The following is a 57,094-nucleotide window of genomic DNA, read 5'->3' on the forward strand; positions in this document are numbered from 1 at the left end:
CGCGAGGATTCGATGCATTCGAGGTCAGCCGCGACAAGCTCGAGCAGTGGCGGCGGCTGGGCGAGATCTGAGCGCGACTCTCCGAGTTTTTGCAAGACCGGGCCCGCCTTCCGCCAAGGCGGGCCCGGTTCGTTCGTGTGAGATGACGCCGACCTCGATCAGCAGGGGCAGAGCGAGCACATGTCGAACGGCTCCATGTCGAGCGCCATCTGCAGCGAGCCATGCAGCGCCAGCGCTACGTTGAGGAAGGGCGCGATGGCTAGCCGCGGCGGCGAGAACGAGGCCAGCCCGGCCAGCGCGGTGCTGCTCGCCGCCGACTCGCCGAGCTTCAGGTCCTCGAAGGTGGGCAGCATCGCCAGCTTGTTGGCCAGCGTCAGCGCGCCGAGCGGCAGCCCCATCTTGAAGCTCGCCCAGAGCCGCAGCATCGCCTGGATGCGCGACAGCGTGTTGGGCGAGAACCCGTCGGGGCCGAAAGCCTCCTCGATGGTGGCGAGCGCCTCGAGCACCATGGCGAGCTTTTGCAGCAGCGGCATCGGGATGATCAGGCTCGGCGGCGTCAGGGTGGCGAGCCCGTGCAGCCGGTTCTGCAGCCCCGAGATCGAGCCCGGTTCGCCCAGCGGCGGCAGGTCGAAGGCCGCGTTCATCGCCAGGATCTGCGGCAGTCCGCCCATCAGCTGCGCCATGCGGAATTGGGGGCGCGTCAGGGCGAGGCTGAAGCTGTCGAAATAGGGGGTGGGGGGCGGCTCCATCGCATGGAAGGGGTCAAGCCCCATCTCGCGCAGGTCGATCACCAACCGGGCCACGATGGAATAGGCAATCAGTGGCTGGATCTTGAGCTGGGTGAGCCAGCCGAGCCGGGGCCAGACGTTGCGGGTGATGCTCTCGCCCGCCTGCTGCATCTGCAGCTCGAGCTGCGGCAGGTCGTCGAGGGCGAAGGTGCCGGTCATCAGCGACAGCATCATCGCGATATTGGCCAGCCCGCCGCCGCCGATGTCGAGATTGGGCATCACCATCGGATCGAGCGTGGCGGCGATCTGCAGGTCGAGCCGGTTCTCCGGGTCGAGCGCCGGCAGCGCCGCGGCCAGCTTCAGCGACAGCGGGATCGGCGGCAGGATCGGGATCGCGCCGACCTGAAAGCGGTTGCGGGCGGCGCTGGCGGGGATCTCGCAGAAACACGGCATGGCTCAGGCCTCCACCACGATCAGCGACACGTTGTCGGCGCCGCCGCCATCGAGCGCGGTCTGCATCAGGGTCTCGCCGGCACACTCGAGCGGCACGCCGTCGACCTGCTGGCGCAGGGTCTCGGCGCGGGCGTATTTGGTCAGCCCGTCCGAGCACAGCAGGAAGCGGTCGCCGGGCCGAACCTCGCCGCGGCGCTTGTCGATCTCGAGCGTCTCGCCCACGCCCACGGCGCGGGTGATCTGGTTGGCATGGGGGTGATGCTCGGCCTCGTCCCAGTCAAGATAGCCCTGCTCGACCAGCTCGCCCACGACCGAGTGATCGGCGCTGATCATCTCGATCTGGCCGTCGCGCACGCGGTAGAGCCGGCTGTCCCCGGCCCAGAGGCACATGAAATGGCCCTCGGCGATCACCAGAAGCACCACGGTCGCGCCGATGGTGCCCTGACCGAGCCGCTCCCCCTCGGCGCGGATCCGGGCATGGGCGTGCTGCAAAGCATCTCGGGCGGCGCGGGGGATCTGTGCCGGGGGAAGATCGGCGGGCAGCGCTTCGAGCATGGCGATCACGGTGCGGCTGGCAAAGTCGCCGGCGGCGTGGCCGCCCATGCCGTCCGAGACGACCCAGAGGCCAAGCTCGGGGCGGGCGAGAATGGCATCCTCGTTGATCTTGCGCACGTGGCCGGTGTGGGTCATCGCGAAATGGGGCAGGGCGGGGGCCTCGGTGGTTCGGGTCATCTCTCGGCCCTTTCTGGTGTGGTACTTTGCAAGGCGCGACGTCCCCAGACCGGGGCGTCGATGTCGAAGATGGCGGCGGCCTGTTCCTGGCAGCCGGGCAGGTCCGGCAGGACCAGAAGCCGGGAGGCTCCGGCGTGCTCGGTCTGCCAGATGCCCACCGGATCGCCGGCGGCGAGGGCGGCGAGCGCCGCGTCCGGGCCGCCGTGGCTGACCAGCGCGGTGGCGTCGCCGACCCGCGCCTGGCAGGCCGGGCGCTTTGGCGCGGGCGGCGGCAAGGCGGCCAGCGCGGTATCGAGCGCGTCGGGCGTGGCGTCGTCCTCCAGCATCGCCAGCGCCGCCGCTTCCAGCCGCTCGAACAGGGGGGACAGGGCACAGAACGCCTCCCAGCCGCTGCTGTCCAGCTCGCAGGCGAGGCAGAGCGGGAACTGGCGTCCGACCTTGTCGACGCTGGGCATCATGATCCCGGCACAGGCGCGCGGGCCGAGCACCCCGGGCGAGATCGCGAAACGCCAGATTGGCGCACCGAGATAGCAGCTCTGCCAGCGGTCCCCGAGCGCCTCGCGCCCGGCCACCATGAGCGCCTGCATCGCCGCATCCCACGCGCTGACAAGACCCGGCGACAGGCCGGAGCGCAGGAAATCGCCCCGGCACGGCGCCTTGCCGTAATAGCCATATGCCCCCGTCTCTCCCGTCACAGCGAGGCCGGGCAGGAGAAGCTCGACAGCGCCGAGACGGTGAACGGGTTGAGCGCCGAGCCCGCGCGCAGCTGGAAGATCGCGATGCGGCCGCCGAGGTTGAAGATCACCCGGTTGCGATCAGAGACATTGGTGCGGCGCAGCTCGGCGGTGTCGAGCAACCGGAACCACGCCCACGGGCCGTCGCGCTGGATGGCGTTCTCGCGGTCGGGGCTGTTGGGGGCAAAGCTCACGCGGGTGCGGCCGCCCTGGCCGGGCCATGTCATCGGGGTGACCTGCGGGGGGCCATGGGCATAGATCAGGCTCTCGCCCTCGACCTCGAGCGTCACCCGCTCGACATTGGGATCTAGCGCCACCGGCGTCACGTCGAAGGTGATCGAGGGGCGGCCCGGGGCGAGGAAGAAGCTGTCCTGTATCTCGGAGGCGCGCTGGAACTGCGCCACCACCGCATCCGAGATGCCGATATCGACGCCGTTCACCCGCTTCAGCCGCCACGGGTTGCTGGTCTGGTCGACGAAGGGGGCGAGGTTCTCCCTGAAGAACGTGTCGATCAGCCCCTGCGGCGCGAAGAGCCGGGAGAAATCCTGCAGCGTCACATCGGCCTGCGCCTGCCGGGCGAAGGGATAGCGCCCGTCGATGGTTTGCCGGCAGACCGGCAGCACCTGCGCCTGCCACTTGGCGTTGAGCTCGGCCCGCGCGCCGCCCACCGCAGCGCCGGAGGAGCCCTCGACCACCTGTGAGGCCCAGCGTTGCAGCGGGTTCGGCAGCCGCGCCAGCCCGGCCTGCAGCTCGGCCGCCGCGCCGGCGCCCTGTCCCGCGATGGCGGTGCCGGTGCTCTGGCCCAGCGACAGGCGGTTGAGATCGCCGAACACCGCGTTCATCGTGCCGATGACATCATCAAGTTGCGACGGCGCACCGTCGAACCGGGCGGTCAGATCGTGCAGCGGGCGGAAGCGGTCCTCGACGAACTGGCCGGGGCGGCGTTCCTCGCCCTCTGCATCCTGCGGCGCCACCGAGGCCAGCGCTTCGGCGATGGCCGAGCCCTGCGAATTGAGCGCCGAGAGCACTTCGCCCTGCACCAAACCGACCGCCGCGCCGGCGGCGTCTTCGGCAAGCTGGGCGCTTTCGGGCAGCTCGGTGAGCCGGGTCTCGTCGGACACCGCCTCGAGGATGTTGCGGATCGGCGAGGTCGGGCCGGAAAGGATGTTGATGACCTCCGTCGCCTGCCCGAGGCTCTCCATGGGGATCACGTCGAGATCGCCCAGAAGCTGGTCGTAGCGGGTGACGTAATCGTTCTCGTAAAGCGCCAGCACGTCGCGGCCCAGACGGTCGAGCACGGCCGGCGTGACCTCCTCGGCGCGGTCACCGAGCACGAGGTTCTCGAACCGGGCGCGCTCGGACACCTGCGTCAGCTCGGGCAGGATGTAGCCGTAGAAGCCGTCGCGTGTGAACACCCCCTCGACCCCGGCGCTGAGCGGCTTGCCCGAGGGGCGCAGGATCACGCGCGACACCGCTGGCCCGCCGATATCGGTGATGCGGAACTGGTCGAGCTCGCGCGCTGCCGGGGCGGTGATGATGCTCTGGTAGATGCGCTCGGCCAGCGGCGTTTCGGCCAGCAGGCCCTGGATCTGCTCGACAAGGGGGCCGTTGAGGGCAATCTCCTGCATCGGCTGGGTCAGCATCGCGCCAAGGTGGTCCATCAGGTCGTCCTGCAGCGCCGGATCGTTCGGGAAGGCCAGGCCCCAGTCGATCTGCATCCACTGTTTCACGCTCTGCTCGTCCATCTGCCCCTGCAGCCCCAGCATCAGGTAGACCTTGAGCGCCTCGAAGAGCAGGTCGGGGTCGTTGAGGCTGGCCTGCATCTGCTCTTCGAGCCGGAACAGCAGGCGCGGCAGCAGCAGGGTGTTGAGCGCGCCGCGATAGCTCTGGGCGCTTTCGGTGCCGATGGCGTCGCCCTGGTAGAGCCCGAAGGTCAGTTCGACCGGCGGCTCGGGATCGCTGGCCGAGGGGTTGCCCGGCAACTCGCGCAGGATGTTGAGCGCCGGCACCACGGACGGCAGGTCGGCGTCGGCCACGGTGTCGCGCGGGATGTCGGCGGTGATGGTGCGGAAACTGCCAAGCTGGGCGCTGGCATCCGAGATGAGCTGGCGGTTGCCGAGGAAGCTGTTCGACAGCACCGCCGCGGTGCCGCCGAAGAGCAGCACGCTGGCCGCCACCGCGCCACCGCGCACCCAGCGATAGCGCCGCTCGACCTTGTCATCGGCCGAAACCAGCCCCGACTCGGGGAAGATCACGCCGTTCAGCAGACGGGTGAGGAAGTAGCTCCGCCCCTGTCCCTTGCCGCTGCCGATGGCCTGCCGGCCGATGCCGAAGGTGCGCGCCATGCCCATCATCAGGCGGTCGATCGGCGTGCCCTCCTGCGTGCCGGAGGTGAAATAGACCCCGCGCAGGAGCTGGCCGTCCTCGAAACGGCTCTCCTGGAAAATGTCGCCGAGAAAGCTCTCGGCCACGCCGCGCAGCGAGGCGACCTGCGAGGGGAAGCCCGCGATCAGGCTGCGGCGCTGGTAATCGGTCTCGGTCTGCATCCGCTCGAGGCTGCGGTTTGAGAGCTGCGCCAGAAGCGCGTCGAACTCGGGGCCGAAGCCCGCCATCGGGTCGCCCGCGGCGCCCTTTTGATGCGGCAGGGTGAAGCCCCAGACCTGCTCGCGCTCCTCGCTGCCGAGCGTGTCGAAATACTCCTGAAAGCCGGCGATCAGGTCGGCCTTGGTGAACAGCACGTAGACCGGAAAGCGCACGCCCAGCCGCTCGCGCAGCTCGCGCAGGCGGGTGCGGACCGCCTTGGCATGGGCGCGGCGCTCGGCCTCGTCCTGCAGCGACAGGTCCGAGAGGCTGATCGCCACCACCGCGCCGTTGATCGGCTGCCGCCGACGGTGCTTCTTGAGCATCTCGAGAAAGCCGCCCCAGGCGCGGGCGTCGGCCTCGGCATCGCTGTCCTGCGTCGTGTAGCGCCCGGCCGTGTCGAGCAGCACCGCCTCGTTGGTGAACCACCAGTCGCAGTTGCGCGTGCCGCCGATGCCGCCGATGGCACCCTTGCCGAGATGGTCGGCGAGCGGGAATTTGAGCCCGGAATTGACGATGGCCGTGGTCTTGCCGGCGCCCGGGGGGCCGATCACGATATACCACGGCAGCTGGTAGAGATGGCGCGAGCCGAAGCGCCCGCCGAGCTTCGACTTGCGCAGCATCCCCAGCGCGTCGCTCATGCGTCCGCGCAGCTCGGAGAGCTCGGCCTCGACGGCGGCGTCGCGGGCGTCGGTCCCCGCAGTGCCGGCGTCGGTGATCGCCTCGGTCATCGCCTGCTCGCGCGCGCGGCGGCGCAGCAGCATGATCAGGATCGCGATGATGGTGGCGGCTGTGATGCCGGCCAAGGCGATCAGCCGGTTCGACTGCCGGTCGAAGGGCCGCGCGTTGCCGATCGAGACCAGCGGGCCGAGATACCAGGTGGCCGCGGCGAGGGCGAGGCTGAACAGGATCAGCACGCCGATCGGGCTGAAGAGCTTGGAAAGGATCTTGCGGGTCATGGGTCAGCCTGCCTTCACGAGAATGACTTCGATGCGACGGTTCTTGGCGCGCCCCTCGGGCGTGTCGTTCGATGCGATGGGTTCGCGGTCGGCGCGGCCCTCGGCGCTGATCCGCGAGCTGTCGACCAGCGTCTGCGAAATCCGCTCCATCACGAACTTGGCCCGCGCCAGCGACAGCGCGAGGTTCGAGGGAAAGCGCGCGGTGTTGATCGGGATGTTGTCGGAATGGCCGGCGACAATGATCTGCCCGCCTTCCTCGTTCAGGGCGCCTGCGACGCGGTCCACCACCTCGGCAAAGCGCGGCTCGAGCGTGTCGGAGGCGGGGGCGAACATGTTGGCCCCCGAGATCTGAACGGTGAGCGTGTTGCCCGAGCTTTCCACCGTCACCAGCCCCTCGTCGATCTCGGGCTGGAGGAAGGCCGTGACGCTCTCGGCGGTCTCGACTTCGCGCGGCGCGGGGGGCGCGGGCGGCGGCGGCGGGGCCGGGCGGTCGAGCGTCACCGGCCCCGCGACGTCGAGCGCGGCGATCTGGCCGCGCAGCGCCTCGGTCGAGCCATTGAGCGCGAAGGAGAAGCCGGCGAAGGCGGCGCAGACCCCCAGCAGCGTGAGCCCGCCCGCCAGCCAGACCGGGGTCCAGGCAGAAAGCAGCCGGTGCGCCACGGAAACGCCCCTCCAGCGCGGCGAGAGATCGCGCTCGACCTGGCCGCGATGGGTGCGGATGAGCCGGGCCAGCCCGTCGCGGATGGCGAGGTGCTTCTCGGCGCCGCGCGGCTCGACCCGCAGCCGGCCCTCGAAGCCGAGGCTGAGGCACATATAGAGGAACTCCAGCAGGTCGAGATTGGCGGCGGGCGCCGCCTCGAGCCGCGACAGCAGGTCGTAGACGCGATCGCCGCCGTGGGTCTCCTTGTGGAAGGTGCCGACCATGCTGCGCTGGGCCCAGATGCTGCGCCCGCCCCAGGGCGTGTTGAGCACAACGTCGTCGAGCGTGGCGCAAATCGCATAGCGCGCCACCCGCACGGTCTGGGCCGGGACACCGGCCTTGAGGGCCGAGTCCTCGAAGCTGCGGATCTCGGCGATGACGCTCTCGCGCAGCGCCGCCGGGTCGGAATGCTGCGCCCGGTTGCGGATACGGGCGACCAGCGAGAACAGCGTCGAGGCGGCGGCGTTGAGCGGGTTCATCCCGGTCGCCGCGGCACCCACCGGCGTGGCTGGGGCTTCCTGGGACGGCCTAGGTGCCGGGGCCGGGGCCGGCATCGGCTGCGGGGCGGGCTGCGGCTGTGGCTGCGCGCCCTGCGGCGGTGGCATGTGCGGCGGCACCGCAGGCCGGCGTCCGCCGGGATTGGGGCGCACGATGGTCTTCTCGGTGTCCGAGGGTTCTGCGAAAGGGTCGTCGCGGGTCATGGCATCGCTCCTCAAGGGGGCCGCGTCAGCGGATCGCCCACAGCTCCATTTCAAGGTCGGGGAAGTCGCCGGAGACATGCACGGCGAGGCCGCCGGAGCGCGCCATCTGCTTCCAGTGGGCGCTGTCGCGGTCGAGTTCGAAATAGACCACGCCGGCGTGGTAGGGCACTTGGCGCGGGGCCACCGGCAGGGGCCGCAGCCCGATCCCCGGCAGGGCCGAGTTGACCAGCTGCCGGATCTCTTCGACCGGGCCCATCTTGGCCTGGGTCGGGAAATGACGGCGCACGCTCTCGGGTGGCACCGCGGCCTTGGCGGCAAGCACGAAATTGGCCGAGCCGAGCAGCCGCTTGTCCGAGATCATCGCCACCGAGACGCCGTACTTGCGTGGCTCGATGGGGATCGCCACGGCGTTCTGCTCGAGCACCGCGCTGAGATACTGGCGCAGGGCGCGGAACACCGGCTGGAACACGTTGGTCAGGTCGTCATGGGCGTAGGCCGGAAACTCCGGCGCGCGCTTTTCCGGCGTCATCAGTGTCGCCAGCTCTCCGGCAAGCGCGGTGAGGCTCTGGAAGATCGCCTGCGGGTGGGCGTTGCGCAGGGTCACCAGGTGGCGGATCTGCGGCAGGGTGCGGTTCACGCACATCAGCAGCAGGAAATCCGAGATCTCGGCCACGCCCTTGGCCGCGCCGGTCTGGTTCAGACGCCCCGCCAGCGCCTCGGCGCGGTGGCTCAGAAGGCCCTCGAGCTCACGCAGGAAATCGTGCAGCGGGCCGGCGGAGCGGGCATCCAGCGCCGAGGGGATGAAGGCCCGGTCGAGCACCACCTCGCGGTCGGGGCGCACCTCGATGATGCGCGCCACCGGGATCACCAGCTGGTCCGACAGGTCGTCGAGATCGAGCGCCAGAGTCATGCGCAGCTTGCCCACCGCCATCTGCACCGCGCGGGCATCGCGGCCCATGCTGTCGGTGACCTCGATCTCCTCGGGTCGATAGCGCGCCGCCGATTGCGCCGCGCCGCTCAGGTCGACCTCCGTGGCGCCATGCCGGCGCGCCGGGATCGCGAGGTAGACCACCGTGTTCTTGGCGCTCTCCGGCACGTCGAGCGCCGGCGGCTGGGCATCGGCCTCGGGCACCCGGAAGGCGGCGCCATCGGGGGTGAGGCCAGAGCAGGATTTCACCGCCAGCTTGCCGAGCTTGAGCAGCTCCTGGTCGAGCGACAGCTCGGTCACGCCCCAGCCATAGGGGGTGAGCGCTCCTGCCACCCCGGAGACCAGCGCTTCGACATAGCGGTCGTGCTGCTGGAAGTGATGGGGCTGGAGGAACATCCCCTCCTGCCAGACGACCTTGTTATCCCAGGACACGGTGGCGATCCTTCCTTGTGCTTCGTGGGTCGCGATCAGCGGATCGAGACGGTGTTGGCGCCGACGGTGATGGTGACGGCATTGGGGCTGTCGGGGATCAGTGCGCGGCTCGCGAGGAAGCGGCTGCCGTCGATGTCGCGGAACGCCGCGACCACGCCGATGGCGCCCGGTGCCTGCGCGAAGCTGCGGCTGTCGCCGACGCTGCGGCCCGGCACGAGCTGGAAGTCGTCGACCGCGACGAGATCGGAGCCCAGCGTTGCCTCGGGCTCGTTGAACAGCGCGAAGAAGTCGCCCGAGCGGAAGCTGGCGTCGGAGGCGAGGTAATAGACCTTCACCTGCGTCGGCAGGCCACCATTCATGTCTGCGGCCCCGGTGATGTTGAGCTGCACGCCGGTGCTGGCGGGCTCGGGGGTGGTGACGCAGGCCGAGAGCGCGAGGCAGAGCGCGGCGAAGAGGGAGAAGAGCTTGAACATGGTCTGTCCTTTCAGAGTTTGCGGAGTTGATCCTGGTAGGCGCGGGCGAATTCGCGGCCGAAGGTCGACTGGAAGTCGTCCTCGGTCTCGCGGGCGATCTGGGCGTACATCCTCTCGTAGGCCTCCCAGTAGCGGGCCTTCTTGCCGCCCAGCAGGCCGCCGAGCGAGCTGCCCTGCTCGATCCGCGAGGCAAGCTGGTCGGGGCCGAGCCGGGCCAGCAGCGCCTTCAGCGCCGCTTCCATGCCCGCCATCATCGCGACCTCGTGGGCGCGGATGTCGCCCAACGCCTCCTGCGTGGCCGCCTCGGCGTCGAGATAGCCGCGCACGGTGGGGCGGATCATCGCCTCGACCGCCTGCTCGGGCGAGATCGAGAACTTCAGGGGGTTGTTGCCGCCGTTGTTGATCATCGTGCGGTCCATCCGCATCTCGCTCTTGATCGCGGCACGGGTCATCAGGATCTCGCGCATGCCGCTGGTCATGGCGGCGAAGACGCGGCCCAGACGGGCCATGGTCTCGGTCATCTCGGCCTCGGGGATGGCGAGATGCGCGGCGCCGGCACCGTTGAGGAAGGCGCGCAGCGCGGCGTCCGGAGTGCCGGTTGCCGGGCTTGGCTGGACGGGCGCCGAAGCGGCCTGATCGGGAGACGGCATCGGGGCCGGCTGCGGCGCGGGTGCGGGCTCGGGCTCCTGCAGGGGGGCTGAGGGCGGTTCGGGGGCGAAGAGGTCGTCCCAATCGTCGGGGATCTGGCCGGAGAGAACCTCGGGCGCGGTGTAGTGATCCTGCGCCGCGGGGCTGTGATCGGGCGCGCTGGCGCCCGGAGCGGGCCATGCCTCGGGCGGGGTGTCGCCCGTGGGCATCGGCTCTGCGGCAAAGGGATCCTCGGGGATTGCCGGGCGCTGGGCGTCCGGCTCGGCCGGAGCGCCGAGCAGCGCGTCGAGGAAATCGTCATCCGAGCCGCCGAGCGGATCGTGCGAGACGTCCTCGGCCTGACCGGGCTGGGGCGGCATCAGCAGGCTGTCCTCTGCGGGCGGCAGCGGGGTCTCGGGCGCGCTGGCAGCGCCTGCGAGCTCCACCACCAGCTCGAAGCCGCCGATCTGGATCACGTCGCCATGGCTCAGCGGCGCCGGGATCTCGCCGATGCGCTCGCCGCCGTAGTTGAGGAAGGTGCCGTTGGTGCTCAGGTCGCGCAGCACGTAGTCGCCGCCACGCTCTTCGAGGACGCAATGGCGCTTCGACAGAGTCCGATCGGGATCGGGCAGCGAGAGGTCGTTCTCCTCGCCGCGCCCGATTGTGAGTGCGCCTTCGCGCATCTCGACGCGGTCGCGCCCGTCGGGCAGCGTGCCGGAGCTTGTCAGTCGCAGACACAGGGACATCGCTTATCTTCCCACCAGAACCGTCGGGCAGCCCATCACCACCGCGCCGCCATGGGCGCAGGTGTCCGACAGCCGCGCCTGAGGCTTCTTGCCGGTGAGCACCTTGGTCGAGCCCTTGGCGATCATGTCCGGCGGGCCGATGCAGACCGCCATCGCGGTCGCCGTGGCAGCGGGCAGCTTGCCGATCAGCACCGTCGGGCAGGGCACCACGATGGGCCCGCCCACATGAGGGATGATGCCGGTGACCATCGGGCAGACATGGGTGTCGGTGACGCGGGCGGCGGGCAGGGTCATGGCGTGATCTCCTCGGTCGCGGCGGGTGTGCCGTTGCCGCCGCGGGCGATGTCGAGCGCCCGCGCGAGCAGCTCGGGCCCGCGGGTCTCGACCTTGTCCTCGTCGTGAAACATCGCCGTCAGCAGCATGCCGAAGGCGGCCCCGCCCACCGCGCCCGGCGGGGCGGCGTAATCCTCGAGCTCGCCGGGTCCGAGCGTACCGTCGGCCATCGAGGCGGCCATGGCGCAGAGCGCGGTGTCGTCCTCGTTTCCGGCCGCATCGAGCGCGGCGCGGGCAGCGGCGCGGGTCTCGGGGCCGGGCTTGAACACCCAGGCCTCGGCGGCACGCAGCGGTGCGGGCATCAGAGCCCCCTCGGCCACCGTCTCGCGCGCCGCGAGGCAGGCGAGCCAGGTGGCTTCGCGCGCGGGCAGGGCGTGGGCCAGCACCTGCAACATGTCGATCAGCGCGCCTTCGGTCTCGAGCGCGGCGAGCGTTTCGGGCACCGAGGCGGAGGCCGGAAGGTCGAGCGGCGTCTGCAGCACCGCGTTGCCGGCGGCGAGGATGCGGGCGGCAGGCGCGTCGGGCAGCTTGCGCAGACCGGTGAAGCGGTCGGTATGGGCGGGGGCTGTCATGTCAGTTGATCATCGTGAGGGCGCCCTTGGCGAGGAGCAGCCCGGAGGATTTCAGTTGCGTCATGCCGCCGCCCTCGAGCTTCAGCATCCCGGCGCCCTTCAGCGCCGCCTGTCCCTTGGCCTCCATCTTGAGCTGGCCGCCGGCGGTGAACTTGCCGGTCGCGCTGGCCTTCACCTCGACCTGAGCCGAGGAGACGGTGACCTTGGAGGGCGTCATCTCGATCTTCGAGCCGCCGCATTTCAGCACGATCTTCGACTTGGCCGAGATCTCGAGCGCGGCACCCACGTCGATCTCGTAGCCCTGCCCGATGGCGTCTTTCCTGCCGCCGGTCACGTCGAGCGACTGGTCGCCATCGACCTTGAGGCTGTCATCGGCGCCCACCTTGGTGGCGCGTGCCTTGGCGATCTCGACGGTTTCCTTGCCCTTGGCGACGGTGAAGGCGTGGTCGCCCTCGCGGATGGTCTCGGTCTTGTCGCCGTGGATGGTCTGGGTGAAGGTGCCGCCCGTCTTGTGCTCGAGCCCGACGGTGATCTCGGCGTTGTTCTTGACGATCTGCTTGAAGTCGCGCTCGGACTGGAGGCGGACGAACTCGGCGTCCTTCTTGTCCTCGAAGATCAGCTCGCTGAAGCCGCCGCCGCCCTTGGAGCTATTGGTCTTCAGCCCGGTCTGCGTCTGGTTGCCGGGCAGGGCATAGGGCGGATCGGTGTCGCCGTTGTAGACCATGCCGGTGATCAGCGGACGGTCGAGATCGCCCTCCTCGAACTGCACCACGACTTCCTGGCCGATGCGCGGCACCGCGACCATGCCCCAGCCCTTGCCGCTCCACGGCACCGAGGTGCGGATCCAGCACGAGGCGCTGTCGTCGCGGCGGCCTTCGCGGTCCCAGTGGAACTGTACCTTCACGCGGCCATGGCGGTCGGTCCAGATCTCCTCGCCCTTCTTGCCGACGACCACGGCGGTCTGCACGCCGGGATGCTCGGGGCGCGGCGTCAGCTGCGGCGCGCGGTAGGGCACCGAGACCGGCTGCACCTCGAACAGGCAGCGATAGGTGTCGGGGCTGGTCGTTCGGTCGAAATCGAGCAGCGGGCCGAGGATGGCCTCGACCATCTCGCGATCCTCGATATCGGCGTCGATCTGCATCTGGTGACGGGCCGAGATCACCAGGTACTCGGCGTTCTCGGACTTGCGCGGATGCTGCTTGAGCTTGAACTTGGCCCCGGCGCTCATCTGGCGCACGTTGCACGCGCCGGTCGAGCGCTGGGCCTGTGCAGCAAGCCCCTCGATGCGGACGCGGGCGTGATGCTCGCCGGTGCGGGTGTCGCCGTGGCGGCCGGGATAGTCGTAGATCTCGTAGGACCGGAAGGCGTGCTTGCCATGCGGCAGCGCCTTGACGGTCCTGAGGTCCGACTTGGGCTTTTCGAAATCGTAGTCCTGCAGCGTGACGCGGCCGGTCTGGATGCTTTCTCCGCCACGCCAGTCGAAGACGTGGTCGTCGCGGCGCCGGTAATCGGGGGCGCGGAAGTAGAAATCGATCTCGGCGTGATCCTCGATGGCGCGGTGGGCGCTGGCCTCGTCGGCAAGGATCAGGACCTCCTTCGATTTCTCGTGATCGTGGTAGAAATAGATCCCTTCCTCCTCCATCAGCCGGCACAGGAAGGCGTAGTCGCTTTCGCGGTACTGCACGCAGTAACCACGCTTGGGATAGGCGTGCTTGGTGCGGTCGCGGAAATCCGAGAACCCGTGCTGCGAGAACACTTCCTTGATCACGTCGATCACGGATTTGTCCTGGAAGATCCGGCAATTGGCGCTGCGGGTCAGGAACCACAGCCAGGGCTGCACGGTGGCGCGGAAATAGCCGCGACCGGCATGGGAGCCAAGGTATTCGGCGGCGGTGCAGCGGCCCTGGAAATAGCGGGTCTTGTCCTTCGGGGCGTCGATCTCGAGCGGCAGGCGCTCGCCCACCAGCTTCTGCAGGTCGAGGTCGATGTCGGGCGACATGAACTCGATGGTGGTCTCTGTCAGGCGGCTCAGCCCCTCGTCGACCTGGGCGCGCATCAGGAAGCCCTTGAGCTTGCCCGGGAGCTTGAGACGGACCTGCCGGCCCTCGAGAACGGTGTCCTGTGCCATGCCGCTCAGCCCTCGTCCGGCAGCGGCGTCACGACGATCTGGCCGTCGCGCTCGAGCCGCGCCACGATGGCGGGGTGGATGGCCCAGAGCGCGCCGGTCTCGATGCCCTCGGGCAGAAGCGCGCCGAGCGCCTCCATCGAGGCCAGCGGGATGCAGCGCACCGGGGTCGGGTAGCTGTCGGTGGTGGTGAGCATGGCGTCGAGATACGCCTCGCCCTCAAGCAGCCAGCAGGCGTCGCCGATCCGGGCGAGCACGATGCCGTCGCCGCCGCCCTGTCCGTCGTCGGGTTGGTAATCGCGCATCACATGTCCTCCAGCATCGCGGCGAGAGCGGGGTCCATCTCGGTGTCGTCGCCGTTGTCATCCGCGCCATCGGTGTCGTCGCCGAAGGCCGCGAGCATGTCGTCGAGATCGCTGTCGTCGAAGGCGGGGAGCTCGTCCGCGCCGCACTCTGCGCTGGCCTCCATGTCGGGCATCTCGGCGTCGAAGTCGCCCGTGTCGGAGCTGTCGTCGCTGCCGAAGTCCGGCATGTCGGGGCTGTCGAAATCGGGAAGCCCGCTGTCGCTGTCGAAATCGACCGGCCCCGCGTCCGCGCCGAAGTCGGGGAAATCCGCATCCCCGCCCATGTCGGGCAGATCCTCGTCGCTGCGGAAGGCGGCCATCTCGTCGTCGCCCGCGCTCTCGTCCGAGGGGGCTGCGCTGGTCTTGGCAGGGGTCGCCCCGGCCAGCGCGGCGCCGAAGCCGACGCTGGTCTCGTGGCCGCCTCTGCCCTTGCCCGGCGTCAGCGCCCAGGGCCCGGCGAGCATGTCGCCGCCAAGCGCCTGGAACGAGCCCTGTCGGACCTCGTTTCGGCCCTTGATCGACAAGAGCGGCATGAAACCACGGGTCACGACCTCGGCCATGGTCCGGGTGGTGAGCAGGCGCTCGGTGCAGGGCAGCGCGACCTGATCGCCATGGGAGTCGGTCATCACGTGCACCGGCATGTCGCCCAGCGACATGATCTCGCCAAGGCGCATGTCCTTGCCGGATTTTGTCACGCTGGCCGCCATCAGCACCGCCGAGAGCACCGCCGGGTTGGCCCAGAGCATGCCGTGCAGCCCCTCGCGCAGGCTGAACTCCTCGAAGTCGAACGGATCGACCGGGTCGGTGCGGCGGCCATAGGGATGGCGCAGCAGGAAGCGCGGCGCGGCGATGCCGAGATGGCGCGCCTCGGGCAGGGCGCGCAGGGCGTCCCAGCTCTCGGCCACCAGCGGATGGCGGTCCTGCTTCGGCGTGTCGAGGAAGCGCGGCGAGATCGCGGTCACGAAGGGTGCGTTCATCCACGCGGAGATCTTGGCCATCCGGGCGAGCAGCGCGGCGTGGGGCGGGGTTTCCTCGAGCGTGTAGAGCCCGAACACCGCCGAGATCGGCCCGTGCTGGGCGTCGAGCCGGGGCGCTTCGGCGAGCATCCGGAACAGGCCGCTCTCGGCCAGATCCTCCTGCGCCGAAAGGTCGGCGGCCCATTCCTCGGCCGAGACGTCGTAAAGTACGACCTCGAGCGTCGGACCCGTCTCGATGCGGCGGGCGAGGAAGTCGAGTGCGCGCCAGGTCGCCTCGACCGACTGGAAATCGGGATGATGCAGGACGGTGCGCATCGCGTCCGAGAGCGCCGCGTCGATGGCGGCGATCATGCTGTCCTGCGCCGGATCGGGGGCGGCCTGCACGTGCGGGCCGACGATGCGGGCGATGAGCGCGTCCGCGGCGTCGGTGTCATGGCGGATCGCCTGCATGTCGCCAATCAGCGTCTGGAAGTCGCTCAGGCGGCGGTCGGCGGGCACGGCGCTGCCCTTGGCGCGGGCGCGGTTGGCAGGCATCGGGCGGCCATGCTCCTCGGCCCAGTCCCGAAGCTCGGCCATGGCGCGGCTGTCGCCGCGGGCGACGCGTTGGCGCAGCGAGTCCAGCTCCTCGAACAGCTCGACACTGTCGTAGAGCTCATCGGGATGCAGGTCGTCGATTTCGCGCAGGGGCACCTCGACGGCGCCGCCGTCGCGCGCGATGGGCAGGGTGAGGGTGGTGGCGAAGCCGGCGATCACGTCGTCGAGTCGATCTACATCGAAGCGGATTGCCCGGCGGGATGCGAGGTCATCGCCGATCGCCAGCTCGCCGCGGCTGGCGCGAGCGGAGAAGTCGCCGAGGATGGCGATGCGGAAGCGCTCGCGGGGCTGATCGAGATCCTCGGGCCGCTCGGCGCTCAGGGTGCCGAAGGGCAGCGCCGCATCCTGCGCGCTCTCCGTCTCGACCTGTGCCTGAGACGCAAGGTCCGGCTCGAAGACTGTCTGATCGCTGTTGGGCATATGGGCGCTCCCTCGGTCTTTTTGCGGCTGGTCGGGCGGGCTGCCGCGACCGTTGTCACCCCGTTAGTGCCGGGGGAGCGCCGGAGGGTTCGCGCGTTGGAAGAAAAAACACCCCCAAAGCCCGTCGCCGGACATGACGGGACCGCCCCGCGCGTTACGCAGGGCGGTCTGGCAGGCGTTTGGGGGTGTCAGCCGAAGGCGTAGGTAAACTGGCTCCCCTCCACGTCGACCGAGACGTGGCCGACCTTGCCGCCCTCCATCATCCGGGTGAGGAACTCGGTCGAGATCTCGGGCAGCATGGTGTTGGTGACGATGGCGTCGATCATCCGCCCGCCACTCTCGAGCTCCTGACAGCGCGAGACGATGGTCTCGACAACTGCATCGGAATAGCTGAACGGCACGGAATAGGTGGCGGCGACTCGTTTCTCGATGCGGCCAAGCTGCAACCGGGTGATCGCGCCGATCATGTCGGGGCTGAGCGGGTAGTAGGGGATCGTCACCATCCGACCCAGAAGCGCCGCCGGGAACACCTTGAGCAGCGGCTCGCGCAGCGCCTTGGCGATGCCCTCGGGTGCCGGCATGAGCTCGGGATCGGCGCAGAGGTCCATGATCACCTCGGAGCCGACATTCGAGGTCAGCAGGATCAGCGTGTTGCGGAAGTCGATCATCCGCCCCTCGCCATCCTCCATCATCCCCTTGTCGAAGACCTGAAAGAACATCTCGTGCACGTCCGGATGCGCCTTCTCGACCTCGTCGAGCAGCACCACCGAGTACGGCCGGCGCCGCACCGCCTCGGTCAGCACGCCGCCCTCACCGTAGCCGACATAGCCCGGAGGCGCGCCCTTGAGGCTCGAGACGGTGTGGGCCTCCTGGTACTCGCTCATGTTGATGGTGATGACGTTCTGCTCGCCGCCATAGAGGGTCTCGGCCAGCGCCAGCGCGGTCTCGGTCTTGCCGACACCCGACGTGCCGGCGAGCAGGAACACCCCCACCGGCTTCGACGGGTTGTCGAGCCCGGCACGCGAGGCCTTCACGCGCTTGGCGATCATCTCCATGGCGTGATCCTGCCCGATCACCCGGCTGGAGAGGTGCGTGGCGAGGTTGAGCACGGTGCGGATCTCGTCCTTGACCATGCGGCCTACCGGGATGCCGGTCCAGTCGGCCACCACCGAGCCCACCGCCTGTGCATCGACGATCGGCAGCATCAGCGGCGCCTCGCCCTGTAGCGCAGCCAGTTCGGCCTGCCTGGCGTGCAGCTCGGAGAGCACCGCGTCGCGCTCTGCGCCGGCGAGCGGCGCATCGGCTTCGGCCTCGGCGGGGGCGTCGACCGGCTGGGCACCCTCGCGCAGCCGGGCGCGCAGCTCGAGGATCGCGGCCACCAGCGCCTTTTCTTCCGCCCAGCGTTCCGTGAGCTCATCCAAACGAGCGGTCTCATCGGCGAGGGCGGCACGGGCACGCACTTCGCGCTCGGCGACTTGGGCCCCGGCGCTCGCGTCGCGGGCGATGATCGCCAGCTCGGTCTCGAGCGCGTCGATGCGGCGCCGGGCATCGTCCACCGGCGCCGGCACGGCATGCAGGCTGATCGCCACGCGGGCGCAGGCGGTGTCGAGCACGCTGACCGACTTGTCGGGCAGCTGCCGCGCGGGGATGTAGCGCGCCGAGAGGCTTACCGCCGCCTCGAGCGCTTCGTCGAGGATCTGCACGCCGTGGTGCCGTTCCAGCGTCGAGGCAACACCGCGCATCATCAACACGGCCCTGGCCGCGTCGGGCTCGGCCACCTGCACCACCTGGAAGCGGCGGGTGAGGGCCGGGTCGGTCTCGATATGCTTCTTGTATTCCGCCCACGTCGTCGCGCCGATGGTGCGCAGCGTGCCGCGCGCCAGCGCCGGCTTGAGCAGGTTGGCGGCATCGCCGGTGCCCGCGGCCCCTCCGGCGCCGACCAGCGTGTGGGTCTCGTCGACGAACATCACGATGGGCACGGGGCTGGCCTGCACCTCATCGATCACCCCGCGCAGGCGATTTTCGAACTCGCCCTTCATCGAGGCTCCGGCCTGCAGCAGGCCGACGTCGAGCGACAGCAGCCGCGCCTCGCGCAGCGCCGGGGGCACGTCGCCACGGGCGATGCGCAGGGCGAAGCCCTCGACCACGGCGGTCTTGCCGACGCCCGCCTCGCCGGTGAGGATCGGGTTGTTCTGGCGGCGGCGCATGAGCACGTCGACGATCTGGCGGATCTCCTCGTCGCGGCCGACGATCGGATCGATCTCGCCGCTGCGGGCCTTGTCGGTCAGGTCGGTGCAGAACCGCGCGAGCGCCTCGCCGCCACCCAGCGATGCCGGCGCGCCCTCGTCGGACCGCTCCGGGGAGGGCGCTGTCGTCGCCTCCTCGGGAGAGCCGTCGAGCAGCGCGTGGAACCGTTCGGAGAGCGCCTCGGCACCGATCTTGCGGAACTCGGGCGAGATCGACTGCAACACGTTGCGCAGGCGCGGCGTCTTGACGATGCCCAGAACGAGGTGGCCGGTGCGCACCTGCGCCGCGTTGAATAGCAGCGAGGCATAGACCCAGGCGCGCTCCACCGTCTCCTCGAGATGCGGCGACAGGTCCGACACGGCGGTCGCGCCGCGCGGCAGCGCGTCGAGCGCGCGCACCAGATCGGCGGCGACGCGGCCGGGGTCAAGGTCGAACCCGTCGATCAGGCGGTGCAGGTCGCTGTCCTGCCCCTGCAGGATCTGGTGCAGCCAATGCGCCAGCTCGACATAAGGATTGCCCCGCATCTTGCAGAACACGGTGGCGCTTTCGATGCTCTGATAGGCCAGCTTGTTGAGCTTGCCGAACAGGGCCACGCGGCTGATCTCAGTCATGGGGCGGTCCTTCTTGATATCTTGCGACGTGTCGCGGCGCGGCTCAGGGCTGCGTCTGTTGCGGTGCGGTGAGAGAGAGGTCGTCGGCGTCGTTGGCGGGGCGCTGGCCGATCCAGCTGGTCAGGCCGAGCCGGGCGCTGCCGCCAAGCTGCGAGGGCGGCACCTCGGGCGCGCGCAGCACCAGCTTGGCCTCCCAGTCGAGCGTGTCGCCGGCATAGGTGCGGATCAGGGCCGCGAGCCGCTTGAGGCTCTGACCGCCGGGCAGCAGGCGGCGGTACTCCTCGAGCGAGAGCGGTCCGATGCGGATGCGGAACCGGGCCTCGCGCGACCAGACCTTCTCGCCGAGGCTGGCGCTCTGGCCCAGAACAGCGCCACCGAGCGTGCCGCGATCCTGCGGCTCGAGATGCAGCCACGCGCCCACGAAGCTCTCGATCTCGACCTCGGCACCAAGGAACCGGCGCAGGATCGCGGTCAGCCCGGCCTCGCTGCGCGGCGCGGCCCCGAGCAGTCCGGCAAAATGGCGCCGGGCGCTGTCGGGCATGGCATCGCGGCAGTCGAAGGCGTCCCCCGCGACCCCGGCCAGCGCGTCGAGCTTCTCGCCGAAGGGATCGTCATCGGGGCGGTCGAAGCAGGGCGCGGGCTCGGCGCTGGCCCAGGCGCGGTAGAACAGCGACAGCATGCGGTGGTGCAGCATGTCGGCAAAGCCCACCAGCGCGCCGTCGCCATTGTTGCGCTGCCGGTCGCGGGCGTATTCCGTCAGGTGCAGCGGCAGCGCCCCGTGCGGGCCGAACAGGCCAAAGGCCTGCTGGGTGAGCCGGTCGCGCCCGGTGCGCGGATCGGGGCCGAAGCCGCTGACCGTCGAACGCGGGAAGGCCAGCTCCGGCGCCTGTCCGAGGCGCACCGGATCCTGCGCCGGCCTGCGCGAGCGGCCGAGTCTCGGGCGGTCGGGATGCGCCGCCTCGATGACGCGCAGCGCCTGGAACAGGTGATGGGCCTGGGGCTGCTGCCTGAGCGCGTCGAGACGGCTCAGATCAGCATCCGGCGGCCGCTTCTCGGCATCCATCGCGCGATCTCTCCCCGTTGCTGTGAGTGAATGACGGTCTCGGTGAAGCTGTTGAGCGAGACGTACTTGGCGAAGAACGCCTCGAGCACCGCGCCCAGCAGGTAGCATCCGGTGCCCTCGAAGAAGCTCTCGTCAAAGCCCACCCGCAACTCGAGCCCGCGCACCGCGGTCGACAGCACGCCATCGGCCATGCGCCGCACGATGGGTCGCGAGGCGACCGAGACCAGCCCCTCCATTTGGGCCGCCATCGACGGATCGCCGAGCGGCGCGTAAAGCCCCACGAGCTCGCGCAGGGCGGCGGCGCCCGTGCCGCGATCGGCGTCGGCGATGGACAGGTAGTTGAGGCTCAGGTGGCTGATCAGCTGCCACGCGCGCTGCCCCTCGGCGAGGCTCTGGCGCGGACGGGTCGGCGGCACGATGGCGCGGATCTCGGTCACCGGGCCGCCGTCGGGCAGGAAGAAATCGGTGCTGCCCGCGCCGATCGGCGTCAGAAGCGGCAGGTCGCGGTTGGTACACAGAGCGGTGACCGCCAGCTGCTCGATGCGTCCCGGGTAGGGGGCCTGCGACCGGTCGGCGAGCGAGAGGTAGAGATCGCTGCCGAGATACGAGGTGCGCTGGCCCTTCAGCCGCTGCTTCTCGGAGCGCTGCCGCATGCGGCGGCGGATGCTGTAATAGGCGTTCTGCTGGTCTCCGAAGGGGGTGAAATCCTCGGCGCTGTAGAACGGTCGGAAGGGCACGTCGTCGGCATCGTCGCCGGCGATCCCGGTGACGCTGTCGAGGCGGTAGATCTCGTAGTCGAGCGGCGCGGTGCGGTCGGGAATGACGTGGTGGTCGATCTCGCGGCCCGAGACCGGCACCCGGTCGCAGCGCTTGGGAAAGAGGTTGATCGCCGGCACCGCATGCAGATCGAAGCTCGCCGGCGTGATCGATTTCAGCGCCGGGTTGCCCTCGGCGAGCAGGATGTAGAGATCGAGATCGTTGCCCTCGGCGCGTTGCACCGCCGGGCGCAGACCACAGAGGTCGATGAAGAAGAAGCGCTGCGGCATGGCGAAATATTCCTGCAGCAGCCGGTAGCCCTCGAAGGACTGTCCGGGCACCGGCAGCAGCGCCTCTTTGGGATCGAAACCGCGGGGAATGATGTCGCACCCGAGCGGCACCGACCAGTCGGCACGACGGTCGGTGGAACGCCCGGCCAGCGCCACGCCCTGACCGAGGATCGCCTCGTAGAGCCGCCACGGTTCGGCCCCGGTGCCCGAGAGGAATAGCGTGAGCCGGTCGAGCGGCAGCGCCGAGATCGGCGCCCCACCGCTGCGTGCCAGCCGCAGGCGCAACGCCGCCTTGGCCTGATTGCCGGTGCCCAGACCCGCCGCAACCAGCTCGGAGCGGCCGTCAACATACTCGGCCTGGGTGATCTCCAGCGGCCAGAGGGTCGTGTCCTGCGCGGTGGTGAAGCGGCAGGCAGTCTGCTCGCCCTCGAGCACCTGTCCGCGCATCTGCGTGCCACGCGGCAGGGTGAAGCCCTCGGCAAGCCCGCCCTGCGCGGTGTCGGGTTGCAGCCGTGCCACCATCATCGACGGCGTCGGCGCGAGGAAATGCGGGTAGACGATCTCGAGCAGGTTCTGGGTGAAGGCCGGGTACTGCTGCTCGAGCTCGAGCTGCACCCGCGCGGCCATGAAGGCGCTGCCCTCGAGCAGCCGCTCGACATAAGGATCCATGACCTCGAGCTGGTCCATACCGAGCCGCGAGGCGATCTTGGGATAGGCCTCGGCGAACTCGGCACCCATCTCGCGGAGATAGCCGAGTTCGGCCTCGTAATGGCGCAGAAGGCGGGAATCCATGTGCGTTACCCCTGCCGGCTGACGAAGACTTCACCGGTCGACATGTCGAGCGCGGTGCGCAGGTAGAGATCGACCGGCAGCGGCTCGGCCCAGAGCTCTCCGCGGATGTCGAACGAGACGATGGCGCCGGAGTTCGCGCGTTCCTGCCGCACGACGATCTCGAGGCTCTGGGGCAGGATGCGCGGCTCGAAGCGCTCGATGGCGCCGCGGATCGCCTGGCGCAGCGCCTCGGCACGGCGGCGGGTCTCGCTGCGGCCCGAGACGGCGGGCAGCCCGTAGTTCAGCACCGATCCGGCGACATGCGGGAACGCCTCGAGATCGTGCTCGGCCTCGAGATTGGCGCAGTTCAGCAGCCAGGCGAGATCGCGCTGGATGATCTGGCGCAGGCGGCTGACGTCGATCACCCGCGTCGAGGCGGTGTCGGTGGCGCGGTCCGGCGCCTCGTCGGTGAGCCGGTCGAGCAGCGAGGGCTGCAGGCGTTCGGCCAGCATGCGGTCAGCCATGGCGGGCCTCGTCGCTCTGCGAGACCTCAAGGGTGGCCGGGGCCGGACCGATGGTCAGCTCGCGCAAATCCATGAGGGCACACTCGCCGGTGTCGGTGGCCAGAAGGCGCTGGCCGAGGCCACCGAGCACGCGGTCGCCCTCCATCTGCCAGCCGGTGGCGGCGGAGAGCCTGTGGCGCGGGTCGGGGCTGGTGGCCGAGCCGGGGTAGCGGGTGGGGATCAGGGCGAGATCGCTGCCGCCGTTGCCCCACTGCACGGTGGCGGGCATCCAGACCCGGTCGCGCAGGTCGGCGGGCTGCTCGAGGGTGATGCGGTGGATGGCCGAAAACGGGGCCCAGTAGTAGCGCCCGTTGACGATCAGCTCGCAGACCGGGCCGAGCCGCGGATCGGCATCGGCGATCCAGCCGAAGGGCGCACCGTCGAGCGTGCCGGGCAGGGCGGGGGCAGCCTCGAAGGCGCGGCCGCGCAGCTCCTCGGCGGCGGCGTATTCCTTGTGGGCGTGCAGCTTCAGCGCCTCGATCAGCGCGGCGATCCAGTCGTCGGGCTCGCCCAGCACCATCGGCGCGCGCTGGCCGGCGAAGACCTCTTCGCGCTGGCGCTCGCAGATGATCGCGGCGCGGTACATCTGCGCCATTGTGCCGGCCTTGGGATCGAGCGTGGCGGCGGTGCGCAGTTGCTGGATGGCGCGGGGCCAGTCGCCCTGCACGCAGAGCAGCTGGAAGAGGAACACGCGCAGGCGTGCCTCCTGCGGGGCGTCGCGGACCGCCTCGCTGAGCGCCGCCAGCGCGGCATCGGGGTCGCCGTCTCTGAGAAGCGTTTCGGCACGCATGAAAGAACCTTTCGGGCAGGAGGGGGCGGTGGGGAGATGGGATCGTCCGGGCGCAGCACCGCGCCCGGACGGTGGAGGGCTCAGACGATATAGTCGGCCTTGTTCTTGACCTGGCTGAACTTGGTCTCGCCCTGGTCGCCGGAGGCCTTGGAGAGCTTGCCGGTCTTGTCCTGCTTGTAATACTCGACCTTGATTGCGCCGTAGTTGAAGATGACGGTCTCGTTGCAGTTGTCGTCGCCGTCCGAGCCTTCCCAGGTCATGTCCTTGACCATGACGAGCTTGAAGTGGAACTTCATGAAGGTGGAACCCGAGGCGCTGGCGCTGCCGCCGGAGCGGCGCAGCTCGATGATGGCCTCGTCGAAATGGGTGCCGTTGCACAGCGTGCTGAACAGGCCGCAGGAGGCGGTGTCGGTCGATTTTGCGACCTCGAAGTCCTTGAACCAGGCCTTGCCCGCGCCGCCGCCGCCGGTGGCCGAGCCGATGTTGATGTTGTTCTCGGCACCGAAGTTGAACGAGACGATCTCGAAGGCCTTCTTTGCGGCCATCGCCTCGTCGTGGGTTTCGCCCTGCACCCGGGACTGGCCGGGGAAGTACATGTAAGCGTCGAACGCCATTGGAGTGTCCTTTCGTCAGAATGGTTGGGTCTTGGTGGGGGGAGAGCGGCCCGGGAACATGCCCCGGGCCCGGGGGGATCAGTGAAGCTCGATCGGTGATGCCGGATCCGTGAGCGGCGAGCGGGTCATTCGCCCTTCTGAGAGGGCAGCTTCGACACCAGCCGGAGCGAGACCGAGAGCCCTTCGAGCTGGTAATGCGGCCGCAGGAAGAAGCGCGACGCGTAGTAGCCTGGATTGCCCTCGACCTCGTCGACCAGCACCTCGGCGGCGGCCAGCGGATGGCGCGCCTTGACGTCCTCGGGCGAGGTCTCGGCGTTGTAGTCGACGTAGTTGTTGATCCAGTTCTGCAGCCATTCCTGCATCTCGTCGCGCTCGCGGAACGAGCCGACCTTGTCGCGCACGATGCATTTCAGGTAGTGCGCGAAGCGGCAGGTCGCGAAGAGATAGGGCAGCCGCGCCGCGAGGTTGGCGTTGGCCGAGGCATCGGGATCGTCGTATTCCGCCGGTTTCTGCAGCGACTGGGCGCCGATGAAGGCGGCCATGTCGGTGTTCTTGCGGTGCACCAGCGGCATCATGCCGTTCTTCGCCAGCTCCGCCTCGCGGCGGTCCGAGATGGCGATCTCGGTCGGGCATTTCATGTCCACGCCGCCATCGTCGGTGGGGAAGCTGTGGGTCGGCAGGTTGTCCACCGTGCCGCCGGATTCCACCCCGCGGATGCGCGTGCACCAGCCGTATTCCTTGAACGAACGGGTGATGTTGCGCGCCATGCCGTAGGCGGCATTGACCCAGCAGTAATTCTCCGAGCCGGCGCCCTCGGTGTCTTCCTCGAAGGCGAAGGCCTCGACCGGCTCGGTCTTGTCGCCATAGGGCTGACGGCCGAGGAAGCGCGGCATGGCAAGGCCGAGATAGCGGCTGTCCTCGCTTTCGCGCAGCGAGCGCCAGGCGGCGTATTCCGGGGTCTGGAAGATCTTCGACAGGTCGCGCGGGTTGGCAAGCTCGGACCAGCTGTCCATCTGGAACAGCGACGGATCGGCGCCGGCGATGAACGGCGCGTGCGCCGATGCGGCGACCTTCGACATCTCGCCCAGAAGCTCGACATCCTTGGGGCTGTGGTCGAAGTGGTAATCGCCCACGAGGCAGCCATAGGGCTCGCCGCCGAACTGGCCGTATTCCTCTTCGTAGAGCTTCTTGAAGATCGGCGACTGGTCCCAGGCGGTGCCCTTGAACTTGCGCAGGGTCTTCGAGAGGTCCTTCTTCGAGACGTTGAGCACCCGGATCTTCAGCTGCTCGTCGGTCTCGGTGTTGTTGACGAGGTAGTGCAGCCCGCGCCACGCGCTTTCGAGCTGCTGGAAATCCTTGTGGTGCAGCACGAGGTTGACCTGTTCGGTGAGCTTGCGGTCGATCTCGGCGATGATGCCCTCGATCGAGCGCAGGGCGTCGTCCGAGACCAGCGTCTCGTTCACCAGCACCTGCTCGGCCAGCGTGCGGACCGCCTCTTCCACGGCACTGCGGGCCTGGTCGGATTTCGGGCGGAATTCCTTTTCCAGCAGGGCGGCGAACTCGCCATCGCTGAACAGGGTCTCGGAGGCGGTCTCTGCGGCGGCGTCGCGGGCCGCGTTGGTCTGCATCTCGGTCATGGCCTAGTCCTCGGTCTCGGAGGACGGTGCCGGGGTCGAGGCCAGGGCCTTGAGCAGGCCCGGATCCTGCAGGAGCTTCGTGACGAGCTCCTCTGCGCCGGTCTTGCCGTCCATGTAGGTGGTCAGGTTGGAAAGCTGGGTGCGCGCCTCGAGCAGCTTGCGCAGCGGCTCGACCTTGCGGGCGATGGCGTCGGGCGCGAAATCGTCGAGGCTCTCGAAGGTGATGTCGACGGCGAGATTGCCCTCGCCGGTCAGCGAGTTGGGCACGTTGAAGGCGGCGCGCGGCTTCATCGACGACATCCGGTCGTCGAAGTTGTCGACATCGATCTCGAGGAACTTGCGGTCGGCCACCGCCGGAAGCGGCTCTGCCGACTTGCCCGAGAGGTCCGACATCACGCCCATGACGAAGGGCAGCTGGACGGATTTCTCGGCGCCGTAGAGTTCGACGTCATATTCGATCTGGACGCGTGGCGCGCGATTTCGGGCCACGAATTTCTGACTGCTGTCGGCCATGCTCTGGGCTCCCGTGTTGGTCTGCAAATGAGTGCCCGCGCAAACCGGAAAGGTTCACGCGGGCTCGGATTAATCTTCGTCTTCGTCCTCGAGCCCGCCGATCAGCGCGACGTTCTCCACGCCGAGCGGGGCCATGTCCTTCATGATCGCGAGGAAATCCGCCGAGACGAGCCGGCGCGCGCGGGTCAGCAGCAGCGGCACGGGGCTCGAGGGTTCGGTGCGTGCGTAGTAGTCGATGATCCGGTCGATGGCGCGTTTCACATCCTCGGGCGAGGCGATGGCGCCGGACGCGCTTGCCATTGGCGCGACCCGAGGCGCGGGGGCGGTCGGGGCGGTATCGAAAGCCTCGCCGATCTCCATCTCCGGGATCTCCTCGCCCGCGTCGTCCGCCGGCGGGGCCACATGCTCCGAGAAGCGCCGGACAATTTCGCGCAAGACACGCTCGAGGGGCTCGAGGTCCGGCCCGTCGCTGCCGATATGGCCGTCGAAGGCGGCAGAGATGGCGCGCACGTGCCCGAGACTGGTCTCGGCCGCCTCGGCGCGGGCGGCGAGTGCTGCGGCGTCGCTGTCCATGAAGGCCGCGGCGATGGTCTGCGGGGTCGGCACCTCGCCCTCGCCGGGTGCCGGCAGCTCGCCCTCGGCGATCTTCACGTCGCGCAGAGAGACCTGCCCGAAGGCGCGGCTCTCGGCCAGGGGCGCGGCGCGCAGGGCGGCCAGAACCGTGGCGCGGTCGGTGAGCCCAAGCACCGCGTTGACCCGCATCGTGGGGTCGTCGTCATCCTCGGCGTCGAGCTGCGGGTGCACGCTGTCCCAGTGGTCCTCGAGCCCGTTGCGGATGTAGCCCAGCACCGTCTCGAAGCCTGTGAGCCCTTCGGTGCGCAGCGTGGCATTGGCAAGGATCACCGCCACCCGCAGGTCGCGACTGCGGCCCAGAAGCGTGGTCGCGGCGCGGGCGACCTCGGCAAAGTCCGGGTCTTCGGCGGGGATCACCGCATCGCCGATGACGCGTTCCTCGCCCGGCGCGTTGGCCAGTTCCAGGGCGGTGAACTCGGGGTCGTATTCGAGATCCGGGCCGCTCGGCGCGTCGGCGTCGAGGGCGGCGAGGCAGGGATCGAGATCAAGCATGGCGGAGCCTTTCGCAGGTCAGGTCAGGTCAGGGCGGCGCGCAGGAAGAGCGCGCGCTCGTCGGGGTCGGAGATCGCCTCGGAGAGCGTCTGCGCCAGCGCCTCGAGGCTTGCGGCCTTGCGGGCGCTCTTGCGCACCAGCACCGGGGCGATGGGGCCGAGATGCGGCTTCAGCAGATCGGTGAGGCGGGTGAGCGCGGCGTCGGGAAGGCCCGGTGCGGTGCCGAGTCCCGTGGCGTCCTGCGACAGCGCGCTTTCGATGGCGCGTCGCAGGGTCATGCGTTCGGCCTCGTCTTCGAACTCGGCCAGAACGGCGGCAATGAGCTGTTCCGTGGTCGCGGCCTTGGCGGCGGCGCGGCGGGCGATCACCCGGCCCATCGGGCCGAGGCTGCCGGTGAGGTGCTGCTCGAGCCGCGCCAGCGTGCCGCCGCTCATCCGGGTGAGCATGGTTTCGGTCAGCGTGGCGTCGGGGGCGCGCGCGCTGGGCGCGGCCTCGATCAGGCCGGTGCGGTCGGCGGCGGGCAGGATTGCCGCCAGCGCCGCGCGCATGCCCTCGGCGCTGGCATAGCGCTTTTCCGGATCGACATGCATCGCGGTCATCACCACGTGGTCGACCTCGGCGGGCAGGCTCTCGACGATCTCGCCGGGGCGCGGTGCCTGGCCGCTGCGCACCGCCGCGAACAGCGCCTCGACGCCGCCGCCCTTGTAGGGCTTGCGCCCGGTCAGCAGCTCGTAAAGCACCACGCCGCAGGCATAGATGTCGGCGCGGGCATCGACCTCGGCGCCGCTCAGCTGCTCGGGCGCCATGTAGGAGGGCGTGCCGATCATACCGGCGCTGGTGGCCTCCATCGCGGTCAGGCGGGCGATGCCGAAATCGGTGAGCTTCACGGTGCCGTCATCGGTCAGCATGACGTTGGCGGGCTTGAGATCGCGGTGCACGATCCCGGCGGCGTGGATGCCCGAGAGACCGGCGAGGATCTGGGCAAAGATCGCGTGGATCTCCTCGAGCGGCAGGCGCGTGCCCTCGGTCAGCCGATCCTCGAGGGTCACCGAGCGCACCCGCTCCATCACCAGGTAGGGCAGGCCGTCCTGCTGCAGGAAGTCGAACACGGTGACGAGGTTGGCGTGCTGCACCCGGCCCGCGGCGCGGGCCTCGCGGCCGAAGCGGTCGAGCCAGTCCTGGCTGCCCTCGCTGCCGATCAGGTGCTGGTGGATGGTCTTGATGGCGACGGGGCGGTCGATGTCCGGATCCTGCCCGGCATAGACCACGCCCATGGCGCCCTCGCCCAGCACCCCGTCGATGCGGTACTTGCCGACCATGCGGCGCCCGCCGCCGGGCACGATGACGGTCGCATCAGACATCGATCATGCTCATCGCGCGTTCGAGGCTGCGGCGCATCCGGTTGAACGAGACCGAGAGCGAGCTGATCTCGTCGCGGCCCGGCTTCTTGTACTCCTCGACCGAGAAATCGCCCATGCTGACCTTCTCGGCGACCTCGGACATGCGCCGCACCGGGCGCAGCACGATCCGTCCGAGCATCAGGTTGGTGAGAACGAAGACCAGCAGAAACACCCCGGCGAGGCCCACGATCAGGATGATCCCGGTCTCGAGCGCGCGCTTGTCGGCGATCGACATCGGCGCCGAGATGATCTGCGCGCCCACGGTCTCGCCCAGCTCCCAGCCGAAGCCGTGATCGGGGCCGTAGAGATCGACCATGGCGGGCGGCGCGGCCTCGGGGGTCGAATGGCAGCGCAGGCAGCCCTCCTGGTAGATGGTCAGCGGGAAGGCCACGGTGAGGAAGCGCCCGTCCTCGCGGTCGACCACGGTCGAGAGCTGCTCGAGCGAGGGATCGGCGCGGAACTGGTCGATCAGGTCCTTCTCGAGCGGCGTCGGCAGGTCGGCGGGGTTGGTCGGATCGAGCGCGGCTTCCTTGTAGCTGAACTCGGGGAAGTGCTCCTGCACGTTGGCAAAGACCGAGCGCGCCGCGAAGGAGGTGACGGTCTCGGGCAGGAACAGGATGTCGTTGTCGTCCGAGAGCAGCGGGTCGATATTGGTGAGCGTGTAGGAGCGCACCGCCAGCGCGTTGGCACGCAGCAGCCGGATGGAGTCCTCGATCTCGTCCACCGCCGAGTCCTGCACGAAGCGGTAGGAAAGGCCGGCGGCGGCACCGATGCCGATGATACAGGCCAGAAGCAGGACGATGTTGTATTTGAAACGCAGGCCCATTGGGTGACTCCTTGGGGTTTGCGCGTCCTCGCGCGGGGTGGGAACAGGCGGGCCGAAGCCCGCGCGGGATCAGGAACTGAGGTCGAGAAGCTGGCGGCGGTTGAGCACGCCGGTGGTGTCTTCGGAGCGGCTCTGCTGGAACGCGGTGATCGCCTCGCGGGTCTGCGGGCCGAAGATCCCGTCCACGAGGCCACGGTAGAAGCCCTCGGCGCGCAGCTCGCGCTGGATGGTGCGCTTGGCCGAGCGCGAGAGCGACTGCTCGAGGATGCGCAGCTCCTCGACGGTCTCGGCGGGGGCCTGGGGTTCGGGCGTCGCCGCGATCACCGGTGCGGGCTGCGACGCGGGGGCCGGGGCGGGTACAGCGGCGGCTTCGGGTGTTTCGGGCTCCGGTGCCGGCTCTGGCTCAGGGGCGGCGCGCAGCAGGATGCGGTTCGAGGGCAGGTCGGACAGCGTCACGCCGTCCTTGGTGAACATGCCGCGCAGGATGGTGCCGAGATCGACCTCCTCCTGCCTGGCGGCGTCTTCGAGCACCGTCAGCACCGGACCGAATGCGCCGATCTCGGCCACCACCACGGCCCCTGCGCCGGGGACCGCATCGGGCGCGCGCACGACCTTGCTGATGCCGCCCGGAAGGCCCGTGGGCGGGGCGGTCACGGTCAGCACCACGGCGCCGCCCTGCTCGGAGAGCGCAGCGGAGCGGGCGAAGGCCAGCGTCGGAATCGCCTGGGTGAAGAGGTCGGTCGAGCGGGCCAGCGTGGCCTCGGCAGGCAGCACGTAGTCGCGCCCCTCGAAGGTCACCGCGGGCGCGTCGAGATAGACGAAGGTGGCGCGGGAATCCTCGGCCTCTCGGGCGAAGCGCTGCAGGATCGAGCGCAGTTCGGCATTGTTGGGATCGGCGGCGCGCAGGGTCTCGGCGCCCATCAGCTGGAGCTGGGTCTGCACCGCGTCGGCCCGGGCCCCGCCATCGCCCACGGAGACCACGAGAGCGACGGTGCGGTCGCTGCCCTGCGCGTGTAGCGGCAGGGCGGTGATCATCAGGCTCAGGATCGTCAGAACTGCGCGGGCAAACATGGCAGGGCCTCTCTCGGTTGGCGTCGTTGCGCCGGAGCGGAGAGGCGGGGGCGGGGGAGAGCGCCCGGCCTGTCTCTGCTCCGGTCATCCCGTAGGTGCCCGGAGCAGAGAGCGAGGTTCATTTCATGGGGAAATTATTTCGCCGAGGCGGCGCGGCTCAGTCGTGACAGGCCGGGGCAGAGGCCTCGACCGCGCGCAGCGCCTCGCAGGCGTCGACCATCGGCACATCGCCATGCATTACCACCGCGCCATGCAGGGCGTGGGCGATGTCGGGGGCGGCGAGGTCGTGGTGCCGGGCGCGCAGAAGCGCCACGACGCCGCTCACATGGGCGGCGGCGACGGAAGAGCCGGAGACGTAGCGGTAATCGTTATGCGGGGCGGCGCTGATCACGTCGACCGCCGGGGCGGGGATCTGCCGCTCGGTGCCGTGCCCTGCGGCGATCACCCCCGGCAGCGAGGCGGGGAAGGTGGGCTCGGGGCTCTCGCCCCAGGCGGCCACGACGATCATCCCGGCAGCCTCCGCCGCCTCGACCAGCTCCTGCAAGAGCGGGTCCGGCGGGCCGCCGAGGCTCATGTTCAGCACGTGCACGTCGTTGAGGATGGCGAAGTTCAGCGCCCGCGCCAGCGAGAAACTGTTGCAGCGACCGCCCATCCCCTGCGGCTGCCAGCAGGCGCGCAACCCGATCAACTGCGCCTGCGGAGCGACGCCGATCATGCCGATCTCGTTGTCGGCATCGGCGGCGATGATGCCGGCAATGGCGGTGCCATGCGGCTCGGCGGCGCTTCCCTGCGCATTGCCGACGAAATCGCGCAGGTCGGCGAGCCGGTTCGCAAGGTCCGGGTGATCGCTGTCGATGGCGCTGTCGATGACGCCGACGCGCACCCCCGCGCCGGTGCTGAGCCGGTGGGCCGCAGCGGCGTTGATCTGTTTGAGCGCGCTCTGCATCGGCAGCAGCGGGTCGCGGTAGAGCACCTCGAACACCTGGAAGTCGTTCATCCGCTGCACCGTGCGGATCTGCGCATCGGCCTGCATCCGGGCGATCAGAGCATCGAGATCCGGCGTGCCGGCGGTGTCGACCACGAGGCAATGCACGGACAGAGATTGCAACGGCCATTCGGCGGTAAGGGTGACGTCGAAGCGCGCCTCGATCTCGGCGGCGACGGCGCTCAGCGCGTCGGGCTCCGCCAGCGGCACGGTGAGGATGAGGTGGGTCTGCGTGGCGATGCCATCGGCCGGAACCAGCCGCCAGGGCGGCGCCTGCTGCGCCCGCAAGGGGGTGGCAAGCAGGAGCGTGGCGAGGAGAAGCGAGACGATGACACGCAGCATGGGGATCACTCGTTGGGGGCGGCGAACAGGACCTCGGAGGTGGCCATCAGCGCCTGCGCGGCGGTTGCGAGATCGGCTTCCGGGGCGGCGGCGGCGGTGTAGACGCCGGTCTCGGAGGGGCCATCGAGCAGCGTCAGACCATGCGCGGCGAGCAGCTGCGTCAGGTCGTCCTCGGCCAGATCGCTGGCAAGCTGGAACTTGACCGCATGGTCGGCATCGGCGCCGCTTGTCAGGGTCTGGTAGTCGTCGCCGACCGGCTGGAACAGGATCACCGCGAGCAGCACGCAGGCGGCGACGCCAAGCCCTCCGAGCGCGTAGCCCCCGCGCAGACCGGCGAACCAGCCCTTGGACTGCGGCACCGGCGCGCGCGCCGCCGCCTCGGCGTCGATCTGGGCGCGCAGCTTTTCCCAACTGCGGTCGACGGGGGCTTCAGAAGGGTCGACGGTGGCGACCTGCTGGGCGAGGTCGTGCTGTCGGGCGACTTCGGCGGCGAATTGCGGAGAGACACGGGCCTGGTGTCTGACCAGCTCTGCCTCGTCCTCGGGCAGGCTGCCGTTGACGTACCACGGGATCAGCTCCCAAGCGGTCTCGTAGGCGTCTGACCTCGGGATGTGGTTGGAATCATGCAACTGCGTTCTCCGAACTCTGGTGCGCCTCGTCCGACAGCATCTCGCGCAGGCGTTTGCGTGCCGTCATCATGCGCGTCTTCACGGTGCCCACCGGGCACTCGAGGATTTCCGCGATCTCCGTATAGAGATAGCCATTATAATAGGTGAGCTCCACAACCGCGCGCAATTCCGGTGTCAGTTGCTGGAGCGCGGCAGCGAGATCCTTCTTGTGCATCACCGCAGTTTCGGTGTCGCTGCCGTCGGCCACAAGCCCTTCGTCCAATTCCACGTCTCCTTTGCGCTTGCCGAGCTTCTGGCGCTGCTTGAGCGACATCCGGTAGGCGATCCCGAAGATCCACGACGAGGGCTTCGACAGCCCCTGAAAGCGGTCGGCGGTGCGCCACACGGTCATCAACGCATCGTTGGCGACCTCCTCGGCGGACTCGGCGTTGTCGGTGATGCGCCTCGCGAAATGCATCAGTTTGGGAAAGTACTTCCGATGCAGTTCCTCGAACGCTGTGACGTCGCCTTCGGCGACGGCAGCCAGCAAGGCCTCGTCGGTTCTGGGCTTTGGGCCGGTACGGGCGGCCCGGAGGGAATTGAATATGCGCATGCCAAATCATCGCTTTGCTGTCTGCGGTGATAGGTGCCCCGACGATTGAAAATGGTTCATCGGATCAACAGAAATTTTGGGCACCCGGAAACCGGAGTGGAAATGTGCATCCGGACGAGACCTGCCCGGGCCGCGATGGCATCGCTTCGCGCGCCGCTCGGGCGGTCCACCGCGAAGGTGAAAGATGAGCGCCGTCACAGCCCCGGCGTGGCGGGATCGCGTCTGGCCTGGCGATCCACCCGCGCTTTCGCGGAGCTGGTCAGAGACTTCATCTTCCGGTTGATGCCGCGCCGCCGAGGTGAGACGCCGGTTCGGTCTTGAGCGCAAGTTCTAAGTGGCTCGTTTATATACATACATCATTCGCCTCTCACGAAGCGTTGTCGCCACCGTTGTAATCGCCGTTGTAATCGACGCGATATTCGATTTTTTCGAAAATCAATCCGTGGTTGCGGCTTGATTGCCTGAAAAGCAGGCGGTTTGAGAACAAAGGCCGTGTCCCGAAGCGAAATGCGCCTCCGGGCGCAGAGCGCAAAACGGCCCGGCAGCCTCTTGGGCGACCGGGCCGTGCGCGGGGAGCATGGGGACAGGTGAACGGCTTACTTGAGCACGTGCCAGACGCCGCCGACGCCGTCGCCATTGACGTCGCCCGGTGCGCTGTCGCCGGCCCAGTAGTACAGCGGCATACCCTTGAACGCCCACTGCTCGGCACCGTCCTTGCGGGTCACGAGGCTGAAGTTGCCCTCGGCGCTGGCGCCCGACTTGGCGACGAACGGCGGCCAGCTTGCGGCGCAGCCGTCGTAGCAGTTGCTGGTGCCCGGCGCGTCCTTGTCGAAGATGTAGAGGGTCATGCCCTCGCCATCGACGAGAACGCCGCCGCCGGACATGCCGGCCGGGGCCGCGATGGCGGTGGTTGCGGCGACGGACAGGGCGGCGCCGGCGATCAGGGTGAGAAGTTTCATGCAAAGGTCTCCTGTGGTGGTGTCTGGCCCAGACCATCTCGTTCTGGATACCGGGTTAGTGCCGGTGCCCCACCACAGGGTTCATTCGTGCGGGATATATTCCAAGGCTTCGGGCGCCAAGCTCAGCCAAGCGCGATGATCGGCCCGTCGAGCAGCCCCATCAGGTCGCCGAAATAGCCGCCCGAGCGGGCCGGACGCGTCGGGTCCGACGTGATGGCGACGGCGAGATCGCGCTCCGGGTGGGCGGCGATCACCTGCCCGCCATAGCCGCGCCCGAGGATCCAGCCGCTGTCGCTCAGGAACCAGCCGTAGCCATAGCCGAGACCGGACCAGCGCGAGCGGGTGCGGGCCTCTTGCGAGGCGTCGACCCAGTCGGCGGGCAGCACCTGCGCGCCGTCGTAGCGTCCGCCGTCGCGCATGGCGACGGCCACGCGCAGCATCGCCTGGGGCGTCAGCGCCATCTCGTTGCCGCCAAAGTAGAAGCCCTGCGGATCGCGGGTCCAGGGCGGGATCTCGATGCCGAGCGGGGTGCCGAGGTGGCGCCGCGCAAGTGTCAGCAGGCTGTCGCCGGTGGCAGTGGCGATCGCGGCCCCCAGAAGATGCGTGGTGCCGGTGGAATAGATCATCTGGCCGCCATTCTCGGCCACGCGCGGCTGGCGCAGCACGTAGGCGACCCAGTTCGAGGAACTGACCCAGGCACCGTAATTCGCCCCCGAGGTGCGCTCGAGCCCGGCGCGCAGGGTGACGAGATCACGCATGGTGAGGTCTTCGACGCCCTCGGTGGCCCCCGACGGGATCAGGCTCGGGGCGACATCGCCGAGCCGCGCCTCGACGCTCTCGATGCCGCCCTCGTCGATCACCGCGCCGAGGATCAGCGCAAGCACGCTCTTTGAACAGGACTTGATATTGGCGACCCGGGTCAGACCGGGGCCGCGCGGGGCCTCGGCCAGCAGCGTCTCGTCGCCGCGGCGGATCTGGATCGAGTGCAACTGGTCGAGATCGACCGCGAGGTCGCGGATCTCGTCTGTGCTTTGCTGGGCGCGCAGCAGCGACGGCGCGGCGAGGCTGCCGGCGAGGGCGAGAGAGAAGTGTCGGCGCGACAGCATGGCGGACTCCTGCGATTTGCGTGTCACAAGATTTGGCAGGCGTTCCGGGAAAGGAAACCCGCGCGGCGGGGCGCGCGGGTCACGCCGCATCAACAGCCGGTGAGGCGGCGCTCAGAACAGCTCGATATAGCGCTCGATCTCCCACTGGGTCACGTGGCGCAGGTAATCCTGCACCTCGAAGCGGCGCGAGCGCACGAAGTGATCGACGAAGCTGTCGCCAAAGAGCGAGCGCGCTGCCTCGCTGGCCTCGAGCCGGTCGGTGGCCTCGACGAGATCGCGCGGGAACCGTGCGCTGGCGGCGGGCTGCACTTCGTAGGCGCTGCCCTTGACCGGGGCGGGCGGCTCGGCCCCGGTCTCGATCCCGCGCAGACCGGCGGCGAGGCAGAGCGCCATCACCGCGTGCGGGTTGGAGTCTGCCGCGGGCACGCGGAACTCGATGCGCGTCGCCTCGGGGCTGTCGTTGATGATGCGCACCGCGGCGGTGCGGTTTTGCACGCCCCAGCTTGCCCATGTCGGCGCCCAGGCCCCGGGCACCAGTCGCTTGTAGGCGTTGACCGTCTGCGCCGTCAGCACCAGCATCTCGGGCATCAGCTCGAGCACCCCGCCGAGGAAATGCCGTGCCGTCTGCGACAGCCCGTCCGGCGCGTCGGGATCGGAGAACGCCGGTGCGCCGTCCTTCTGCAGTGAGATGTGGAAATGCCCGGACTGGCCCGAAAGCTCGGGCGAGAGCTTGGACATGAACACGGTGGTCAGCGCGTTGCGGGCGAAATAGGCTCGCGCGAAATTGCGAAACAGCGCCGCGTCATCCGCCGCCTTGACGCCCGAAGCCACCGTGAGCGGGGCCTCGAAGCAGCCCGGCCCAAGCTCGGTATGCAGGCTGTCGAGGCCGATATCCATCAGGCTCATGCATTGCCGCAGCCCGTCGAACAGGTCGCCATAGGCGGCCGCCGATTGCAGCGAGTAGGTGCGGTTGGCCTTGGCAAAATGCTGCAGGTCGCGATAGCGCTTCTCGCGCAGGCTGTCGGCAGTCTCGTCGAGCAGGAAGAACTCGTATTCGAAAGCGGCGGTGACGTCGAAGCCCATCGCCTCGGCCTTGGCAAGATGCTTGAGCAGCTGGTTGCGGGGGGATTTCTTGCCGAACTCGCCGGTGAAGTCCGCGACCATCACCTCGGCATCGGCGCCGAAGGGCCAGTGCCGGCGGGTCTCGGGGAAGATCTGTGCCGGGCGGTCGATATAGGTCTCGCTGTCGTCCCATGTCTTCTCGGCGCTGTCCCAGGCGTGCAGCACGTCGCAGAAGCTGTAGCCCTTCTCGATCAGCTTGTCGGCCTTGCTGCTGTCCATCAGCTTGTGGCGGAACAGCCCGTCGAGGTCGAAGATGCCCACATGGACGTCGCGAGAGACGTGTTCGGGGATGCCGTTGCTGTCCATGAGGGGCTGCTCCTTGCTGATCTTTTTGTCCGCCCTGGGCGGGTTCGGGCGGAGTTTGACCGGCACAAGGGGGCTGTCAAGGAACCGCGCGCCATTGCTGCCGTCGAGAGGAAGCATCTGGCGAAAATGGATAAATTCTGCGCAGGTCCTGTGGCCGGTCACGTTGTGATCAGGGGTGGCGCGCGCCGATTGCCACGCCGCTTGTGCCGCGCATAGTATCGCCGTCATGGAAGGGCCCGACGCGCTGACCCAGGACGACCCCAATGCCATGACCGACGAGGCATGGCAGTCGGTGCTGCGCGCCGTCGACCAGACCTATTCCGAGCTGGTGGCGCATCAGGAACAGCTCGAGCACCAGAATGCCGAGCTGACCGCCGCCAAGCATCTCATTGAAGGCGTGCTGCATTCGGTGAGCGACGTGCTCATCGTGATCGACCGCGACGGCAGCGTCGCCGAGGCCAGCGAGTCGCTCTTCGCGCTGGTCAGTGGCGGGGCGCCTGAGGTGCTCGGCCGCCCGGTGGCCGAGATCTTCGATGCCGAGGGCGCGGCGCAGATCGGCGCGGCGCTGAACCAGCTGCGCATGAACCACGCGGTGGCGGATTTCGAGGCCAGCATCCCCACCGAGACCGGCGCGCAGCCGTTCCACATCGTGCTGTCGCCCCGGCTCGACGCGCGCGACCGCTTCGGCGGCGCGGTGCTCAGCGGGCGCCCGCTGGGCGAGCTGCGCCGCGCCTATGCCGAGCTCGAGCTGAGCCACGAGCAGCTCAAGCAGGCGCAGAGCCAGATCGTGCGCAACGAGAAGCTGGCCTCGCTGGGGCGGCTGCTGGCGGGGGTGGCGCACGAGCTCAACAACCCGATCAGCTTCGTCTATGCCAGCACCCATGCGCTGGAGAAATATGTCGGCCAGTTCGAGACCTATTTCCAACAGGTCCAGTCCGGTGCCAGCCGCGACGAGCTGGTGCGGCTGCGCAGCGAGCTCAAGCTCGAGCGCGCGCTGGGCAATCTCTCGACCGCGATCCACGGCGCACGCGAGGGTGCCGAGCGGGTGCGCGACATCGTCGCCGACCTGCGCCGCCTGTCCTCGGAAGGCAGCGGCGAGAAGGTGGTCTTCGACTTGGCCGAGACCGCGCGCGTCGGCGCCCGCTGGGTCGAGCGCGGTGCCAAGTCCGGCGTCACGGTGGCGTTTACTGGCGAAGACAGCCTGCGCGTGCTTGGCGTGCCGGGCCATATCCAGCAGATCGTGATGAACCTCGTGCAGAACGCGCTCGACGCGGTGGACGGGGGCGCGGCACCGGAGGTCCGCATTGATCTCGCCGTGCAGGGCGGACGGGCACGGATGACCGTGTCGGACAACGGTCCCGGCATTCCGGACGAACAGCGCGCGGCGGTGTTCGACCCGTTCTTCACCACCAAGCCGGTGGGCAAGGGCACCGGGCTTGGGCTTTCCATCAGCGCCAAGATCGCCGATGAACATGGCGGGCAGCTTTCGCTGCTGCCAGGGCCGGGGGCGGTCTTCGTGCTCGACCTGCCGCTGGCGGACACACCGGGAGAGGCCTGAATGAATATCCTCTGGCTGCAATCGGCCGGCTGCGGCGGCTGCACCATGTCGCTGCTCTGCGCCGAGAACCCCAACGTGCTCGACACGCTGGGCGATGCCGGCATCGAGTTCCTCTGGCACCCGTCGCTCTCGGTCGAGACCGGCTGCGAGGTGCAGGCGCTGCTGCGCGCGGTGGAGCGCGGCGAGATCGCGCTCGACGTGCTGTGCTTCGAGGGCTCGGTCGTCACAGGCCCGCGCGGCACGGGCAAGTTCCACATGCTGGCCGGCACCGGGCGCTCGATGCTCGACTGGGTGCGGGCGCTGGCGCCGATGGCCGAGCACGTGGTGGCGGTGGGCACCTGCGCGGCGTTTGGCGGCATCACCGCGGCGGGCGGCAACCCGGCGGGCGCGGTGGGGCTGCAATATGACGGCCGCCAGAAGGGCGCGGCGCTCGACGAGGGCTTCACCAGCCGCTCCGGCCTGCCGGTGATCAACGTGGCGGGCTGCCCGACGCATCCCGCCTGGGTCACCGAGACGCTGCTGATGCTGGCGGGCGGGGCGCTGGGCGCGGGCGATCTCGACGTGCTCGCCCGGCCGCGCTTCTACGCCGATCACCTGGTGCATCACGGCTGCACCAAGAACGAGTTCTACGAGTACAAGGCCAGCGCCCGGACGCTTTGCGAGATGGGCTGCATGATGGAGCATCTGGGCTGCGTCGGCACGCAGGCGGTTGGCGATTGCAACATCCGCCCGTGGAATGGCGAGGGATCGTGCACGCGCGGGAATTACCCCTGCATCGCCTGCACGGCGCCGGAATTCGAAGAACCCGGTCACCCGTTCACCGAGACGCCGACCATCGCGGGCATCCCGGTAGGGCTGCCCTCGGACATGCCGAAGGCGTGGTTCATGGCGTTGGCCTCGCTGTCCAAAGCCGCGACACCGCAGCGCATCGAGCGCAACGCCCATTCCGACCGCCTCGTACAGGCGCCAAGCGTGAAGGCCCGCAAATGAGCGACAGGCAGCTGCTGGTCGGCCCGTTCAACCGTGTCGAGGGCGATCTCGAGATCCGCCTCGACGTGACCGACGGCCGGGTCTCGGAGGCGCGGGCCAACTCGCCTCTGTTCCGGGGTTTCGAGATGATGTTGCAGGGCAAGGCGCCAAGCGACGCGCTGACCCTGACGCCGCGGATCTGCGGCATCTGCTCGATCAGCCAGTCGGCGGCGGCCGCGCTGGCGCTGGCCGATGCCGGCGGGGTGACGATGCCGCCACAGGGGCGGCTGGCGGCGGCGATCCTGCACGGGGTGGAGAACCTCTGCGATCACATCAGCCATTTCGCGCTGTTCTTCATGCCGGACTTTGCCCGGCCCGTCTATGCCGGGCGCACGTGGCACGACCGCGCGGTGGCGCGCTACACCGCGCAGCAGGGTTCGGCGGTGCGGCCGCTGATCGAGGCGCGGGCGCAGCTCTTCCACATCGTGGGGCTTCTGGGCGGCAAGTGGCCGCACACGCTGGCGATCCAGCCCGGCGGGGTCACCCGCGCGCCCGATGCGCGCGACCGCATCCGCATCCAGACCACCCTGCGCGCCGCTAGGCGCGTGCTCGAGCGCGAGCTCTTCGGCGGGTCGTTGGAGGCCTTCGCGGCGCTGGGCTCGGTGTCTGGGTACGAGGGCTGGGCCGGCGGCGACGTGGCGCTGTTCTCGGAGATCTCGGCGGATCTGGGGCTGGACGGGATCGGCGTGGGGCCGAAGCGGTATCTCTCCTGCGGGGCCTATCCGCTGGCCGAGGGCCGCGTGACCGGGGCCGGCGTCTGGGAGGACGGGTCGGTCTCCGCCTTCGATCCGGGCGAGATCGTCGAGGATGTGAGCCACGCCTGGATGCTGGGCGAGGCGGCGCATCCGGCGCAGGGCGCGACGCTGCCCGACGAGGACATGGCCGAGCCGAGCTACAGCTGGTGCAAGGCGCCGCGTCTGGGCGGGCGCACGGTCGAGGTCGGCGCGCTGGCGCGGCAGGTGCTCGACGGGCACCCGCTGGCGCTGGCGCTGGCCGGGGAGGGCTCGGTGCGGGCGCGCATCGCGGGGCGGCTGCTCGAGATCGCCCGCACGGTGCTCTGGCTCGAGGACTGGGCGGCGGCGCTGGATCCTGGGGCGGTGTTCATGGACCCGGCGCCGGCGCTGCGCGAGGGCTCGGGTGTGGGGCTCGTCGAGGCGGCGCGCGGCGCGCTGGGGCACTGGATCACGGTCGAGAAGGGGCGGATAACGCGCTACCAGATCGTGGCGCCGACGACGTGGAATTTCTCGCCGCGCGATGCCGGCGGCGTGCCGGGGCCGGTCGAGGCGGCGCTGGTGGGGGCGCCGGTGGGCGAGGGCGAGACCACGCCGGTGATGGTGCAGCACGTGGTGCGGAGTTTCGATCCATGCATGGTTTGCACGGTGCATTGACCTCGAAGGAGGAGGGGGGCGCTGCCCCCGTCCGCGCGGGGCGCGGACTCCCCCGGGATATTTTTGGCCAGAAGAAGATGCGGGCGTGGTGAGCGGGCGGCGCATCAGGGTGCGCGGGCAGGTGCAGGGGGTGGGGTTTCGTCCCTTCGTCTGGTCGCTGGCGCAGCGCTTCGGGGTGTCCGGAGAGGTGTCAAACGATGCCGAGGGGGTGCTGATCCTCTGTGCCGGGGGCGATCTCGACGGGTTCGAGGCCGCGTTGCGGGGCGAAGCGCCGCCGCTGGCGCGGGTCGACGCGGTGGAGAGCTGTGCGGCGGAGGTGCCTGTGGGAGAGGGCTTTGCCATCGTGGCCTCCGGCGGGCCGGGGGCGGAGACGCGGGTGACGCCGGATGCGGCGAGCTGCGGTGACTGCGTGGCGGAGATCTTCGACGTGGGGCGGCGACGGGGCTACGCCTTCACCAACTGCACCAATTGCGGGCCGCGCTTCACCATCCTCACCGGGCTGCCCTATGACCGGGCGCAGACCACCATGGCGGGTTTCGTGCTGTGTGATGCGTGCCGGACTGAATACGAGGACCCGGGCGACCGGCGTTTCCATGCCCAGCCGGTGGCCTGCCCGGATTGCGGGCCGCGACTGTGGTTCGAACGTGAGGGGCGCGAGGTCGCGGGGGATGCGGTGGCGCGCGCCGCGGAGGCGCTGGGGCGCGGCGCGATCCTCGCGGTGAAGGGCCTCGGCGGATTTCATCTGTGCTGTGATGCGACGGATGCTGGCGCGGTGGCGGAGCTTCGGCGGCGCAAGCGGCGCCCGGCGAAGCCGCTGGCGCTGATGGCGTCTTTCGAAGTGCTGAAGGGCTATGCGGCTCCGGGTGTGGCCGAGCGGGCGTTGCTTGAGGAGCCGGCGGCGCCGATCGTTCTGTTGCCGAAGCAGGAGGGCGGCCTGCCCGAGGCGCTGGCGCCGGGACAGGGGGCGCTGGGCTGGATGCTGCCCTACACGCCGCTGCATCATCTGCTCTGTTCCGCTGTGGGGCGGCCCTTGGTGATGACCAGCGGCAATCTCTCGGGCGAGCCGCAGGCCATCGGCAATGCCGAGGCGCGCGAGACGCTCGGTGGCCTCGTTGACGCCTTCCTCATGCATGACCGCGACATCGCCCGGCGGCTCGACGACAGCGTCGAGCGGATCACGCCGCAGGGGCCGATGGTGCTGCGCCGGGCGCGCGGGCGGGTGCCGGGTACGCTGGCGCTGCCCGATGGCTTCCCGACGCGACAGGTGGTGGCCTATGGCGGACAGATGAAGGCGGCGATTTGCCTGGTGAAGAACGGACAGGCGCTGCTTGGACATCACCTTGGCGAGCTCGACGAGGCGCTGACATGGGAGGCCTTCCTGCAGGCGGATCGCGACTATGCGGCGCTGTTCGATCATCGTCCCGAGGCGGTGGCCTGCGACCTGCACCCGGGCTACCGCGCGAGCCAGCATGCGCAGGGGCTGGGGCTTCCTGTGGTCGAGGTGCAGCATCATCACGCCCATCTCGCGGCCTGCCTTGGCGAGAACCGCTGGCCGCTCGACGCAGGACAGGTGGCGGGGATCGTGCTCGATGGCACCGGGCTGGGCGCGGACGGAACGCTCTGGGGCGGCGAGCTGCTGCTCGGTGATTACCGGGGGGTCGAGCGGCTGGGATGGCTGCGCCCGGCGCCGCTGGTCGGTGGCGACCGGGCGGCGAGGGAGCCGTGGCGCAACGCGCTGGTGCGGCTCGATCAGGCCGGGCTGGGGGACGAGGCCGAGGCGTTTTTCGCGGCGCACCCGCTGGCGCCGCTGCGCATGGCGGCCGCGAAAGGGTTGAACGCGCCGCTCTCCTCCAGCGCCGGGCGGCTTTTTGATGCGGTGGCGGCCTGTCTCGGGATCTGCCCGGCGGTGCAGAGCTATGAGGGCGAGGCGGCAACGCGGCTCGAGGCGCTGGCCGGGGGTGCGGGCGAGGGCTATAACCTGCCCTTCGCAAAGGGCGTCTTCGACACCGCGCCGCTGTTCCGGCAGCTGGTGCAGGACGGGCGCGCTGGCGTGCCGGTGGCGCAGCGGTCGTGGCGCTTTCATGCCGGGCTGGCGGAGGCCTTCGCGGCGCAGGCGCGGGCGCTGGTCGAGAGCGGGCGGGCAGAGGCGGTGGCGCTCTCGGGGGGCTGCTTCCAGAACGCGCTGCTGCTCGATCTCACGGTCAAGGCGCTGGGCGACGTGCCGGTGCTGATTCACCGCAAGACCCCTGCCAACGATGGCAGTTTGGCGCTGGGGCAGGCGCTGGTGGCGCTCGCAAGGCTGGAAAGCCGCTGACCGGAGCCCGGCGCGGCCCGGAAAGCCCCTGACCGTGCCGTGCCCCCTCCTCTCCATCTAACATACTGTCGAGGTTCATCTTTTCGAAGCGCCCGCGAAACGGGCATCGGGCTTCCGCACACGGCGGCATACCGCGATGCTCGGTGAATGCTGCGCGACAGGGAGCGTCGGCGCAGGGATTTCGCGAATTGGAGGAGGGCGCCAGCTTGAGCCAGATCGAAACCTTCTACGAGGTCATGCGCAGCCAGGGCATCACCCGGCGCAGTTTCATGAAATACTGCTCGCTGACCGCCGCAGCGCTGGGCCTCGGCCCGGCCTTCGTCCCCAAGATCGCGCATGCGATGGAGACCAAGCCGCGCACCCCGGTGATCTGGGTGCACGGGCTGGAATGCACCTGCTGCTCCGAGAGTTTCATCCGCAGCGCGCACCCGCTCGCCAAGGATGTCGTGCTGTCGATGATCAGCCTCGATTACGACGACACTCTGATGGCGGCGGCCGGCCACCAGGCCGAGGCGGCGCTGCAGGACACCATCGACAAGTACAAGGGCAACTACATCCTCGCGGTCGAGGGCAACCCGCCGCTCAACGAGGACGGCATGTATTGCATCGTCGGTGGCAAGCCCTTCGTTGATCAGCTCAAGCACGCTGCCGAGCACGCCAAGGCGATCATCTCCTGGGGCGCCTGCGCCTCCTATGGCTGCGTGCAGGCCGCCAAGCCCAACCCGACCCGTGCCACCCCCGTTCACAAGGTCATTACCGACAAGCCGATCATCAAGGTGCCGGGCTGCCCGCCCATCGCCGAGGTGATGACCGGGGTGATCACCTACATGCTCACCTTTGACCGTCTGCCGGAACTTGATCGGCAGGGGCGGCCGGCGATGTTTTACTCTCAGCGTATCCATGACAAGTGCTATCGCCGGCCGCATTTCGATGCCGGTCAGTTCGTCGAGGCCTGGGACGACGAGAACGCGCGCAAGGGCTATTGCCTCTACAAGATGGGCTGCAAGGGGCCGACCACCTACAACGCCTGCTCGACCGTGCGCTGGAACGAGGGCGTCTCGTTCCCGATCCAGTCGGGCCATGGCTGCATCGGCTGCTCGGAAGACGGCTTCTGGGACCAGGGCAGCTTCTACAACCGCGTCACCGACCTGACTCAGTTCGGGGTCGAGGCCAATGCCGACAAGATCGGCATGGCGGCGGCCGGCGTGGTCGGCGGCGGCATTGCGCTGCACGCCGCCGTCTCGGCTCTGAAATCGGCACAGAAGAAGACCCAGTCTTCGAAAGAGGAGGTGTAACCGATGGTTATCCAGACCCCCAATGGCTACACGCTCGACAATGGCGGCCAGCGCGTGGTGATCGACCCGGTGACCCGGATCGAGGGCCACATGCGCTGCGAGGTCAACGTCAACGATGACAACATCATCACCAACGCGGTTTCGACCGGCACCATGTGGCGCGGGCTCGAGGTCATTCTCAAGGGCCGCGACCCGCGTGATGCCTGGGCCTTCACCGAGCGCATCTGCGGCGTCTGCACCGGCACCCACGCGCTGACCTCCGTGCGCGCGGTAGAGGATGCGCTCAGCATCTCGATCCCCGACAACGCCAACTCGATCCGCAACATGATGCAGCTGGCGCTGGAGATCCACGACCACGTGGTGCATTTCTACCACCTGCACGCGCTCGACTGGGTGAACCCGATCAACGCGCTCAAGGCCGACCCAAAGGCGACCTCGGAGCTGCAGCAGACCGTGGGCCCGAACCATCCGCTGTCGTCGCCGGGCTATTTCCGCGACGTGCAGAACCGGCTGAAGAAATTCGTGGAATCCGGTCAGCTGGGTCTCTTCAAGAACGGCTACTGGGACAACCCCGCCTACAAGCTGCCGCCCGAGGCGGACCTGATGGCGACGACCCACTATCTCGAGGCGCTGGATCTCCAGAAGGAGATCGTCAAGGTCCACACCATCTTCGGGGGCAAGAACCCGCATCCGAACTGGCTGGTGGGCGGCGTACCGTGCCCGATCAACATGGATGGCGTGGGCTCGGTCGGCGCGATCAACATGGAGCGGCTCAACATGGTCTCGTCGATCATCGACCAGACCCAGGAGTTCAACCGCAACGTCTATATCCCCGACGTGAAGGCGATCGGCGGCTTCTACCGCAACTGGCTCTACGGTGGCGGCCTGTCGTCGCAGGCCTGCCTCGCCTATGGCGACATCCCCGAGCATCCCAACGATTTCTCGCCCGAGCAGCTGCACCTGCCGCGCGGCGCGATCGTCAACGGCAACCTCAACGAGGTGCTCGACGTCGACGTGCGCGACCCCGAGCAGGTGCAGGAGTTCGTCGACCACTCTTGGTACACCTATGGCGAGGCCGGCAAGGGTCTGCACCCGTGGGACGGTGTCACCGAGCCGAAATACGAGCTCGGCCCCAACGCCAAGGGCACCCGGACCGACATCAAGGAGCTCGACGAGGCGGCGAAATACTCGTGGATCAAGGCGCCGCGCTGGCGCGGGCACGCGATGGAGGTGGGCCCGCTGGCGCGCTACATCGTCGGCTACGCCAAGGGTCACGAGGACATCCGCGACCAGGTCGACCGGCTGCTGTCGGACATGGACCTGCCGATGGAGGCGCTGTTCTCGACGCTGGGCCGCACCGCGGCGCGGGCGCTCGAGTCGGAGTATTGCGGCCGTCTGCAACGGCACTTCTTCGACAAGATGATGACCAACATCCGCAACGGCGACGAGTCGACCGCGAATGTCGAGAAATGGGATCCCTCGACCTGGCCCTCCGAGGCCAAGGGCGTGGGCATGACCGAGGCGCCGCGCGGCGCGCTGGGGCACTGGATCAAGATCAAGGACGGGCGCATCGAGAACTACCAATGCGTCGTGCCGACCACGTGGAACGGCTCGCCCCGCGACACCGCCGGCAATATCGGCGCCTTCGAGGCCTCGCTGATGAACACCAAGGTCGAGCGCCCCGAAGAGCCGGTCGAGATCCTGCGCACGCTGCATAGTTTCGACCCGTGCCTCGCGTGTTCGACGCACGTGATGTCGCCAGACGGCGACGAACTGGCAAACGTCAAGGTCCGCTGAGGAGGAGAGGACACATGAAAAAGGCACTCGCATTCTGGCTGGCCTCCGCCTCGGCGGCCTTCGCCCATGCCGGTCACGACGCGGCCCTGCCCGCCGACGGAGCGGCGCACTGGCTGCTCTCGCCCCTGCACGGGCTGGGCGTCCTGGCGCTGGCCGGCATCCTGTGGATGGTGCTGCGCGCCCGCCGCAAGGAGTGAGCCGATGGAGCAGAAAACCGTTCCGCCCCGCGACCCGGAGGCCGACCCGCTCTCGACCTCCCGTCTGACCGGAGACGCCACCGACCAGGACATCGAGTCGATCCGCCGGCGCACCTCGGTCTTCGTCTACGAATGGCCAGTGCGGCTGTGGCACTGGATCAACGCGGCGCTGATCATGATCCTGATCGGCACCGGCTGGCTGATCGCCTCGCCGCTGCCGTCGATGAACTTCGCCGAAGCGACGTTCCAGTTCGTCATGGGCTACAACCGTTTCATCCACTTCGCCGCCGGGCAGTTGCTGACCGTGGCCTTCGCGGCCCGGGTCTACTGGGCGCTGGTGGGCAACCATCATTCCAAGCAGCTGTTCTACGTTCCGGTGTGGAAGAAATCGTGGTGGAAAGAGGTCGTCCACGAACTGCGCTGGTATGCCTTCCTCGAGGACGTTCCGAAGAAATACGTGGGTCACAATCCGCTGGCGCAGGTGGCGATGTTCTTCTTCATGACCGTCGGCATCACCTTCATGCTTCTGACCGGCTGGGCGCTCTACGCCGAGGGCGCGGGGCAGGGCTCGCTGCCGGATCTGGCGATGGGCTGGCTCATCGCCTGGGTGCAGAACACGCAGGTGCTGCACTCGCTGCATCACCTCGGCATGTGGTTCATCATCATCTTCATGATGATCCATATCTACGCCGCGATCCGCGAGGATATCATGTCGCGCCAGTCGATGGTCTCGACGATGATCTCCGGTCACCGCACCTTCAAGGACGACCTGCCGGACTGAGGTTTCCGGTTTTGGACGACACGTGGAACGGGCCCTTGCAGGGCCCGTTTTTCTTTCTGGCATTTGTCCTTGCGGATTGTCCTATTAGTGGAAAGTATCCTTCCATAACGGAAACCGTTAGTCGCATCGATTTCAGGCTTTATGTGTTTATTTTCATAAGGATAGGTAAAGGTGACTGGCAGATGCAGAATCCCTGCCAGGCGCGGGCGGACACGATAATCTCGTTCGGGCCAGCAGGCGGAAACACGTCTTTCGCCGGGCAAGCAAGGGGAGGGGACGGCATGGCGCGCAAGGCGCTCATTCTCGGCATCGGCAACGTGCTCTGGGCGGACGAGGGATTCGGCGTGCGCTGCGTCGAGCATCTCGCGGATACGCTTTCCTTCGGAGACGACGTCAGGGTGCTCGACGGTGGCACGCAGGGGCTCTATCTGCTGCCCTTCCTCGAAGAGGCCGACCTGCTCGTGGTGTTCGACGCGGTGGATTACGGCCTCCAGCCCGGCACCATGAAGGTGGTCGAGGGCGACGAGGTGCCGCGCTTCATGGGCGCCAAGAAGATGTCGCTGCACCAGACCGGCTTCCAGGACGTGATCGCCACCGCCCAGCTGATGGATTACTGCCCCGCCGAGCTTCTGCTCGTCGGCTGCCAGCCCGAGGAGCTCGAGGATTACGGCGGCGGCTTGCGCCCGGTCGTCGCGGCGCGCATCCCCGAGGCGGTGCAGATCGCCCGCGACTGGCTGGCGGCGCGCGGCTTTCACGCCACCGATGGCCGCACCGAGACCGACGCGCTGGCCGACAGCGCCATCCGGCATCAGGCCTACGAGGCCGGTCGCCCGACCGAGGAAGAGGCCTGCCGCACCGGCGATGCCCGCTTCTTCCCGGCGGCGGAGTAGGCCCGATGTGCGTCGGCATCCCGATGCGGATCCTCTCGGTCGACGGCATCGCCGGCCGCGCCACCGGCGACGAGGGTGAGGCGCTGATCGACCTGTCGCTGGTCGGCGACGTGGCGCCTGGCACCTGGGTGCTGACCCATCTCGGCCATGCCCGCGAGGTGATCTCCGAGCAGGAGGCCGAGTTGATCGCCCGGGCCCTGCGCGGCCTGCGCAGCATCATGCAAGGGGCAGGGGCGGGTGACGCCTTTGCCGATCTCGACAACCGCAGTCCCGCCCTGCCGCCGCATCTCGAAGCGGCGCGGCTGGCGGGTAAGACAACCGCCTGAACAAGACGGCCCGAGCAAACCGGCCCGCGTACACGGCCTGAGCCGCGCCCGAGGAGGACACATGTCACACCCCCTGATCGACCGGCTGGTGAGCGAGCTCGGCTGGCCCCGTCTGAGCACAATGGCCGATGTCGCGGCCTTCACCGAGGCGCCGGGCGCCCATTGCCTCTTCGTGCCGGGCGACCCCAAGCGCAACCTCGAGAGCGCCGACGTGGCGGTGATCCTGCCCGAGTTGCGCATCGCCTTCCAGCGCGCCTTCGACTGCGCCGTGGTCGATGACGCCATCGAGACCCAGCTGCGCGAGGCGACCGGCGTGCTGAAGACGCCATCGCTGATCTTCTTCCGCGACGGGGCCTGCCTCGGCGGCATCCCCAAGGTGCGCGATTGGGACGACTACATGGCGCGCATCCCGCAGATCCTGAACGCAACCCCGGCCCCGGCGGCCTGACGGAGGACAGCAGATGGTCAACAATTTCCACATGCCGCCCGTGGGCTACGGCCCCGGCTCGCAGCCCGAGGACGAGGCCGAGCTGGAATACATGCCGCTGCCGCAGGACATGCGCACCTTCTCGGTGCACATCCCCGATGTCGAGAATAGCGGCGGGCTGGCTCCGGCGATGGACCTGCTGGCGCGGGTCGCCAACGCTGCCGACCGGGTTGCCGCCGAAGGGGGCTCCGAACGCTTCGATCTCGCGGTGCTCGACCCGGCCAACCGCCGCCTGATCGCCGAGACCATGGGCGAGGGCGAGGTGGCGATGAAGATCCGTGGCCTGCCCTCGGTGCGGGCACAGGAATCGGTCTTTGCCGGCATCTGGGTGCTGCATGGCGCGGGGCTCGACGCCATCGAGGTGGCGAGCGTCCCGCAGGATGCCCGCGCCCGCGCCTTCGAGCCGTTCCGCCCCGGCGACGCGAATGCCCCGGGCACCGGCGTGGTCAACGCGCCCGCGTTGCTGGTCGAGCTGCAGGACAAGAGCGCCGGCTACGCGGCCAGCGGCGAGCTGCACGTGGTCAACCTCACCCTGCTGCCGCATACCGAGGGCGATCTGACCTGGCTCGACGCGCGGCTGGGCGTGGGCTCCACCGACATCCTGTCGCGCGGCTACGGCAATTGCCGGGTCACGGCGACGGCGCTGCCGCATGTCTGGCGGGTGCAGTTCTACAACTCGATGGACCAACTCATCCTCGACACGTTCGAGGTTACCGACATGCCCGAGGTCGCCATTGCCGCGGCCGAGGACCTGAGCGACAGCGCCGAGCGCCTGCGTGAAGTGCTGGAGGCGATCACATGAGCTTCGAGGGCAGCTATCTCGGCGCCAATGACCGGATCTCGGATCAGGCGATCATGGAATGCAAGATCTGCTGGACGCCCTACGATCCGGCCGAGGGCGACGACACGCGGCAGGTCGAGCCCGGCACGCCATTCCACGCCCTGCCGGAGGACTGGTCCTGCCCGAACTGCTCGGGGCCCAAGGAGCAGTTCATGGTGCTCGAGGATCCTGGCGCGGCGGACCTGCTCGAGGCTACCCGCATCCGCGAGGTCACCGACCGGCTGGTGGCGGATTTCCGGGAGGTCTACAACGCCAAGATGCGCGACGTGCCGATCGTCAACAAGGCGCTGCAGGTCGAGGCGATCGATTTCCGCAAGCACGGCGACTGGCTGCTCGGCGTGCTGGTCAGCCCGTGGTTCATGAACCTCGTGGCTCTGCCTGATGCCGGGCAGGACTGGTCCGGGCTGCGTGCCGGCGACAAGGAGGTGATTTCCTTCCCGTCCGGCGACTACGAGTTCATCCACAACAGCCGCGAGCTGACGGGGGGCTACAAGGCCTGCTCTCTGTTCTCGCCGATGCACGAATTCACCCGCCAGAAGGATGCCACCGATGTCGCCCGCGCGGTGATGGTGGCGCTGTTCCAGGAGGAGCACCGCGCCGAGACCGACCGCGCCGCCGAGATCCGGGCCTCCCGCGAGGCCGAGCTGGCCGCGGCCGAAGAGGGCGCGCAAGAGGCTGTGCAGGAGATCGGGGAGGCGGCGCTCGACGCGGCCCCCTCGCGCCGCACGGTGATCACCGGCGGTCTGTCGCACGACGTGCAGGACACGCAGGAACAGGGCGCAGGCTGATGCTGGACACGCGCCCCGCACCCAGGCTTGTCGCCCAGCCCGCCCCCGGTCTCCCGGTCGCGCGGCTGGTGCTCGGCAAGCCGCTCGACGAGGTCGAGGCGCTTCTCCCCCGCCTCTTCAACCTCTGTCGCGGGGCGCAGGCGGCGGCGGTCTCAGCCGCTCTTGGACGGGCCGATGACGGGACCGCCGCCGCCGAAATCGCGCGGGACGTGCTGCGCGACCACCTCCTCAAGCTTCACGCCAGCTGGCCGGCGCTGCTGGGCCTTGCGCCGCGGGCGCTGCCCGACGACTGGCGCGGAGGGGGCCACGGGCTTCTCGCGGCGCTCTTCGGTCCTGACGCCGAAGCGCCCGCGACCCCGGCAGCGTTCGACGTCTTTCTCGCGAGCAACCGCCCTGCAGCGGTGCCGCTGGCCTGCATTGCGCAGCGCTTTGCCCCCGGCGAGGCGGTGTCCGAGGGCCTGCCCGCGCCGGATGGCCAGACGCTCTGGCGGCGCGGGGCCTGCGAGAACTCGGTCGCAGCGCGCCACCTTTCGCACCCGGTGATGCGGGCGCTCGAGACCAGTCACGGGCGCGGCCCGCTCTGGCGCGCCGCGGCCCGGCTCTACGATATCGAGGCGGCGGCGCTCGGCCGGCTGCCGGCGCTCGAGGTCGCGAAGGGCCGGGCGCTTGTGCCGGCGGCGCGCGGGACCTATGCCATTCACATGCAAGTGGAAAACGGCCACGTCACCGGCTTCGACCGGGTCACGCCCACCGATGCGCTGCTGGCGCAGGGCGGCATTCTCGCGCGCAGCCTCGCGACTTTGCCGGCAGAAAAGACCAGCCTTGGCGCGCTGCTGCTTGACATTCTCGACCCGTGCAGCCCGGTGCGGCTGCGGGAGGTGATCGATGCATGAGATGTCGCTCTGCGAAGGCATCCGCCGGGTTGTCGACCAGGCCGCCGCCGCGCCCGAGATCAATCGCGTCACCCGCGTGCGGCTCGAGATCGGCCGTTTCGCCGGGGTCGAGAAGCCGGCGCTGGAGTTCGCCTGGGAGGTCGTGATGCGCGGCTCCAAGGCCGAGGGCGCGGCGCTCGAGATGATCGACCTGCCGGGCCGCGCGCTCTGCTATGACTGCATGGAGACGGTGGAGATCGACCACCGGCTCGATCCCTGCCCGACCTGCGGCGGCGGAAAGCTGATGCCCGACGGGGGCGACGAGATGAGAATCAAGGATATGGAGGTCATCTGATGTGCACGGTTTGCGGCTGCAGCGGCAGCACGGTCGAAGGGCATTCGCACGATCACGGCGCGGGGCATACGCACGACCACGGGCATGATCATGCCCATGCCCATGCCCATGGCGATGGCCACCACCATCACCACCATGACCACGGCCATCACCATCATCACGGCGCCCATGGCGACATTCATTTCGGCACAGGCGCCGCCGGCGTGGCAGTTGGCAACATGAGCCAGGAACGGCTGATCGAGATCGAGACCGGCATCCTGTCGGAAAACGACCGCTACGCCGCGGCCAATCGCGCCCGGCTCGCGGGGCAGGGCGTATTTTCCGTCAACCTCGTCTCCTCGCCGGGCTCGGGCAAGACCACGCTGCTCTGCGCCACCATCCGCGCGATGGGGGGCGATGTCGCCGTCATCGAGGGCGACCAGCAGACCAGCAACGATGCCGACCGCATCCGCGAGACCGGGGCGCCTGCGGTTCAGGTCAACACCGGCAAGGGCTGCCATCTCGACGGCCACATGGTCGGCCACGCGCTCGACCACCTGCATCTGCATGACGATGCGACGCTGTTCATCGAGAACGTCGGCAACCTTGTCTGCCCCGCCGCCTTCGACCTTGGCGAAGATGCCAAGGTGGCGATCCTGTCGGTCACCGAGGGCGAGGACAAGCCGCTGAAATACCCCGACATGTTCACCGCGGCGCGCATCGCGCTGCTGAACAAGGTCGATCTTGCGCCGCATTGCGATGTCGATCTCGAGCTCTACGAGGCCAATCTGCGCCGGGTGAACCCCACCATCGAGGTGATCCGGGTCTCGGCCCGCACCGGCGAGGGGCTCGAGCAGTGGATCGGCTGGCTGCGCAGCGAGGCGGCGGCCAAGCGTCTCGCGCAGGCGGCGGAGTAACGCGTATGTCCGACGGCACGCTTCCCACCGTTCTGGTCGTCGATGACGAGCCGTTCTCGGTCGCCTCCATGCGTATGGCGCTGGAGGACGATTTCAACGTGCTTGAAGCCACCGACGCGGAGGCGGCGTGGCGCCTGCTCGAGGAGAACTGGGTGCAGGTGGTGGTCTCGGACCAGCGCATGCCGGGGCGCACCGGGGTCGAGCTGCTCTCGGACGTGCGCGACCGCTGGCCCGAGACGGTGCGCATTATCGTCACCGGTTATACCGAGAGCTCGGACATGATCGACGCCATCAACAAGGCGGGGATCTACCAGTTCATCACCAAGCCGTGGCATCCCGAGCAGTTCCTGATGGCGGTGCGAAACGCCGCGCGGCTCTTCGAGCTGAGCCGCGAGCACGAGCGCATGAGCCTCGAGATGCGCTACCTCGGCAACACCGCGACGCAGAAGATGCAGGCCCGGCGTCAGCAGGCGCAGGAGGCGGCGGGGTTCGACAAGGTGCTGCGCGGCACCGGCAGCCCTCTGAACCCGACCATCGCGCTGGCGCGGCAATATGCCAGCTTCGAGGTGCCGGTGCTGATCACCGGCGAGGCGGGCACGGGCAAGGGTGATCTGGCCCGCGCCATGCACTACGGCTCGCTGCGCGCCGACCGGCCGTTCTACAAGCTCAATTGCGCCGGCATGTCCGACGAGGTGCTGGCCGCCGAGCTCTTCGGGGCCAAGCGCGGCGCGGTTCCGGGCGCGGTGCAGGCCCGGGCGGGACTGTTGCAGAAGGCCGACCGAGGCACGCTTTTCCTCAACGGTGTCGATGCGCTCAGCCCGGCGATGCAGCTGCAGCTCCTGCACCTCGTGACCGAGGGCAGTTTTCAGCCGGTGGGCGGGCACGAGACCCTGCAAAGCGGCGCGCGGCTGCTCTTCGGCACCCATCGCGACCTGCGGGCGATGATCCAGCGCGGCCAGTTCCGCAGCGACCTGTTCTTCGAGATGGCGGTGACCGAGCTGGCGATCCCGGCGCTGCGCAGCCGCGTCCCCGACATCCCGCTGCTGGCCGAGCGCATGTTGCACGAGGCGGCCGAGCTGCACGGCAAGCCGGTGCGCGGCATCGCCCGCCCGGCGCTGGCCTTCCTCGAGAGCTATGACTGGCCGGGCAACCTGCCCGAGCTGCGCAACGAGGTGACCCGGATGCTGATCCTCGCGCAGGACATGACGCTGGGGCCGGAGCTGATCTCGCGCCACATCCTGCAGGCGGGCAAACACGGCGAGCGCGCCGAGGGGGCCGAGCTGCCGGCGAGCGGCACCGATCTGTGCACGCTGGAAGGCACCCTGAAGGAGCGCGTCGAGCTGATGGAGATGCGCATCCTCGGCGAGACGCTGACCCGGCTGAAATGGAACAAGTCGAAGGCGGCGGCAGAGCTCGGTCTCAGCCGCGTCGGGCTTCGGGCAAAGCTGGACCGCTACGGCATCGAGCCGCACGCATCCGTATCGGAGGAGGACTGAGCCATGTGTCTGGGCATTCCCGGCCAGATCACCGAGATAACCGACCCATCCCGCCTGATGGCGATGGCCGATGTCTCCGGGGTCAAGCGAGAGGTGAGCCTCGCCCCGGTCGCCGACCGCCCGCTCGAGGCGCTGGTGGGCGAGTGGGTGCTGATCCACGTGGGCTTCGCCATGGCGGTGATCGACGAACACGAGGCCGCCGAGACGCTCGAGGCGCTGCGCGGCCTCGGCGAGGCGCAGGAGGCGCTCGAAGCGATGGAAGAGGGTGCGCGGGCCTTTGATGAGCCCGCCAAGGTGGAGGCGGCGCAATGAGATATGTCGAGGAATTCCGCGATCCCAAGGCCGCCAAGGGCGTGTTGGCGGCCATCGCCCGCGTCGCGGACGAGATCGGCGCCACCCGCGACGCGCCAGTGCGCATCATGGAGATCTGCGGCGGGCACACCCACGCGATCTTCCGCTACGGGCTCGACAAGCTGGTGCATGAGGGCATCGAGTTCATCCACGGCCCGGGCTGCCCGGTCTGCGTTCTGCCGATGAGCCGGGTGGATGAATGCGTCGAGATCGCCGAGCGTCCGGGCGTCATCTTCACCACCTTCGGCGATGCCATGCGGGTGCCGGGCTCGCGCAAGTCGCTGATGCAGGCCAAGGCCGATGGCTGCGACATCCGCATGGTCTATTCGCCGCTCGACGCGCTCGAGCTGGCGCGGCGCAACCCCGACCGCGAGGTGGTGTTCTTCGGTCTCGGCTTCGAGACCACGACCCCCTCGACCGCGCTGACCCTGCAGCAGGCGGCGCGCGAGGAGATCGGGAGTTTCAGCGTGTTCTGCAACCACATCACCGTGCCGCCGCCGATCAAGGCGTTGCTCGATGATCCGCACATGCAGCTCGACGGCTTCGTCGGGCCGGGCCATGTCTCGATGGTGATCGGCATCCACCCCTATGACTTCATCGCCCGCGATTACGGCAAGCCCATCGCCGTGGCCGGGTTCGAGCCGCTCGACCTGCTGCAATCGGTGCTCATGGTGCTCGAGCAGATCCGCGACGGACGGGCGGAGGTGGAAAACCAGTATGCCCGCGTGGTGCCAGAGCATGGCAACCCGGTCTCGCTCGCCGCCATTGCCGATGTCTACGAGGAGCGCCCGTCCTTCGAGTGGCGGGGCTTGGGCGAGATCGACGCCTCCGGCCTGCGCATCCGCGAGGCCTATCGCGCCTGGGATGCGGAGGAGAAATTCGGCATCGGCTACGCGGTGGGGCGGAAAAAGGTCGAGGAGCCCGAGGGCTGCGCCTGCGGCGCGGTGATGACGGGCCGGATCAAGCCGACCGCCTGCCCGCAATTCGGCCGCGGCTGCAGGCCCGACATGCCTCTGGGTGCGTTGATGGTGTCGTCCGAGGGGGCTTGCGCCGCCTACTGGACCTATGGCGGCGCGCGCGTGGTGGAGCCGGCGGAATGAACATGGCCTCTAAACCCTCCCGCCTGCGCGGCGACCGCGTGACGCTGGCCCATGGCGGCGGCGGGCGTGCGATGCGTGACCTGATCGAAGAGGTCTTTACGCAGGTCTTCCAGCCCGAAAGCGGCGAGGATCAGGCCCGGCTGATGCATGACGCGCTGCAGGTCAAGGGCGCGCGGCTGGCCTTCACCACCGACAGCTACGTGGTCACCCCGGTGGAGTTCCCCGGCGGCGATATCGGCAAGCTCGCCGTCTGCGGCACGGTCAATGATCTTGCGGTGGGCGGGGCGGAGCCGCTCTGGCTCTCGGCCTCTTTCATCATCGAGGAAGGCTGCGAGATCGCGCTCCTGCGCCGGATCGTTGCCAGCATGGCGCGCGAGGCCGAGGCGGCTGGGGTGCGGATCGTCACCGGAGACACCAAGGTGGTCGAGAAGGGCTCTTGCGACACGGTGTTCATCACCACGTCGGGCGTCGGCGTGATCCCGGCGGGGCGCGATCTGGGGGCGGCGCATATCCGGCCCGGCGACGTGGCCATCGTCAACGGCGTGCTGGGCGATCACGGCGCGACCATCCTCGCGGCGCGGGGCGATCTGGCGCTCTCGGCGCCCTTGCAGTCCGACTGCCAAGCGCTCGGCCACCTGATGGCGGCGGTGGCCGAGGCCTGCCCTGACCTGCGCGCGGCGCGGGATGCCACGCGCGGCGGGCTGGCTTCGGCACTGAACGAGATGGCCGAGGCGGCGGGTGTGTCGGTGGAGCTCGACGAGGCAGCGCTGCCACTGCGCCCGGAGGTCAAGGGAATGTGCGAGATACTCGGCCTCGATCCGCTCTACCTCGCCAACGAGGGCGCGCTGGTGCTTTTCGTACCCGAGGCCGAGGCCGAGGCAGCACTGGCGGCGATGCGCTCGGTCGAGGCGGGGCGGGAGGCGGTGGTCGTCGGGCGCGCGGTGGAGAAGGGCAGCGTGCCGGTGCGGATGCGCTCGGCCTTCGGCGGCACGCGGATCGTCGACATGCTGGTCGGAGAGCAGTTGCCGCGGATCTGTTGAGCGGGCCGCCGCGCTTGGGGCCACGCGGCATCTGAGTGGTGCCCGCGCGGAATCAAGGCCGCAGGCCGCCGCGCATCGGTCATGCCGGAGGCATGCCTTCGGCATGACCCGCCCCCTCGGGCCGGCGATTTGGTTGGGCTGGGTGCTCAGCTTTGAGGCCCGTCGGACTTGGCATCGATAGATCGAGGGATTCTTAGGGCGGATCGCCACCCCGCGGACCGGCGTTGCGCGGCGGCGTCCCGGCGTAGGGTCCATAAAGGATGCCCTAACAGGGGAAGTGAGGCCGCGGTCTTTGCCCTACCGCGCCACCACCACGGGCCGCCCCTTGTGCTGCAAGAGCTCGAACGGCGTGTCGAACACGTCGCGCAGGGTCTCTTCGGTCAGAACCGTCGCACTCTCATCCTGCGCCACGATCCGACCGTCCTTCATCGCCACGATGTGATCCGCCCAACCGGCGGCGGCGTTGATGTCGTGCAGCACGATGACGATGCTGCGGGACCCGTCCCGCGACAGACCGTGCAGCCGCGCCATCAGGTCGCGGGCGTGGCGCGGGTCGAGGGCGTTCAGCGGCTCGTCCAGAAGCATCCACGGCGTGTCCTGCGCGTAGGTCATCGCGATGAAGGCGCGCTGGCGCTGGCCACCCGACAGCGTGTCTATGGTGCGCTCGGCCAGATCGGTCAGCGCGAAGGCCACAAGCGCGCGGTCCACGGCCTCTTCGTCATCGCGGCGCGGTCGGCCCTGATGGTGCGGCCAGCGCCCGAAGCTGACCAGTTCACGCACCCGCAGCCGGCTGACCAGCGCCGGCGATTGCTGCAGC

General features: G+C 68.9%; 52 protein-coding genes (1 of these 52 only partly in view). 20 read left to right on the top strand and 32 right to left on the bottom strand.

All coding sequences use genetic code 11. The features are described 5' to 3' along the window. Positions 1-158 precede the first annotated feature (158 nt). The 31 genes from R2601_RS08180 to R2601_RS08330 form a co-directional block, all read right to left on the bottom strand. Positions 159-1,181 carry a hypothetical protein gene (locus tag R2601_RS08180; RefSeq protein WP_007796394.1) on the bottom strand — a complete coding sequence of 341 codons (1,023 nt, stop codon included), beginning with the start codon at positions 1,179-1,181 and terminating at the stop codon, positions 159-161. 3 nt (positions 1,182-1,184) lie between these two features. Next, the gene (locus tag R2601_RS08185; protein ID WP_007796395.1) at positions 1,185-1,913 is read right to left on the bottom strand and encodes a PP2C family protein-serine/threonine phosphatase; all 729 of its coding nucleotides are present in this window, start codon (positions 1,911-1,913) and stop codon (positions 1,185-1,187) included. After that, positions 1,910-2,608, bottom strand: a complete 699-nt coding sequence (tagF, locus tag R2601_RS25460) for a type VI secretion system-associated protein TagF (RefSeq protein ID WP_007796398.1) — start codon at positions 2,606-2,608, stop codon at positions 1,910-1,912. Before tagF ends, R2601_RS08185 begins: the two co-directional genes overlap by 4 nt. After that, the gene (gene tssM / locus R2601_RS08195; RefSeq protein ID WP_007796401.1) at positions 2,605-6,186 is read right to left on the bottom strand and encodes a type VI secretion system membrane subunit TssM; all 3,582 of its coding nucleotides are present in this window, start codon (positions 6,184-6,186) and stop codon (positions 2,605-2,607) included. Before tssM ends, tagF begins: the two co-directional genes overlap by 4 nt. Positions 6,187-6,189: 3 nt before the next feature. Beyond that, complete coding sequence (tssL, locus tag R2601_RS08200; RefSeq protein WP_007796403.1) at positions 6,190-7,587, bottom strand: type VI secretion system protein TssL, long form; 1,398 nt, start codon at positions 7,585-7,587, stop codon at positions 6,190-6,192. A gap of 25 nt (positions 7,588-7,612) precedes the next feature. After that, on the bottom strand, positions 7,613-8,947 hold the full coding sequence (gene tssK, locus R2601_RS08205; protein WP_007796407.1) for a type VI secretion system baseplate subunit TssK: 1,335 nt from the start codon (positions 8,945-8,947) through the stop codon (positions 7,613-7,615). A gap of 35 nt (positions 8,948-8,982) precedes the next feature. Next, the gene (gene tssJ, locus R2601_RS08210; protein WP_007796416.1) at positions 8,983-9,420 is read right to left on the bottom strand and encodes a type VI secretion system lipoprotein TssJ; all 438 of its coding nucleotides are present in this window, start codon (positions 9,418-9,420) and stop codon (positions 8,983-8,985) included. Positions 9,421-9,431: 11 nt separating this feature from the next. Then, positions 9,432-10,793 carry a type VI secretion system-associated FHA domain protein TagH gene (gene tagH, locus R2601_RS08215; RefSeq protein ID WP_007796417.1) on the bottom strand — a complete coding sequence of 454 codons (1,362 nt, stop codon included), beginning with the start codon at positions 10,791-10,793 and terminating at the stop codon, positions 9,432-9,434. A 3-nt stretch (positions 10,794-10,796) separates the two neighbouring features. Next, a complete protein-coding gene (locus R2601_RS08220) occupies positions 10,797-11,087 on the bottom strand; it encodes a PAAR domain-containing contractile injection system baseplate protein (RefSeq protein ID WP_007796420.1) in 291 nt (96 codons plus the stop codon). Further along, complete coding sequence (locus tag R2601_RS08225) at positions 11,084-11,698, bottom strand: DUF6931 family protein (RefSeq protein ID WP_007796422.1); 615 nt, start codon at positions 11,696-11,698, stop codon at positions 11,084-11,086. Before R2601_RS08225 ends, R2601_RS08220 begins: the two co-directional genes overlap by 4 nt. 1 nt (position 11,699) lies before the next feature. Beyond that, positions 11,700-13,826: a type VI secretion system Vgr family protein gene (locus R2601_RS08230; protein ID WP_007796425.1), complete on the bottom strand. Its 2,127-nt coding sequence runs from the start codon at positions 13,824-13,826 to the stop codon at positions 11,700-11,702. Between the two features lie 5 nt (positions 13,827-13,831). Further along, complete coding sequence (locus tag R2601_RS08235; protein WP_007796426.1) at positions 13,832-14,128, bottom strand: hypothetical protein; 297 nt, start codon at positions 14,126-14,128, stop codon at positions 13,832-13,834. Next, a complete protein-coding gene (locus R2601_RS08240; protein ID WP_007796429.1) occupies positions 14,128-16,158 on the bottom strand; it encodes a type VI secretion system contractile sheath domain-containing protein in 2,031 nt (676 codons plus the stop codon). The genes R2601_RS08235 and R2601_RS08240 overlap by 1 nt, the downstream gene beginning before the upstream one ends. A gap of 188 nt (positions 16,159-16,346) precedes the next feature. Then, complete coding sequence (tssH, locus tag R2601_RS08245) at positions 16,347-19,016, bottom strand: type VI secretion system ATPase TssH (protein WP_007796434.1); 2,670 nt, start codon at positions 19,014-19,016, stop codon at positions 16,347-16,349. A gap of 43 nt (positions 19,017-19,059) precedes the next feature. Then, positions 19,060-20,079: a type VI secretion system baseplate subunit TssG gene (tssG, locus tag R2601_RS08250; RefSeq protein ID WP_007796436.1), complete on the bottom strand. Its 1,020-nt coding sequence runs from the start codon at positions 20,077-20,079 to the stop codon at positions 19,060-19,062. Continuing rightward, positions 20,043-21,917: a type VI secretion system baseplate subunit TssF gene (gene tssF / locus R2601_RS08255; protein ID WP_007796439.1), complete on the bottom strand. Its 1,875-nt coding sequence runs from the start codon at positions 21,915-21,917 to the stop codon at positions 20,043-20,045. The genes tssG and tssF overlap by 37 nt, the downstream gene beginning before the upstream one ends. Positions 21,918-21,922: 5 nt before the next feature. Continuing rightward, positions 21,923-22,420, bottom strand: coding sequence for a type VI secretion system baseplate subunit TssE (tssE, locus tag R2601_RS08260; protein WP_007796442.1), 498 nt, complete (start codon positions 22,418-22,420; stop codon positions 21,923-21,925). Next, positions 22,413-23,249, bottom strand: a complete 837-nt coding sequence (locus R2601_RS08265; RefSeq protein ID WP_007796445.1) for a type VI secretion system accessory protein TagJ — start codon at positions 23,247-23,249, stop codon at positions 22,413-22,415. The genes tssE and R2601_RS08265 overlap by 8 nt, the downstream gene beginning before the upstream one ends. Positions 23,250-23,329: 80 nt before the next feature. After that, positions 23,330-23,863 carry a type VI secretion system tube protein Hcp gene (locus R2601_RS08270; protein WP_007796447.1) on the bottom strand — a complete coding sequence of 178 codons (534 nt, stop codon included), beginning with the start codon at positions 23,861-23,863 and terminating at the stop codon, positions 23,330-23,332. Positions 23,864-23,988: 125 nt separating this feature from the next. Beyond that, positions 23,989-25,491 carry a type VI secretion system contractile sheath large subunit gene (tssC, locus tag R2601_RS08275; protein WP_110740054.1) on the bottom strand — a complete coding sequence of 501 codons (1,503 nt, stop codon included), beginning with the start codon at positions 25,489-25,491 and terminating at the stop codon, positions 23,989-23,991. Between the two features lie 12 nt (positions 25,492-25,503). Then, a complete protein-coding gene (gene tssB / locus R2601_RS08280) occupies positions 25,504-26,013 on the bottom strand; it encodes a type VI secretion system contractile sheath small subunit (protein WP_007796454.1) in 510 nt (169 codons plus the stop codon). A gap of 69 nt (positions 26,014-26,082) precedes the next feature. After that, positions 26,083-27,138, bottom strand: a complete 1,056-nt coding sequence (gene tssA / locus R2601_RS08285) for a type VI secretion system protein TssA (RefSeq protein ID WP_007796457.1) — start codon at positions 27,136-27,138, stop codon at positions 26,083-26,085. 23 nt (positions 27,139-27,161) lie between these two features. Beyond that, a complete protein-coding gene (locus tag R2601_RS25465; RefSeq protein WP_007796464.1) occupies positions 27,162-28,499 on the bottom strand; it encodes a serine/threonine-protein kinase in 1,338 nt (445 codons plus the stop codon). Next, positions 28,492-29,364 (bottom strand): c-type heme family protein, encoded by an 873-nt coding sequence (locus tag R2601_RS08295; RefSeq protein ID WP_007796466.1) that lies wholly within the window; start codon positions 29,362-29,364, stop codon positions 28,492-28,494. Before R2601_RS08295 ends, R2601_RS25465 begins: the two co-directional genes overlap by 8 nt. Before the next feature lie 69 nt (positions 29,365-29,433). Further along, complete coding sequence (locus R2601_RS08300) at positions 29,434-30,435, bottom strand: peptidoglycan-binding domain-containing protein (RefSeq protein WP_007796469.1); 1,002 nt, start codon at positions 30,433-30,435, stop codon at positions 29,434-29,436. A 157-nt stretch (positions 30,436-30,592) separates the two neighbouring features. Then, positions 30,593-31,762 carry a S8 family peptidase gene (locus R2601_RS08305; protein WP_007796472.1) on the bottom strand — a complete coding sequence of 390 codons (1,170 nt, stop codon included), beginning with the start codon at positions 31,760-31,762 and terminating at the stop codon, positions 30,593-30,595. Between the two features lie 5 nt (positions 31,763-31,767). Next, entirely contained in the window at positions 31,768-32,391 is a 624-nt protein-coding gene (locus R2601_RS08310; protein ID WP_007796475.1) for a hypothetical protein, read from the bottom strand. Then, a complete protein-coding gene (locus R2601_RS08315) occupies positions 32,384-32,983 on the bottom strand; it encodes an RNA polymerase sigma factor (protein WP_040544508.1) in 600 nt (199 codons plus the stop codon). Before R2601_RS08315 ends, R2601_RS08310 begins: the two co-directional genes overlap by 8 nt. 596 nt (positions 32,984-33,579) lie before the next feature. Further along, a complete protein-coding gene (locus tag R2601_RS08320; protein ID WP_007796483.1) occupies positions 33,580-33,942 on the bottom strand; it encodes a COG4315 family predicted lipoprotein in 363 nt (120 codons plus the stop codon). Positions 33,943-34,064: 122 nt separating this feature from the next. After that, positions 34,065-35,048, bottom strand: a complete 984-nt coding sequence (locus tag R2601_RS08325) for a serine hydrolase domain-containing protein (protein ID WP_007796486.1) — start codon at positions 35,046-35,048, stop codon at positions 34,065-34,067. A gap of 111 nt (positions 35,049-35,159) precedes the next feature. Then, complete coding sequence (locus R2601_RS08330) at positions 35,160-36,476, bottom strand: glutamine synthetase family protein (RefSeq protein WP_110740055.1); 1,317 nt, start codon at positions 36,474-36,476, stop codon at positions 35,160-35,162. Between the two features lie 226 nt (positions 36,477-36,702). Between R2601_RS08330 and R2601_RS08335 the strand changes: the two genes are divergently transcribed. From R2601_RS08335 to hypE, 20 genes are all read left to right on the top strand, one after another. Continuing rightward, positions 36,703-38,034 (top strand): sensor histidine kinase, encoded by a 1,332-nt coding sequence (locus tag R2601_RS08335; RefSeq protein WP_007796491.1) that lies wholly within the window; start codon positions 36,703-36,705, stop codon positions 38,032-38,034. Beyond that, the gene (locus tag R2601_RS08340; protein ID WP_007796494.1) at positions 38,035-39,024 is read left to right on the top strand and encodes an NADH-quinone oxidoreductase subunit B family protein; all 990 of its coding nucleotides are present in this window, start codon (positions 38,035-38,037) and stop codon (positions 39,022-39,024) included. Continuing rightward, a complete protein-coding gene (locus R2601_RS08345; protein WP_007796497.1) occupies positions 39,021-40,451 on the top strand; it encodes a nickel-dependent hydrogenase large subunit in 1,431 nt (476 codons plus the stop codon). The genes R2601_RS08340 and R2601_RS08345 overlap by 4 nt, the downstream gene beginning before the upstream one ends. Positions 40,452-40,536: 85 nt before the next feature. Next, positions 40,537-42,765, top strand: coding sequence for a carbamoyltransferase HypF (hypF, locus tag R2601_RS08350; protein WP_007796499.1), 2,229 nt, complete (start codon positions 40,537-40,539; stop codon positions 42,763-42,765). Positions 42,766-42,971: 206 nt separating this feature from the next. Then, a complete protein-coding gene (locus R2601_RS08355) occupies positions 42,972-44,060 on the top strand; it encodes a hydrogenase small subunit (protein WP_040545239.1) in 1,089 nt (362 codons plus the stop codon). Positions 44,061-44,063: 3 nt separating this feature from the next. Then, positions 44,064-45,857, top strand: a complete 1,794-nt coding sequence (locus R2601_RS08360; RefSeq protein WP_007796504.1) for a nickel-dependent hydrogenase large subunit — start codon at positions 44,064-44,066, stop codon at positions 45,855-45,857. A 14-nt stretch (positions 45,858-45,871) separates the two neighbouring features. Beyond that, a complete protein-coding gene (locus R2601_RS08365) occupies positions 45,872-46,054 on the top strand; it encodes a hypothetical protein (protein ID WP_007796507.1) in 183 nt (60 codons plus the stop codon). 4 nt (positions 46,055-46,058) lie between these two features. Beyond that, positions 46,059-46,835 carry a Ni/Fe-hydrogenase, b-type cytochrome subunit gene (cybH, locus tag R2601_RS08370; protein WP_007796510.1) on the top strand — a complete coding sequence of 259 codons (777 nt, stop codon included), beginning with the start codon at positions 46,059-46,061 and terminating at the stop codon, positions 46,833-46,835. A gap of 281 nt (positions 46,836-47,116) precedes the next feature. Next, positions 47,117-47,725, top strand: a complete 609-nt coding sequence (locus R2601_RS08375; protein ID WP_007796513.1) for a HyaD/HybD family hydrogenase maturation endopeptidase — start codon at positions 47,117-47,119, stop codon at positions 47,723-47,725. A gap of 5 nt (positions 47,726-47,730) precedes the next feature. Then, positions 47,731-48,051, top strand: coding sequence for a HypC/HybG/HupF family hydrogenase formation chaperone (locus tag R2601_RS08380; RefSeq protein WP_007796517.1), 321 nt, complete (start codon positions 47,731-47,733; stop codon positions 48,049-48,051). A 61-nt stretch (positions 48,052-48,112) separates the two neighbouring features. Then, on the top strand, positions 48,113-48,499 hold the full coding sequence (locus tag R2601_RS08385) for a thioredoxin domain-containing protein (protein ID WP_007796520.1): 387 nt from the start codon (positions 48,113-48,115) through the stop codon (positions 48,497-48,499). A gap of 13 nt (positions 48,500-48,512) precedes the next feature. Then, positions 48,513-49,340 (top strand): hydrogenase expression/formation protein, encoded by an 828-nt coding sequence (locus R2601_RS08390; RefSeq protein WP_007796523.1) that lies wholly within the window; start codon positions 48,513-48,515, stop codon positions 49,338-49,340. Next, positions 49,337-50,167 carry a [NiFe]-hydrogenase assembly chaperone HybE gene (gene hybE, locus R2601_RS08395; RefSeq protein WP_007796527.1) on the top strand — a complete coding sequence of 277 codons (831 nt, stop codon included), beginning with the start codon at positions 49,337-49,339 and terminating at the stop codon, positions 50,165-50,167. The genes R2601_RS08390 and hybE overlap by 4 nt, the downstream gene beginning before the upstream one ends. Then, positions 50,167-51,060: a hypothetical protein gene (locus tag R2601_RS08400; protein WP_007796531.1), complete on the top strand. Its 894-nt coding sequence runs from the start codon at positions 50,167-50,169 to the stop codon at positions 51,058-51,060. The genes hybE and R2601_RS08400 overlap by 1 nt, the downstream gene beginning before the upstream one ends. Beyond that, positions 51,053-51,394: a hydrogenase maturation nickel metallochaperone HypA gene (gene hypA / locus R2601_RS08405; protein WP_007796534.1), complete on the top strand. Its 342-nt coding sequence runs from the start codon at positions 51,053-51,055 to the stop codon at positions 51,392-51,394. The genes R2601_RS08400 and hypA overlap by 8 nt, the downstream gene beginning before the upstream one ends. Then, positions 51,394-52,290 (top strand): hydrogenase nickel incorporation protein HypB, encoded by an 897-nt coding sequence (gene hypB / locus R2601_RS08410; protein ID WP_040544510.1) that lies wholly within the window; start codon positions 51,394-51,396, stop codon positions 52,288-52,290. The genes hypA and hypB overlap by 1 nt, the downstream gene beginning before the upstream one ends. A 5-nt stretch (positions 52,291-52,295) precedes the next feature. Next, positions 52,296-53,786, top strand: coding sequence for a sigma-54-dependent transcriptional regulator (locus R2601_RS08415; protein WP_007796541.1), 1,491 nt, complete (start codon positions 52,296-52,298; stop codon positions 53,784-53,786). A gap of 3 nt (positions 53,787-53,789) precedes the next feature. Next, the gene (locus tag R2601_RS08420) at positions 53,790-54,098 is read left to right on the top strand and encodes a HypC/HybG/HupF family hydrogenase formation chaperone (RefSeq protein ID WP_007796544.1); all 309 of its coding nucleotides are present in this window, start codon (positions 53,790-53,792) and stop codon (positions 54,096-54,098) included. Further along, entirely contained in the window at positions 54,095-55,237 is a 1,143-nt protein-coding gene (gene hypD / locus R2601_RS08425) for a hydrogenase formation protein HypD (protein WP_007796547.1), read from the top strand. Before R2601_RS08420 ends, hypD begins: the two co-directional genes overlap by 4 nt. Next, positions 55,234-56,277, top strand: a complete 1,044-nt coding sequence (gene hypE / locus R2601_RS08430) for a hydrogenase expression/formation protein HypE (protein WP_007796550.1) — start codon at positions 55,234-55,236, stop codon at positions 56,275-56,277. The genes hypD and hypE overlap by 4 nt, the downstream gene beginning before the upstream one ends. A gap of 297 nt (positions 56,278-56,574) precedes the next feature. Here the strand turns inward: hypE and R2601_RS08435 are convergent, their stop codons facing one another. Next, positions 56,575-57,094, bottom strand: partial view of an iron ABC transporter ATP-binding protein gene (locus R2601_RS08435; RefSeq protein ID WP_007796553.1) — the 3' portion only. Its footprint extends 236 nt past the window's final position; 520 of the gene's 756 nt are visible here — the last part of the coding sequence; its start codon lies beyond the right edge, outside the window; its stop codon occupies positions 56,575-56,577.

Origin of the sequence: Salipiger bermudensis HTCC2601, assembly GCF_000153725.1 — a bacterium.
GTDB lineage: Bacteria > Pseudomonadota > Alphaproteobacteria > Rhodobacterales > Rhodobacteraceae > Salipiger > Salipiger bermudensis.

Coding starts and splice junctions, on each gene's coding strand:
- R2601_RS08340 (WP_007796494.1), top strand. CDS start 38,035: ATGAATATCCTCTGGCTGCAATCGGCCGGCTGCGGCGGCTGCACCATG.
- R2601_RS08330 (WP_110740055.1), bottom strand. CDS start 36,476: ATGGACAGCAACGGCATCCCCGAACACGTCTCTCGCGACGTCCATGTG.
- tssC (WP_110740054.1), bottom strand. CDS start 25,491: ATGCAGACCAACGCGGCCCGCGACGCCGCCGCAGAGACCGCCTCCGAG.
- tssL (WP_007796403.1), bottom strand. CDS start 7,587: ATGACCCGCGACGACCCTTTCGCAGAACCCTCGGACACCGAGAAGACC.
- tssF (WP_007796439.1), bottom strand. CDS start 21,917: ATGGATTCCCGCCTTCTGCGCCATTACGAGGCCGAACTCGGCTATCTC.
- R2601_RS08265 (WP_007796445.1), bottom strand. CDS start 23,249: ATGCGTGCCGAAACGCTTCTCAGAGACGGCGACCCCGATGCCGCGCTG.
- R2601_RS08385 (WP_007796520.1), top strand. CDS start 48,113: ATGTCACACCCCCTGATCGACCGGCTGGTGAGCGAGCTCGGCTGGCCC.
- R2601_RS08225 (WP_007796422.1), bottom strand. CDS start 11,698: ATGACAGCCCCCGCCCATACCGACCGCTTCACCGGTCTGCGCAAGCTG.
- cybH (WP_007796510.1), top strand. CDS start 46,059: ATGGAGCAGAAAACCGTTCCGCCCCGCGACCCGGAGGCCGACCCGCTC.
- R2601_RS08320 (WP_007796483.1), bottom strand. CDS start 33,942: ATGAAACTTCTCACCCTGATCGCCGGCGCCGCCCTGTCCGTCGCCGCA.
- R2601_RS08230 (WP_007796425.1), bottom strand. CDS start 13,826: ATGGCACAGGACACCGTTCTCGAGGGCCGGCAGGTCCGTCTCAAGCTC.
- hypA (WP_007796534.1), top strand. CDS start 51,053: ATGCATGAGATGTCGCTCTGCGAAGGCATCCGCCGGGTTGTCGACCAG.
- R2601_RS08270 (WP_007796447.1), bottom strand. CDS start 23,863: ATGGCGTTCGACGCTTACATGTACTTCCCCGGCCAGTCCCGGGTGCAG.
- tssB (WP_007796454.1), bottom strand. CDS start 26,013: ATGGCCGACAGCAGTCAGAAATTCGTGGCCCGAAATCGCGCGCCACGC.
- tssH (WP_007796434.1), bottom strand. CDS start 19,016: ATGACTGAGATCAGCCGCGTGGCCCTGTTCGGCAAGCTCAACAAGCTG.
- R2601_RS08220 (WP_007796420.1), bottom strand. CDS start 11,087: ATGACCCTGCCCGCCGCCCGCGTCACCGACACCCATGTCTGCCCGATG.
- hybE (WP_007796527.1), top strand. CDS start 49,337: ATGAGCTTCGAGGGCAGCTATCTCGGCGCCAATGACCGGATCTCGGAT.
- R2601_RS08325 (WP_007796486.1), bottom strand. CDS start 35,048: ATGCTGTCGCGCCGACACTTCTCTCTCGCCCTCGCCGGCAGCCTCGCC.
- R2601_RS08400 (WP_007796531.1), top strand. CDS start 50,167: ATGCTGGACACGCGCCCCGCACCCAGGCTTGTCGCCCAGCCCGCCCCC.
- R2601_RS08420 (WP_007796544.1), top strand. CDS start 53,790: ATGTGTCTGGGCATTCCCGGCCAGATCACCGAGATAACCGACCCATCC.
- tssJ (WP_007796416.1), bottom strand. CDS start 9,420: ATGTTCAAGCTCTTCTCCCTCTTCGCCGCGCTCTGCCTCGCGCTCTCG.
- R2601_RS08180 (WP_007796394.1), bottom strand. CDS start 1,181: ATGCCGTGTTTCTGCGAGATCCCCGCCAGCGCCGCCCGCAACCGCTTT.
- tagH (WP_007796417.1), bottom strand. CDS start 10,793: ATGTCCCTGTGTCTGCGACTGACAAGCTCCGGCACGCTGCCCGACGGG.
- R2601_RS08380 (WP_007796517.1), top strand. CDS start 47,731: ATGTGCGTCGGCATCCCGATGCGGATCCTCTCGGTCGACGGCATCGCC.
- R2601_RS08305 (WP_007796472.1), bottom strand. CDS start 31,762: ATGCTGCGTGTCATCGTCTCGCTTCTCCTCGCCACGCTCCTGCTTGCC.
- R2601_RS08295 (WP_007796466.1), bottom strand. CDS start 29,364: ATGGGCCTGCGTTTCAAATACAACATCGTCCTGCTTCTGGCCTGTATC.
- tssE (WP_007796442.1), bottom strand. CDS start 22,420: ATGGCTGACCGCATGCTGGCCGAACGCCTGCAGCCCTCGCTGCTCGAC.
- R2601_RS08345 (WP_007796497.1), top strand. CDS start 39,021: ATGAGCGACAGGCAGCTGCTGGTCGGCCCGTTCAACCGTGTCGAGGGC.
- tssG (WP_007796436.1), bottom strand. CDS start 20,079: ATGGATGCCGAGAAGCGGCCGCCGGATGCTGATCTGAGCCGTCTCGAC.
- hypD (WP_007796547.1), top strand. CDS start 54,095: ATGAGATATGTCGAGGAATTCCGCGATCCCAAGGCCGCCAAGGGCGTG.
- R2601_RS08240 (WP_007796429.1), bottom strand. CDS start 16,158: ATGCCCAACAGCGATCAGACAGTCTTCGAGCCGGACCTTGCGTCTCAG.
- hypB (WP_040544510.1), top strand. CDS start 51,394: ATGTGCACGGTTTGCGGCTGCAGCGGCAGCACGGTCGAAGGGCATTCG.
- R2601_RS08185 (WP_007796395.1), bottom strand. CDS start 1,913: ATGACCCGAACCACCGAGGCCCCCGCCCTGCCCCATTTCGCGATGACC.
- R2601_RS08335 (WP_007796491.1), top strand. CDS start 36,703: ATGGAAGGGCCCGACGCGCTGACCCAGGACGACCCCAATGCCATGACC.
- R2601_RS08375 (WP_007796513.1), top strand. CDS start 47,117: ATGGCGCGCAAGGCGCTCATTCTCGGCATCGGCAACGTGCTCTGGGCG.
- R2601_RS25465 (WP_007796464.1), bottom strand. CDS start 28,499: ATGTCTGATGCGACCGTCATCGTGCCCGGCGGCGGGCGCCGCATGGTC.
- R2601_RS08235 (WP_007796426.1), bottom strand. CDS start 14,128: ATGCGCGATTACCAACCCGACGACGGACAGGGCGGCGGCGACGGCATC.
- R2601_RS08315 (WP_040544508.1), bottom strand. CDS start 32,983: ATGCGCATATTCAATTCCCTCCGGGCCGCCCGTACCGGCCCAAAGCCC.
- tssA (WP_007796457.1), bottom strand. CDS start 27,138: ATGCTTGATCTCGATCCCTGCCTCGCCGCCCTCGACGCCGACGCGCCG.
- tssM (WP_007796401.1), bottom strand. CDS start 6,186: ATGACCCGCAAGATCCTTTCCAAGCTCTTCAGCCCGATCGGCGTGCTG.
- R2601_RS08300 (WP_007796469.1), bottom strand. CDS start 30,435: ATGTTTGCCCGCGCAGTTCTGACGATCCTGAGCCTGATGATCACCGCC.
- R2601_RS08390 (WP_007796523.1), top strand. CDS start 48,513: ATGGTCAACAATTTCCACATGCCGCCCGTGGGCTACGGCCCCGGCTCG.
- hypE (WP_007796550.1), top strand. CDS start 55,234: ATGAACATGGCCTCTAAACCCTCCCGCCTGCGCGGCGACCGCGTGACG.
- R2601_RS08360 (WP_007796504.1), top strand. CDS start 44,064: ATGGTTATCCAGACCCCCAATGGCTACACGCTCGACAATGGCGGCCAG.
- R2601_RS08415 (WP_007796541.1), top strand. CDS start 52,296: ATGTCCGACGGCACGCTTCCCACCGTTCTGGTCGTCGATGACGAGCCG.
- R2601_RS08365 (WP_007796507.1), top strand. CDS start 45,872: ATGAAAAAGGCACTCGCATTCTGGCTGGCCTCCGCCTCGGCGGCCTTC.